We start from the raw sequence: 51,830 nt of genomic DNA, 5'->3' as shown, positions 1-51,830 counted from the left end.
GCCAGGGTGCGGGTGCGCTGGGGCTGGGACTTGCCGCCGTGCAGGGCGGCGGCGCGCACGCCGCTGTTGAGCAGGTGCTGGGTGAGCTTGTCCACCGCGTGCTTGGTGTCCAGGAACATGATCAGCCGGCCGTCGCGGGCCGCGATCTCGGTGGTCAGCTGGTACTTGTCGGTGCCGTGCACGTGCAGGACGTGATGGTCCATGGTGGTGACCGCGCCGGCGGAGGGGTCCACGGAGTGCACGACGGGGTCGGTGAGGTAGCGGCGGACCAGCCGGTCCACGTTGCGGTCCAAGGTGGCGGAGAACAGCATCCGCTGGCCCTCGGGGCGTACCTGGTCCAGCAGGGCGGTGACCTGCGGCATGAAGCCCATGTCGGCCATCTGGTCGGCCTCGTCCAGCACGGTGATGGCGACCTGGTTGAGCTGGCAGTCACCGCGGTCGATGAGGTCTTTGAGGCGGCCGGGGGTGGCGATGACGACCTCGGCGCCGCCGCGCAGCGCGCCGGCCTGCCGGCCGATCGACATGCCGCCGACCACGGTGGCCAGGCGCAGCTTCAGGGCGCGGGCGTAGGGGGTGAGGGCGTCGGTGACCTGCTGGGCCAGCTCGCGGGTGGGCACCAGGACCAGGGCCAGCGGGCGGCGCGGCTCGGCGCGCTGTCCGGCGGTGCGGCCCAGCAGGGCGAGGCCGAAGGCGAGGGTCTTGCCGGAGCCGGTGCGGCCGCGGCCCAGCACGTCGCGGCCGGCCAGGGAGTTGGGCAGGGTGGCCGCCTGGATCGGGAACGGCGTGCTCACGCCCTGCGCACCGAGCTCGGCCAGCAGCGGCGCGGGCATCTCCAGATCGGCGAACGCCTCGACGGCGGGCAGCCCAGGAGTCACCGTCACCGGCAACGCGAACTCACCCTGAGGGGCGGCCTGTCGGCGACCGTTACCGCTCGAACGGCGCGGAGCGCCGGAGCGGCCGGAGGACGGGGCGCCGAAGCGGCCGCCGCCTCTGCCGCCGGAACCACCGGAGCCGGAGCCACCGGTACGGGTGCGGTCGTAGCGATCGTTTCCACGTGTGCGCTTCATTGGGGAACCTTCCTCGATGCGGCACGTATCAAGGAATACCCGCAGCGAGTGCACAGCGCGGAGAATTGCGAGAACGAGCCGGATGAAATATGAAAGCGGCCTGGTCGGTAATAGGTGACCGACGGACCGATACGTTCGGACGAGTGGCGCGGTCCGAGCGGGCGAGCCGGACAAGGGCGAGCCCAATCAAGGAACAAGGCGGATTGCGTCCGCATTCCTGAACGGGACGTGCGTCCGGATTCCTGAATGGGGCGTATGTCCGGCGCGCCGGGAAAAGCAACGAGCTGGGGCCCGCACCCCAAGGTGCGGGCCCCAGCTGCGATGATGCGTCAGCTTCAGGCGGGAACGATGTTCTCGGCCGTCGGGCCCTTCTGGCCCTGCGCGATGTCGAAGGTCACCTTCTGGCCCTCCTGGAGCTCACGGAAGCCCTGGGTGGCGATGTTCGAGTAGTGGGCGAAGACGTCGGGGCCGCCGCCGTCCTGCTCGATGAAGCCGAAGCCCTTTTCCGAGTTGAACCACTTCACGGTGCCAGCAGCCATTTTAAATCTCCTTTGGGGGCAGTGCCCGGAGTCCACACCTTGCGGACTCCGCGTCGCCGCGATGATCACCCCGCCGGAAATGACCGGAAACACAAAAAGCGCTCCCACCGGTACGGAAACACGGTGAGGGCACTTGAAGTTTTGGGAACCACAACTGCAACTGACATCGACACTAGCACGGTACGGTCGGCACTGGGTGGTGAGTAATTCCACTTCGGCTGCCGCACAAGAAATCCTCAGTGCGCGTCGCGTTGATTTCTCTCACCGCGGCCACAGATATTGGCACGCGTGGGGCACAGCGTTTCTGCCGCCATCCGTACGCTGCCCGTCGTACTCGTACGCCGCCCGCCGCGGAACGTCGAAGGGCCCCACCGCAAGCGGTGGGGCCCTTCGACGTAGTGCCCGGTGAGGCACTGGCGGAGGATACGAGATTCGAACTCGTGAGGGGTTGCCCCCAACACGCTTTCCAAGCGTGCGCCCTAGGCCACTAGGCGAATCCTCCGAGGAAGACATTACATGACGTGGAGGAGTGCTCGCGAACCTGATCCCCGGCCGACCGGTGTGACGTGAACAACCCTGGCCGGGGAGGGGGTGCGGGTCGTTTCGGGGGCGCTGGATCAGGTACTGTGGGCGCAGCCCCTCACGTGGCGCTATCTGACTGAACTCCCCCAGGGCCGGAAGGCAGCAAGGGTAGGTCGGCTCTGGCGGGTGCGTGGGGGGCGTTTGCGTTTCCGGGGCGGGCGGCCCGTGCCTGGTGGGGCGGCCGCGCTCTGTTGCGGGGTGGCAGCGGGAAGCCGTCGGCGGGGCCGGTTGTCAGTGCGGGCCGATATCGTCGTATGCGTGTCATCCCTTGCGCTGTACCGCCGCTACCGCCCCGAGACCTTCGCCGAGGTCATCGGGCAAGAGCACGTGACCGACCCGCTGCAGCAGGCCCTGCGGAACAACCGCGTCAACCACGCGTATCTCTTCAGCGGACCGCGCGGCTGCGGCAAGACCACCAGCGCGCGGATCCTGGCGCGCTGCCTGAACTGTGAGCAAGGTCCCACTCCGACGCCGTGCGGCGAGTGCCAGAGCTGCATCGATCTCGCGCGCAACGGCCGCGGGTCGATCGACGTCATCGAGATCGACGCGGCGTCGCACGGTGGCGTGGACGACGCGCGGGAGCTGCGCGAGAAGGCGTTCTTCGGCCCGGCCAGCAGCCGGTACAAGATCTACATCATCGACGAGGCCCACATGGTCACTTCGGCGGGGTTCAACGCCCTGCTGAAGGTGGTCGAGGAGCCGCCGGAGCACCTCAAGTTCATCTTCGCGACGACCGAGCCCGAGAAGGTCATCGGGACGATCCGGTCGCGTACGCACCATTACCCGTTCCGGCTGGTGCCCCCGGGGACGCTGCGGGAGTACCTGCACGAGGTGTGCGGCCGCGAGGAGATCCCGGTCGAGGAGGGCGTGCTGCCGCTGGTCGTGCGGGCCGGCGCCGGGTCCGTGCGTGACTCGATGTCGGTGATGGACCAGCTGCTGGCGGGCGCCGGTGCCGACGGTGTGACGTATGCCATGGCGACGGCACTGCTCGGTTATACGGACGGGTCGTTGCTGGACTCGATCGTGGAGGCGTTCGCCTCGGGGGACGGGGCGGCGGCCTTCGAGGTCGTGGACCGCGTGATCGAGGGCGGGAACGACCCGCGGCGGTTCGTCGCGGACCTGCTGGAGCGGCTGCGGGACCTGGTGATCCTGGCGGCGGTCCCGGACGCGGCGGAGAAGGGGCTGATCGACGCCCCGACGGACGTCGTGGAGCGGATGCAGGCGCAGGCGTCCGTCTTCGGCGCCGCAGAGCTGAGCCGGTCCGCCGATCTCGTCAATTCCGGGCTGACGGAGATGCGCGGGGCGACCTCGCCGCGGCTCCAGCTGGAGCTGATCTGTGCGCGGGTGCTGCTGCCCGCCGCGTACGACGACGAGCGGTCGGTGCAGGCGCGGCTGGACCGCCTGGAGCGCGGGGTCGGCGCGGCCGCGCTCGGCGGCGGCCTGCCCGCGGGGCCGGGCGGTGCCCCGGGCCCCGGCGGGATGCCGGTCATGCAGCCCGGTGGCGAGGTCGCGGCGGGGTACGTACCGGGACCGGGTGCGCACGCGGCCCCGGCTGCCCCGGCCGGTCCCGCGGCCGCGCGGGCCGCGGTCCGCGGGGCGACGAGCGGCGCGGCGGGCGGTCCGACGGGAGCTCCGGCGGGCGGCCCGGCGGGCGGTGCTGCCGGTGCACCTGCCGGTGGGGCATATCCCGGTGGCGGACAGTCGGCGGCCGGGGCGGAGGCGCCGCCGGCCGGTGGCTCGGCGGGCGCCGGTGGTGGTTCGGGCGATGCGCCGGGTGAGAGTGGACAGGCGGCCGGCTCGGGCTCCGGCCTGGGCTCCGGCTCGGGGCCCGGCTCCGGCGAAGAGGGCGGCGCGGCGTCGCGCCGTCCGGGCGCCTGGCCCGGCGCCGCGAGCGGACCGGGCGGAGCCGGCGGGCCCGGCGGCCCCGGCGAGGAGGCCGGTCAGCGGCCTGGAGCCTGGCCGACGAGCGGCGGTACGGCACCGCAGGCCGGCCCCCCGGCAGGCACGACCGGTACGGCCGACGGCGGCGCGGCCGGTGGCCGGCAGCCGGGCGGCTGGCCGACCGCGGCCGCACCCGGAAGCCAGGGCGGCGCGCCAGTACAGCAGCCGTCCGCCCCGCAGGCACCCGCACCCCAGTCGTCCGCACCGCAGGCACCCGCCCCGCAGCAGCCCGCGCCCCAGCCCCCCGCGCCTCAGCAGCCCGCGGGGCAGAGCCAGCAGTACGGCTCGGGGCAGCCCGCCGGTGCGCAGGGGCCGGGTCCCGGTGCGCAGGGCGCTGCTCAGGGGACCCAGCAAGTACGGCAGATGTGGCCGGACATTCTGGAGGCGGTGAAGGGCAAGCGCCGCTTCACCTGGATCCTGCTCAGCCAGAACGCCCAGGTCGCCGGGTTCGACGGGACGACCCTGCAGGTCGGCTTCCCCAACGCCGGTGCGCGCGACAGCTTCGCGAACGGCGGCAGTGAGGACGTACTGCGCGAGGCGCTGGCCGAGCGCTTCGGCGTGCAGTGGCGGGTCGAGGCGATCATCGATCCGTCGGGCGGCGCCAACCCGCCGGGCGGCGGCGCGGCCCCGCGCGGCGGCGGAGGCTTCGGCGGCGGCAGCGGCGTCGGTGCGCCCGCAGGTGGCGGCTTCGGCGGCGGAGGCGGCGGTGGTTACGGCGGTGGCGGCGCCCCGGCCGGACCCCCGCAGCAGGCCGCGGCACCGGCCCCGCCCGCGCAGGGCGCACCCGACCAGCATGGGAGCGCGGGCGGCGGTCAGGGCGCGCAGCGCGCCCGGCAGGCCGTGGCCTCGGCCGGTGCCCAGCAGGCGCAGGCTCCGGCCGCCGAGCCCGCGTACCGCGAGCCCGAGCCCCCGCCCTTCTCGATCGAGGAGGACATGCCGGCCGAGGACGACGCCGACCTCGTCGACTCCGCCCTCAGCGGCTACGACCTCATCGTCCGCGAGCTCGGCGCGACGGTCATAGAGGAGTACAACAACGAGTGAGTCCGCGGCGGGGGCCGGGGGGAACGGAAAGTGAAGATCAACCCGCTGTATGTCGCTTTCCGTAATCGCCGCAGGCTCGTGGCGGCCCGGAGGAGACGTACATCCGTACTCCTTCCTGCGGCGTAGGGCGCAGCGGCCACGGAGCACGTAGGCTCGGGCTACCGCACCCATTTGTAGTCGTACGGCAGGAGTCCGCAGTGATCCCCGGTGGTCAGCCCGATATGCAGCAGCTGCTTCAGCAGGCCCAGAAGATGCAGCAGGACCTCGCGGCGGCCCAGCAGGAGCTGGCGCAGACGCCCGTGTCGGGGTCGGCGGGCGGTGGGCTCGTCAAGGCGACCGTGACCGGCGCCGGCGAGCTGAAGGGCCTGGAGATCGACCCGAAGGCGGTGGACCCGGAGGCGGCGACGCCCGAGGAGACGGCCGAGACCCTCGCGGATCTCGTCATCGCCGCCGTTCAGGACGCCAACGCCGCGGCGCAGAAGCTGCAGCAGGACAAGCTGGGCCCGCTCGCGCAGGGCCTCGGCGGCGGCAGCGGCATCCCCGGCCTCCCCTTCTGATCGGTACCCGGCCATCCGGTCGGTAGCCGGCCAGGAGACTCCGAACGACGGACTCCCCTTCGGCGGGGAGGCCAACTAGCGTACGGAGCAGGCGGACAGGACCACCGGAGACCAGGACCACCGGAGACAGGACCGGGGCCCGGGCGAGGGACAAGGACAAGGGAGAGAGCGTTCCGTGTACGAAGGCGTGGTTCAGGACCTGATCGACGAGCTGGGGCGGCTGCCCGGCGTCGGTCCCAAGAGCGCGCAGCGGATCGCCTTCCACATCCTCCAGGCCGAGCCGACCGACGTCCGCCGGCTGGCGAACGCGCTGATGGAGGTCAAGGCGAAGGTCCGGTTCTGCGCCGTGTGCGGCAATGTCGCGCAGAACGAGCAGTGCCAGGTCTGCCGTGACCCGCGCCGCGACCCCGCGGTCATCTGCGTGGTCGAGGAGCCCAAGGACGTCGTCGCGATCGAGCGGACGCGGGAGTTCCGCGGCCGGTATCACGTACTGGGCGGGGCGATCAGCCCCATCGAGGGCGTGGGCCCGGACGACCTGCGGATACGGGAGCTGCTGGCCCGGCTCGCCGACGGCACGGTCACCGAGCTGATCCTGGCCACCGACCCGAACCTGGAAGGCGAGGCCACCGCCACGTACCTCGCGCGCATGATCAAGCCCATGGGGCTGAAGGTGACGCGTCTGGCCAGCGGACTGCCGGTCGGGGGCGATCTGGAGTATGCCGACGAGGTCACGCTCGGGCGGGCCTTCGAAGGACGGAGACTTCTCGATGTCTGATCCCACGTTGCACAACGCCACGCAGAACCCGGACGACTTCGCCGTACAGATCTCCGACTCGATCGAGAGCTTCATCGTCGCGGTCACGGAAGTGGCGCGCGGCGACGAGCCGGACAGCGCGGTGCCCTTCCTGCTGCTGGAGATCTCACAGCTGCTGCTCACCGGCGGCCGGCTGGGCGCGCACGAGGACATCGTCCCGCAGGACCGGTACGAGCCGGACATCGGCCCGGAGCCGGACGTGGACGAGCTGCGCGAGCGGTTCGCGACGCTGCTGGACCCGGTGGACGTGTACAACGAGCTGTTCGACCCGTACGTACCGCGCAGCGCGCCCGTGGCCTGCCGGATCTCCGACGACCTCGCCGGCATCGTGACCGACCTGCGGCACGGCCTCGCGCACTACCGGGCCGGGCGGATCAGCGAGGCCCTGTGGTGGTGGCAGTTCTCGTACCTGTCGAACTGGGGCCCGACGGCGAGCGCCACGCTGCGCGCCCTGCAGTCGCTGGTCGCGCACGTACGCCTGGACCAGCCGCTGGACGAGCTGGACGGTCTGGACACCGACAGCGGTGCCGACGGCGAGGAGAACCTGGAGGAAGAGGCCGGGAAGGTCATGGCGGCGGAGATCGCCGGACCGCTGGGCCTGCACCAGGCGTGAGGGCGGCTACAGCGAGTACGGCTGCTACGGCGAGTACGGCTGTTACAGCGGGTACGGCGGGTCGCTCGGCGGCGTGAGCCACCTGGCGTGCCCCTGTACGCCCCGCCGTAACACCGCACGCCCTGTGACCTGGCTTACGTTTCCGGGTCGTTTCCGTGTGCTCCCGGCCGGAGCGGGCAGGTGGCCTGCCGAGCGGGCGCGACGGTGCGCCACGCCGGCCATTTCGGGAGATACTCGGAAGAAGGACACGGGACGTCTCGTACCGGGTCAGAGCGGTGGACGCTGAGGTCGGTCGTCGAAGGGCGATCCCGACCGGCACGTCGACCGTTTCGATCAGGTAGCGAGCAATGTGTCTCACGATGTGGTATTGGCGAGGCGGATTCCGCCTGCTCGATAGACTGAGCCGACCGCATGGCCCCTGTACAGGGGTCCGGAAACGCCCGCAGACCTGCGGAACCCGCAGGGACCCGGGCTTCCGACAGACAGTTGCGAGGAGCGAGCACACGTGGGCCTTGTCGTGCAGAAGTACGGCGGCTCATCCGTTGCGGATGCCGAGGGCATCAAGCGCGTTGCCAAGCGAGTCGTCGAAGCCAAGAAGAACGGCAACCAGGTTGTCGTGGTGGTTTCGGCGATGGGCGACACGACGGACGAGCTGATCGATCTCGCTGGGGAGGTTTCCCCGCTGCCTTCGGGCCGCGAGTTCGACATGCTGCTGACCGCCGGAGAGCGGATCTCCATGGCCCTGCTGGCGATGGCGATCAAAAACCTCGGACACGAGGCGCAGTCCTTCACGGGCAGCCAGGCCGGCGTCATAACGGACTCCGTGCACAACAAGGCACGGATCATCGACGTCACGCCGGGCCGGATCAAGACGTCCGTCGACGAGGGCAACATCGCGATCGTCGCCGGCTTCCAGGGTGTGTCCCAGGACAAGAAGGACATCACCACCCTGGGCCGCGGTGGCTCGGACACGACCGCCGTCGCGCTGGCCGCCGCGCTGGACGCGGACGTCTGCGAGATCTACACCGACGTCGACGGTGTCTTCACCGCCGACCCGCGGGTCGTGAAGAAGGCCCGCAAGATCGACTGGATCTCGTTCGAGGACATGCTGGAGCTGGCCAGCTCCGGATCCAAGGTGCTGCTGCACCGCTGCGTCGAGTACGCACGCCGTTACAACATCCCGATCCACGTCCGGTCCTCGTTCTCGGGGCTCAAGGGCACGTGGGTCAGCAACGAACCGCAAGGGGACCAGCCGATGGAGCAGGCGATCATCTCGGGCGTCGCGCACGACACCTCCGAGGCGAAGGTCACGGTCGTCGGCGTACCGGACAAGCCGGGCGAGGCCGCGACGATCTTCCGCGCCATCGCGGACGCCGAGATCAACATCGACATGGTCGTGCAGAACGTCTCGGCCGCGTCGACGGGCCTGACCGACATCTCCTTCACGCTGCCGAAGACCGAGGGCCGCAAGGCCATCGCGGCGCTGGAGAAGACCAAGCCGTCGGTCGGCTTCGACTCGCTGCGCTACGACGACCAGATCGCGAAGATCTCGCTGGTCGGCGCCGGTATGAAGACCAACCCGGGCGTCACGGCGGGCTTCTTCGAGGCGCTGTCGAACGCGGGCGTGAACATCGAGCTCATCTCGACCTCCGAGATCCGCATCTCGGTCGTCACGCGTGCCGATGACGTCAACGAGGCCGTGCAGGCCGTCCACAGCGCGTTCGGTCTCGACACCGATTCCGACGAGGCCGTGGTCTATGGCGGCACCGGACGATGACAACGGCTGATGGGCCGAGGCCGGCGGCCGACGGGCTGCCGGCACCGGCCCATGGGGCGCCGCTCCCGGACAGTGGTCCGGTGGCGGCGGCCCGGGCGGGCCGCGCGGACGACCGTGCGGCCCGCAAGCCGAACCTCGCCGTCGTCGGCGCGACCGGCGCCGTCGGCGGCGTACTGCTCGGCATTCTCTCCGAGCACGCCGACATCTGGGGCGAAGTACGGCTGGTCGCCTCCCCGCGCTCGGCGGGGCGCAAGCTGACCGTACGGGGCGCGGAGACCGAGGTCCTCGCGCTCGCCGAAGAGGTCTTCGACGACATCGACGTCGCGCTCTTCGACGTGCCGGACGAGGTCTCGGCACGCTGGGCGCCGATCGCCGCCGCCAAGGGCGCGGTGGTCGTCGACAACTCCGCCGCCTTCCGGATGGACCCGGACGTCCCGCTGGTCGTGCCGGAGGTCAACGCGCGCGCCGCCCGCGTACGGCCGCGCGGCATCGTCGCCAACCCGAACTGCACGACGCTCTCGATGATCGTCGCGCTGGGCGCGCTGCACGCCGAGTACGGCCTGAGCGAGCTGATCGTCTCCTCGTACCAAGCCGTCTCCGGCGCCGGGAAGGCGGGCGTCGACGCGCTGCGCGGCCAGCTGTCCGCGGTGTCCGGTACGGAGCTGGGGACGACACCCGGGGACGTGCGGCGGACCGTCGGCGACGATCTCGGGCCGTTCCCCGCGCCGGTGGCGCTCAATGTCGTGCCGTGGGCCGGGTCACTCCAGGAGGACGGCTGGTCCTCCGAGGAGCTGAAGGTCCGCAACGAGTCCCGCAAGATCCTCGGACTGCCGGACCTGCGGGTCACCGCGACCTGCGTCCGCGTACCGGTGATCACCACGCACTCGCTGACCGTGCACGCGCGCTTCGAGCGCGAGGTCACGGTGGCCGGGGCGCACGAGATCCTGGCCGCGGCGCCCGGCGTCGTACTGTGCGACGACCCGGGGGAGGGGGAGTTCCCCACGCCCGCCGACGTGGTCGGCACGGATCCGACCTGGGTCGGGCGGGTGCGCAGGTCGCTGGACGACCCGCGCGCGCTCGAACTCTTCGTGTGCGGCGACAACCTCCGCAAGGGCGCCGCGCTGAACACCGCGCAGATCGCCGAGGTGGTCGCGGCGGAGCTGACGGACGGCAGCTGACGGGCGGAAGCTGATGGGCGGGAGCTGACAGGCGAAAGCCGGCGGGCGGAAGCCGGCGGTCAGGGAATACTTGAAGTTCGAAGAACCCACTCCCCAAGAGCCTGCCCGGTGGGTAATAATTCGATGATTACTTGTGAAGGTCCTGTGGGCGGACCATGCGTCCTGGTCCCTTGATCAGGGCCGATGGACCGCTCGGCCATTCGCTCCCCGTCGTGCTGCAACCGCAGCCGCGCGGGGAGCGTCTTTGTCGCCGCCCCTCCTGGGCGTTCGGCACGGCACGGTTCGGCGACGCGCACGCACGGCGTACGGCGAAGGCCTCGAGAGGGGCGCGGCAAGTACGTAAAACGCCCTTATGGGCAAGGGCAATACGGGGCATCGGGGAAGAGCTGGTACGCATGAGGGCATTCAACGCATCGCCAAAAACGGTGCCTTGCGCGTACAACCCTGACGGGGGGAAGCGTGTCCAACAGGCGTGGCAGAAGTACTCGGCATTGCAATCGGCCCTGGGAGCGCGGGCGGCGCGGCTGTGGCGCGGCCGTCGCGTACTCGCATCCCCGGTGGCATGCCGGTGATCGCCCCCTGGCCCGCCGCGCGTCCCACGCAGGCACCGTCCCAGCACGGGAACGCTGACGACGCGATGGCAGCGGGCACGACAGTCGACCACCTCACCGAGACCTACAGAGCGCACTACCGCTCCCTGCTCGGTCTCGCCGCGCTGCTCCTGGACGACACCGCGTCCTGCGAGGACGTCGTCCAGGAGGCGTTCATCCGCGTGCACTCCGCGCGCGGTCGCGTACGCGAACCCGAGAAGACCCTCGCCTATCTGCGGCAGACGGTCGTCAACCTCTCCCGCTCCGCACTGCGCCGCCGCATCCTCGGGCTGAAGCTGCTCTCCAAGCCGATGCCCGACATGGCGAGCGCCGAAGAGGGCGCGTACGAACAGCTGGAACGGGACCAATTGATCAAGGCGATGCGCGGTCTGCAGCGGCGCCAGCGCGAAGTCCTCGTGCTGCGCTACTTCGCCGACATGACCGAGGCGCAGGTCGCCGAGACGCTGGGCATATCGCTCGGCTCGGTGAAGGCGTACGGCTCACGGGGTATCGCGGCGCTGCGCGTCGCCATGGAGGCTCCGGCATGACCAGCAAGCAGCACGGCCCGCACGAGCCCGCATCGGAAGGCTCACCGGGCCAGCACGGAACGGCGCGCCCGGAGAACGGGCCGCCGGAGCGGGAAACGCACGGCGGGGACGGACGGTCGCGGCGGGAAGCGCACGGCGAGGACGGGCAGTCGCAGCGGGAAGCGCACGGAGCTTCGGCTTCGCCGCCGGATGACAACGGTGCCATGAACAGTGCCATGGGAGACGGCGGGCGTGGCGGGCCCGACGCCGACGGCGGCTTCGGTGAGCCCGACCTTGGTGAGGCTGGGTCCGACGGGACCGGGCTCGGCGGGACCGGGCTCGGCGGGGCCGGCTTCGGTGGCGGTGGTTCCGGAGGCGGTGGCGAGGACGAGCTGCGGAATCTCCTGCAGTCCGCCGTCCAGGACCTGGCACCGTCCCCCGACTCCCTCGAAACGCTCCGCCGCGCGGTACCGGCCCGGCGCAGGCGCCGCCGGCACGCCGTGGTCGGCGCGGCCGCCGTACTGCTCCTCGGCGGTACGGCCATGCCCGCCATGCTGCACGTCGCCAACGGCGGAGACGATGCCATCGACCGCCGCGCCAACGCCGCCAGCAGCTCCGAGGCGCACGTCACCACCGGCGGCACCAAGGGCGGCACGAGCCGACGGCACAGCGACCGCCCGGCCGGCAAGGACGGCAAGAAGACCGACAAGGACGGCAAGCGGACCGGTAAGGACGAGGGCAAGGCCAAGGACGGCAGGGCCGAGGAGCCCGGCGGCCCCGCCGCCGACCCGACCGCGACGATGGACGTCACCTCGCCCACCTGCCTGCGCGCCCAGCTCGGCAGCGGCAGCGGCAGCCTCGGCACGCCCGACGCCGAAGGCCGCGTCTACGGCGCCCTGCGGATCGTCAACACCTCCACCGCGACCTGCTCGGTCGACGGCGGCGGCAGCGTGATCGCCGTCGCCCAGGGCAGCGCCGACCCGACCCGCGTGCAGGTCGTCGACCACACGGCGGGCGACGCCGCGCCGGGCCTGCCGGACCCGGCCGTCGCCCCCGACCAGATCGTGCTGAAGCCCGGCCAGGCGTACGAAGTGAAGTTCGCCTGGATCCCGGCGGAGGGCGGCGGGCCTTCGGGCTGCGCGGCGCCCGGTACGCCGACGCCCGGCAGCTCCGAGGGGGCGGGCTCCGGCGAGCCGGCGAACCCCTCCTCGGCCGACGGCAGCGGCGACCAGGCGGGCGGCGGCAGCGAGGGGCCGGCGGACGGCGGTACGCAAACGGCCAGCGTGGCGGTCAGCCACACCCCGGAGGCCGGCGAGCCGTCGGCCGCGGCCACCACGATCAACGACGCGTGCGCCGGGACGGTGTACCGCACGGGCCCGCTGCCGGGGCAGTAGGGCCGCTGCCGGGCGGCAGGACCGTCGTTCGGGGAGCGGGGCGGTACTGGGTCAGGTACGGGCCCGCCGTCCGGGTACGAGGCACGTGCCCGTACCTTTGATGGTGTGTACCGGTTCCTGCTCACCCCGCGATGGTGGGGAATCAACGTCTTCGTCCTGCTGGCGATCCCCGTGTGCGTCTTCATGGGCAGCTGGCAGCTGAGCCGCTTCGAGGACCGCGTCGACACGCACCAGCAGCAGGAACACCAGGCGGCCGACGCCAAGACCGCGGCCGCCCGCCCGCTGACCCGGCTGCTGCCCGTCGACAAGAACACCTCCGGCCGGCGCGCCACCGCGACCGGGCACTACGACACCGGCCACCAGCTGCTCGTCCCCGGCCGGCAGCTCGGCGAGCGCACCGGTTTCTACGTACTGACGCTGCTGCGCACGGACGGCGGCAAGGCGCTGCCCGTCGTACGCGGCTGGCTGCCGGGCGACGCGGACGCGAAGGCCGATACGGCGAAGGTACCGGCGCCGCCGCATGGCGAGGTGACCGTCACCGGCGCGCTGCAGGCGTCGGAGAACCAGGGCACGGACGGCGTACAGACCGGCGGCGGCCTGCCGCAGGGACAGCTCGGCATGATCAGCGCGGCGTCGCTGGTCAACATCGTGCCGTACGACGTGTACGACGCCTGGATCACGGTCTCTCACGCCCAGGGGCCGATGAAGGCCGTGCCGCCGGCCGCGGCCGAGGGCAGCGGACTCGACCTCAAGGCGTTCCAGAACCTCGGCTACACCGGCGAGTGGTTCGTCTTCGCGGGCTTCGTGCTCTTCATGTGGTTCCGCCTCTTCCGCCGCGAGTCCGAAGCGGCCCGCGACGCGGCACTGGGCATCCCGACGGAGGGACTGGGAGCGGGGCAGGGGCCTGGAGCGGGGCCGGCGGCCGAGGCTGAGCCGGGAGCTGAGCCCGGATCGGCGGCTGAGCCGGGATCGGCGGCTGAGCCGGGGTCGGGCAGCGTTCCTGAGTCCGGTGCTGAGCCGAAGGTCCGTTCCGGCTCTTGAGGGGCGGCCCGGCGGGCGGCTGCCCGGCCGGCTCGGTTGGAGCGCTTCCCGGGGGCCTCCCCCCCCCGCCCCCCGCCCCCTCCCCCCTCCCCGGCCCTCAGATAATGGTCATACGTCTCCCAGGTAGCGGCGGGCGAAGTCCAGTTCCAGGCGGAGCTGCTTGATGCGTTCCTCCACGACCAGGGAGCCGTGGCCCGCGTCGTAGCGGTAGACCTCGTGCGGGTGGTCGCGGTCCTTGAGGCGGTCGACGTAGTTCTCCACCTGGCGGATGGGGCAGCGCGGGTCGTTCACCCCGGCGGAGATGTAGACCGGCGCGCGGACCGCGTCGACGTACGTCAGCGGGGACGAGGCCTCGAAGCGCTCCGGCACCTCCTCCGGCGTGCCGCCGAGGAGCGTGCGGTCCATCGCCTTCAGCGCCTCCATCTCGTCGTGGTACGCCGTGACGTAGTCCGCGACGGGGACCGCGGCCAGGCCCAGCGCCCAGGAATCCGGCTGCGTGCCGAGGCCGAGGAGCGTCAGGTACCCACCCCAGGAGCCGCCGGAGAGAACGAGCTTGCGCGGGTCGGCGAGGCCGGACTCCACCGCCCAGTCGCGGACCGCGGCGATGTCCTCCAGCTCGATCAGGCCGACGCGGTGCTTGAGCGCGTCCGTCCACTCCCGGCCGTAACCCGTCGAGCCGCGGTAGTTGACCCGCACGACCGCGAAGCCGTGGTCCACCCAGGCGGCCGGCGCCGAGGCGAAGGCGTCGCTGTCGTGCCAGGTCGGGCCGCCGTGGATGTCGAACACGGTCGGGAACGGGCCCTCGCCTGCCGGCTTCTGGATCAGCGCGTGGATGCGGCCGCCCGGCCCTTCGACCCAGATGTCGGTCACCGGGACAGAGCCGGGGGCCTTCATCCCGGGCGGGTCGAGCACGACCGCGCCGCTCGTGGAGCGCACCTCCGGGGGCTGCGCCGCGGAGGACCACAGGAACTCCACCGTGCCGTCGGGGCGGGCCGTCGCTCCCGAGACGGTGCCCGTCGGGGTCTCGACGCGGGTCAGCTCGCCGTCCTCGGGCACGTACCGCCACAGCTCGCCGCGGGCCTGGAACTCGTGCTCCACCAGCAGGGCCGAGCCGTCCGGATACCAGTCGGCGCCGACGTCGCCGGGCAGCTCTATGGCGAGCGCGGTCTCCTCGCCGGTCAGCGGATTCCAGATCATCGGCTCCCAGCGGCCGCGGCGCTGGTGTCCGACCAGCAGCCGGGCGTCGCCGTCGACCGGGGCGAAGCCCATCACCGACAGGCCCAGCTCCTCGGTGCCGCCCTTGGTGTCGTCCAGCTCGGCGACGGTGGAGCCGTCGGGGCGCACGACGCGGATCGCGGAGTGCATCGCGTCACCGTGCTCGGTGTGCTCGACGGCGATCAGCGAGCCGTCGTGGGAGAGGGCGCCGACGCCGGCCGACTCGCGGTGGCGGTAGATCTCCACCGGGTCCTGGCCGGGCCGGACGACATGGATCGTCGAGCCCTCCTCGTCGGTGGAGCGGCCGATGACGGCGGTGCCGTCGCGGCCGAGGGCGAGTCCGCCGGGGTAGGAGGGGGCAAGACCGGGCGCGGCCGGCTCGTCCTCGCCGCCGCCGAACGGCTGGCGCATCCAGACGCCGAACTCGTCGCCGTCCGTGTCCGAGAACCACCAGATCCACTCGCCGTCGGGGGTGAGCGTCCCGTCCGTCGTGCCGTTCGGCCGGTCCGTGACCTGGCGCTGCGCACCACTGGCCCGGTCCCACGTGTACAGCTCGAAGGTGCCGGTGGCGTTCGACACGAACAGGGAGCGCGCGGGGGCGTCCTCGGCCCACTCGGGAAGGCCGACGCGCGGGGCCCGGAAGCGCTTCTCCCAGTCCGGCATGGACTCGGTGATGGCAGTGGTCTCGTCAGTCATGCGACCCATTCTGCGCCCGGCGGGGCACATCGCGTCGGGCCGCCCGCTCGCCTGTGGAAAACTTTCGTCACGGGCATGTCAGCGGTGGGGTTGGCAGTGTTTTCCCGATGTCGTCGGGGACCCGTCCGCAGCACCGCCAAAGGCCCATCCGCAACGCCGTCGGCGATGCGTCCGCGGTCCCGTCAGGAGGCGGCCGCCGGGGCGCCGCGTCCTGCCAGTAGAGTGCGGCTCCGAACCCGCTCGACCTCCGAGGTAGCCGGCTGTGACCCCCGCCACGTCCCCACCCCCCACGCCACCGGCCGTGACCGTCGTCGGGATCGGAGCGGACGGGTGGGGCGGTATTCCGTCCGCTTCGCAGACCGTGCTGCGGGACGCGGACGTCGTCATCGGCGGGCCGCGCCAACTCGCCCTGCTACCCGCGGAGTGCGCGGGGCGGCGGGTGTCCTGGCCGTCGCCGCTGCGGCCCTCCGTGCCCGGCCTGCTCGCGGCCCATGCGGGGCGGAAGGTCGCGGTGCTGGCCAGCGGCGACCCCATGTTCTACGGCATCGGGCGGACGCTCACCGAAGTGCTCGGCGACGGGGCGGTCGGCACGGACGCGCTGCGCATCATGCCGCACCCCTCCTCCGTCTCCTACGCCTGCGCCCGGCTGGGCTGGCCGGTGGAGGAGACCGAGGTGGTCACGCTCGTCGGGCGGCCGGCCGCGCAGCTGTCCGCCGCCCTGCACGACGGCCGGCGGCTGCTCGTCCTCAGCGCGGGCCCCGGTACCCCCGCCGAGGTCGCCCGGCTGCTGGCGGAGCAGGGCTTCGGGCCGAGCGGGATGCGGGTGCTCGAACAGCTCGGTGGCGAGCGGCAGCGCGTCCTGACCGGCACCGCCGAGGACTGGCCGCACCCGCCGGGGGACGCGCTGAACATCATCGCCCTGGAGTGCCGCCGCGCCCCGGACGCGCTGCGCCTGGGCGCGGTACCCGGACTGCCCGACGACGCGTACGAGCACGACGGGCAGCTGACCAAGCGTCACGTCCGCGCCGCCACCCTCGGGGCGCTCGCACCGGCCCCGGGCGAGCTGCTGTGGGACATCGGCGGCGGCTCCGGTTCGATCGCCATCGAGTGGATGCGGACCCACCGCTCCTGCCGCGCCGTCTGCGTCGAACGCGACTCCGTACGGGCCGAGCGCATCGGGCGCAACGCCGACCGGCTCGGCGTACCGGCCCTACGGGTCGTCACCGGCCCGGCCCCGGACGCCCTGTCCGGCCTGCCGGCACCGGACGCGGTCTTCATCGGCGGCGGGCTGACCCGCCCCGGGCTGCTCGCGGCCTGCTGGGACGCGCTGCCGCCCGGCGGCCGGCTGGTGGCCAACACCGTGACGCTGGAGTCCGAGGCGCTGCTCGCCGACTGGTACCGGAAGCACGGCGGCGAGCTGGTACGGCTGGCCGTCGCGCACGCCGTACCGGTGGGCGGCTTCACCGGGTGGCGGCAGGCCATGCCGGTCACCCAGTGGGCCGTGCGCAAGGACCCCGTAAGCGACGGCCGTTCCCAGGAAGTCGGCCGGCCCGAAGGCACCGACGACTACGAAGCACTCTCAGGAGACGACAGATGACCGTGTACTTCATCGGCGCGGGCCCCGGTGCCGCCGACCTGATCACGGTGCGCGGTGCCCGGACGCTCGCCGCCTGCCAGGTCTGCCTGTACGCGGGCAGCCTCGTACCGCGCGAACTGCTCGCCGAATGCCCGCCGGACGCCCGGCTGGTGGACACCGCGCAGCTGAACCTCGACGAGATCACCGCCGAGGTGATCAGCGCGCACGAGGCCGGGCACGACGTGGCCCGGCTGCACTCCGGCGACCCGTCGGTCTTCTCCGCGGTCGCCGAGCAGATGCGGCGCCTGGACGCGGCCGGTGTGCCCTACGAGGTGGTGCCCGGCGTACCGGCGTTCGCGGCGGCAGCGGCGGCGCTCAAGCGGGAGCTGACCGTGCCCACGGTCGGCCAGACGGTCATCCTCACCCGTATCGCGCAGCAGGCGACCGCGATGCCCGAGGGCGAGGACCTGGCCACCCTGGGGCGCAGCGGTGCCCTTCTGGTGCTGCACCTCGCCGCCCGGTACGCGGACCGGGTCGTCGAAGAGCTGCTGCCGCACTACGGGGCGGACTGCCCCGCCGCGGTGGTCGCGATGGCCAGCCGGCCCGACGAGCTCGTGCTGCGCGGCACCCTGGAGGACATCGCGGACCAGGTGAAGGCGGCGGGGATCGTCCGTACGGCCGTCATCATCGTCGGCCGCACGCTGGGCGCCGAGCAGTTCCGGGACAGCCACCTGTACTCGGCGGAGCGCGACCGTCACGTGTGCTGACGCCCGCGGGCCACGTGTCCCAGGAGGCCGTGCGTCAGCGCACCGTACTGCGCCCCACCACGTTGCCCGCGCGGTCGATGCAGATGACGTCGACCGCCACGGGGGCGCCGCGCAGCACTTCGAGGGCCTGATCGCGGGCGGTGGCCGCCACCAGGTCGCCCAGTGGGACTCCGGCCGCCGCGCACAGTTGGAGCGCGGCGAGGCCGGTGTTGGCGGCCGCGACCTCCGTGGCCAGCGCCTCGTCGGCGCCGCCCTGCCGGGCCAGCCCGGCCAGGAAGCCCTTGTCGACCTGGGAGCGGGCGGAGTGCAGGTCCAGGTGGCCGGCGGCCAGCTTGGAGAGCTTGGCGAAGCCGCCGCAGATCGTGAGCCGGTCGACCGGGTGCCGGCGGATGTACTTCAGTACCGCGCCCGCGAAGTCGCCCATGTCCAGGAGGGCGTCCTCGGGCAGGCCGTACTCGGCCACCACGGTCTTCTCGGACGTCGAGCCGGTGCAGCCGGCCACGTGCGTACGGCCGGCCGCCCTGGCCACGTCCACGCCGCGCCGGATCGAGTCGATCCAGGCCGAGCACGAGTACGGCACGACGATGCCGGTCGTCCCGAGGATGGACAGGCCGCCCAGGATGCCGAGCCGCGGGTTCCAGGTGGAGCGGGCGATCTCCTCGCCGTGGTCGACCGAGACGGTGAGCTCGACGTCCGGCTCGCCGCCCCCGTGGCGCGCGGCGACCTGGGCAAGGTGGTCGCGCATCATCTGGCGCGGTACCGGGTTGATGGCCGGCTCGCCGACGTCGAGGGGGAGGCCGGGGCGGGTCACCGTCCCCACGCCCGGTCCGGCCTTGAAGACCACGCCGGAGCCGGGCGGCAGGGCGCGTGCGGTGACGCGGACCAGCGCGCCGTGCGTGACGTCGGGGTCGTCGCCGGCGTCCTTGACCACGCCGGCCGTCGCCCGGCGCCCCGACGGCCCCCCAGGCGCCTTCCCGGGCCGGTCCTCGGTCAGCTCCTCCACCGCCAGCGCGAAGGCGGGCGTCTGCCCCTTGGGCAGCGTGATCGTCACCGGGTCGGGGAAGTCGCCGCTCAGCAGCGCGGTGTACGCGGCGGTGGCCGCCGCCGTCGCGCAGGCGCCGGTCGTCCAGCCGGGCCGCAGACCGGTGTGCTTGAGTTGGGCGCTGCGCCCGCCACTCGCCTCACTCATGGAAGGTCCCGATGCACGCCGCGACGCACGTACTGATACTCGGCGGGACGACGGAGGCCCGCCGTCTCGCCGCGGCGCTGGCCGACGGCCCGCAGGCCGGCGACGTACGCGTGACGACCTCGCTCGCGGGCCGTGTCGCCCGCCCTGTGCTGCCGCCGGGCGAGGTCCGCATCGGCGGCTTCGGGGGTGCGCAGGGGCTGGCCCAGTGGCTGCGCGCGCACCAGGTGGACGTGCTCATCGACGCCACCCATCCTTTCGCCGGAACGATCAGTTTCAACGCGGCGACGGCCGCAGACATGGCCCATGTTCCCCTGCTGGCGCTGCGCCGTCCCGGCTGGGCCCCCGGGGACGGCGACGACTGGCACTCGGCCGGCTCGCTCCAGGAGGCCGCGGCGCTCCTCCCGGACCTGGGCCGGCGGGTCTTCCTCACCACGGGCCGGATGGGCCTGGCCGCCTTCGCGGACCTGGCCGACCTGTGGTTCCTCATGCGGTCCGTGGACGCGCCCGAGGGCCCGTGCCCGCCGCGCATGGAGGTGCTGCTCGACCGCGGCCCGTTCACCCTCGACGGGGAACGGGCGCTGCTGCGCGCGCACCGGATCGACGTGGTGGTCACCAAGGACAGCGGGGGAGCGGCCACCGCGCCCAAGCTCACGGCCGCCCGCGAGGCCGGCGTCCCGGTGGTCGTCGTCCGCCGCCCGGCGGCCCCGGCCGGCGTCCCCGTCGCGGACGGCCCGGAACAGGCCGTCCGCTGGCTGGCGGAGCACCTGGGCGGCGCGTTCCGCACGGAGGCGTGACCCCGGGGGCGCCACCCGAAAAACAGCCGCTGTCCCCGAAGGGCAGCCGTCGCTCCCGAAAGGCAGCCGCCGCCCCCGAAGCCCGGCTCAGTCCTCCGGGTACCGCCGCGGAGTCCAGACGATCTGTTCGCCGTTCTCGCGCCGTACGGTCTGCGTCTGCGAGGAGCCGACGATCAGAAGCGTGCGCATGTCGACCTCGGCCGGGTCCAGGTCGGCCAGCCGTACGATGCGGACGCTCTCCTCGGGGCCGCCGATGTCCCGGCCGAGCACCACCGGGGTGTCCGGCGCGCGGTGCTCCAGGAGCAGCTCGCGGGCCTTGCCCACCTGCCAGGTCCGGCTGCGCGAACCGGGGTTGTACAGGGCCAGGACCAGATCCGCCGCGGCCGCGGCGGCCAGCCGCTCGGCGATCACCTCCCACGGCTTGAGCCGGTCCGAGAGGGAGATCGTGGCGTAGTCGTGGCCGAGCGGAGCGCCCGCGCGGGCGGCCGCCGCGTTCGCCGCGGTCACGCCCGGCAGCACCCGTACGGGCACGTCCGCGTACGCCTCCTGCGCCGCCACCTCCAGCACGGCGGTGGCCATCGCGAACACCCCGGGATCGCCGCCGGAGACGACGGCCACCCGCCGCCCCCGCCGCGCCAGGTCCAGCGCGAACTCCGCGCGCTCGGACTCGACCTTGTTGTCCGAGCCGTGCCGCTCCTGCCCTGCCCGGACCGGCACCCGGTCCAGGTAGGTCGTGTAGCCGACCAGGTCGGTGGCGTTGTCGAGGGCGCCGCGCGACTCGGGCGTCAGCCAGGGCGCCCCGGCAGGGCCGGTGCCGACGACCGTCACCTCGCCGTACTCAGGGACCGCGGGCCCGGTGTCCACGCGCGACGGCAGTACGGCCACCGAGAAGTACGGCACCGAATCCGGGTCCACGTCCGCCAGCGCAGCCGTGCGCTCGCCGTCCATGTACGCGCGCTCCACGTACCGTGCGTCCGCCAGCCGCCCCGTGCGCTCCAGGGCGCGGCGCACGGTCGGGAAGGTGCGGCCGAGCTTCATCACGACAGCCGAGTCCGCGGCGGCCAGCCGGGCCGTCAGCTCGTCCTCGGGCAGCGTGCCCGGCACGATCGTCAGCGTCTCCTCGGCCTCGACGAGCGGTTCACCGAGCCGGGCCGCGGCCGCGCTGACCGAGGTGATCCCGGGGACGACCTCGGTGGGGTAGCGGTGCGCGAGCCGCTTGTGCATGTGCTGGTACGAGCCGTAGAAGAGCGGGTCGCCCTCGGCGAGGACGGCGACCGTGCGGCCCGCGTCGAGGTGCGCCGCCAGCCGGGCGGCGGCCTCCTCGTAGAAGTCGTTCAGCGCGCCCCGGTAGCCGCCGGGGTGGTCCGTCGTCTCGACCGTGACCGGGTAGCGCAGCAGCTCCTCGATGTGGTCGGGGCGCAGGTGCCGCTCGGCGATCGCCCGGGCGCGGGACCGGCCGTGCCGGGCGCTGTGGTACGCCACCACGTCCGCCTCCGCGATGGCCTCGACGGCCCGCAGGGTCATCAGCGACGGGTCGCCGGGGCCCAGCCCGACCCCGTACAGCTTCCCGGTGCCGCCGCTGTTCAGAGGAGCGGCGCCGCTCTCCGTGGGGGTGCTCATTCCGCGGTGCTCGCAATCGCGTTGACGGCGGACGCGGCCATCGCGCTGCCGCCGCGACGGCCCCGCACCACCAGGTAGTCCAGGCCCAGCGTGTTCGCCGCGAGGGCGTCCTTCGACTCGGCCGCGCCGATGAAGCCCACCGGTATGCCGAGGACGGCCGCCGGGCGCGGCGCGCCCTCCGCGACCATCTCCAGCAGCCGGAACAGGGCGGTCGGCGCGTTGCCCACGGCCACCACCGAGCCCTCCAGCAGGCCGCGGTCGCGCCAGAGCTCCAGCGCGGCGGCGCTGCGCGTGGTGCCCAGCTTCTCGGCCAGTTCGGGCACGCCCGGCTCCGAGAGGGTGCACACCACGGCGTTGTCGGCGGGCAGCCGCTTGCGGGTGACCCCGCTGGCGACCATCTGCGCGTCGCACAGAATGGGCGCGCCGGCGTGCAGCGCCTTACGGGCGCGGGCCACCACGTCCGGGGAGTACCCGAGGTCGCGGACGAGATCGGTCATGCCGCAGGCGTGGATCATCCGGACCGCGACCTGGGAGACGTCCGCGGGCAGCCCCGCGAGGTCCGCCTCCGCGCGGATGGTGGCAAAGGACTGGCGGTAGATCTCCGCCCCGTCCTTCTCGTAGTCGAACACGGTGCTCTCGCTCATCTCGTCGCTGTGGTCGCTGTGGTCGCTGTGGTCGTGCGCGCTGCCGCCACGGCGACGGCAAGATCCGGTACATCGGAAGTGCCCGGCGCATCGGGAGGAACCGGTGCATCAGAAAGGACCGGTGCATCACCTAGGTCCGGTACATCAGATACACCTGAAGACACGTTCATGTCTGCGGCGTCGCTCACGACAGTACGCAGAGCCACTTCGCGCGCCGCGACCCGGTACCCGTCGACCTCGTAGCCCTCGGGGGTGGCGACCACGTCCACCCAGTGGCCCTGCGGGTGACCGCAGCGGCGCGCACAGCCCGACCAGTACACGGGCAGCCCGCCGCCCGTCCCGAGCGCCGTCGCGGCGTCCGCCCGCACGTCGGCCAGCGACTTGGCGCAGCCGGGGCGGCCGATGCAGGCGCCGACGCCGTGCCAGGGGGAGGCGGCGTCGGTGATCAGGCCGGCCGCCGCCAGGTCGCGCAGCCGGGCGTCGGCGGTGGGGCCGTCGAGGCCGGGCACGACCACGCCGCGCCACGGGGTCAGCCGTACTTCACCGGCGCCGTCCGCGCGGGCCGCGTCGGCCAGCAGCCGCCACTGGTCGGCGGTCAGGGTGCCGAGGGGGGCGAGGACGGACAGCGCCCGGTGGCCGACGGGGCCGTCGACGATCCCGGGGGCGGGCGCCGCCTCCGTAGGCAGCGAGGCGCTCGCCACATACGTGCAGGGAATGCCGGCCGTCTCCAGTCGGCGGGCCGTCGTGCGCACCAACGGGCCCGCGCCGTCCGGCAGATCGCGCACCCGCCACGTACGGGAGCCGATCTCCGCCGCCGCCTCCAGGAACACCTCGGCCGCGCACAGCGCGCCCCGAGGAGCGTCGGCACCGCGCACCCGAAGGGCGCCGTCCGCCGCCCCCACGTGCAGCAGCGCGTCGCCCCCCGAGGCGATCAATGTCACATCCGCCCCCAGCGCCGCCATGTCCCCGCGCCCGTCGTCCAGCGCGAACAGGAAGCGTCCGGAGAGCGCGGTCGCGGCCTCGCTCGCGCACAACAGGCCGTCCAGGGCGCGCAACCAGGGGCGTACGTCCGCGTGTCCGGCGCCGTCGAGGCCGGACAGCGGGGAGGCGACGACGTTGCGTACCCGTTCGTGGCGGTACGAGGGCAGCAGTCCGGCCGCGTCGAGCAGGCCCGCCAGGGCCGCGCCGCAGTCGCCGTCCAGGCCGCGCAATTGCACATTCCCGCGCGAGGTGAGGTGCAGCGCGCCGTCCCCGAGGCGGACCGCCGCGTCGGCCAGCGCGGCCGCCTGAGGAGCGGTCAGTACGCCGCCGGGCACCCGGACGCGGGCCAGCGCACCGTCGTCCGCCATGTGCAGCCGCAAAGTGCCCGGGCAGGCGTCGGAGCGAACCGGTATGGGGGGTTCGTCCCGAGGTGGAGGGTTGGTCGCCGTGGGCATGGCGGCGAGCATACCGACCCCGTCCCGGGCGTCCGCCCCGCGCTCGGGGAGCGGCCCTTACTATGCTCACGGCGGGCCATCCGGTCCGTCATCATCGCCGGCGACGGCGACAGGGGAGGAAGCCCGGTGCGAATCCGGCGCGGTCCCGCCACTGTGAGCCCGGCCCCAGCGGCCGGGTGAGCCAGGAACTCCCCTTCCCCAGCACTCGGCTCCGCCCGGGCGGGGGAGATCCATTCCGACACCGCCCGGGGCGCGGACCCCGAGGAAGGCCCGACGCCGCATGCTGCATTCGTCCGAGGACAGCGCCCCCGAGCACCGCAGGATCCTGCTCCTGTCGACCTCCGACACCGATCTGCTCAGCGCCCGCGCGGCGAGCGGTCCGGTCGGCTACCGCTTCGCCAACCCCGCCCGGCTGGACCTCGACGAGCTGCCCGGCCTGCTGGACGGCTGCGACCTGGTCGTCGTACGCCTCCTCGGCGGTATCCGCGCCTGGCAGGAGGGCCTGGACCAGCTGCTCGCCGACGGCCGCCCCGTCGTCGTGCTCACCGGCGAACAGGCCCCCGACGCCCAGCTGATGGCCGCCTCGACCGTCCCGGTCGGCATCGCCGCCGAGGCGCACGCCTACCTCGCGCACGGCGGCCCGGCCAACCTGGAGCAGCTGGCCCGCTTCCTCTCCGACACCGTGCTGCTGACCGGCCACGGCTTCGAGCCGCCGGCCGCCGCGCCCTCCTGGGGCCCGCTGGAGCGCACGGCCCGTAAGGACGTCGCCCCGGACGCCCCCACGGTTGCGGTGCTCTACTACCGCGCCCACCACATGAGCGGGAACACCGCCTTCGTGGACGCGCTGTGCGGCGCGATCGAGGACGCGGGCGCCCGCCCGCTGCCGCTGTACGTCGCCTCCCTGCGCGCCCCCGAGCCCGAGCTGATCGACGCGCTGCGCGCCGTCGACGTGATCGTCACCACGGTGCTCGCGGCAGGCGGCACCAAGCCCGCGACGGCCTCGGCCGGCGGCGACGACGAGTCCTGGGACGCGGGGGCCCTCACCGGCCTGGACGTGCCGGTGCTGCAGGCGCTCTGCCTGACCGGTTCGCGCGCCGACTGGGAGGAGAACGACGAGGGCGTCTCGCCGCTGGACGCGGCCAGCCAGATCGCCGTGCCCGAGTTCGACGGCCGCCTGATCACCGTGCCGTTCTCCTTCAAGGAGATCGACGAGGACGGCCTCCCGGCGTACGTCGCCGACCCCGAGCGCGCGTCGCGGGTCGCCGGCATCGCCGTACGCCACGCCCGGCTGCGCCACATCGCGCCCGCCGACAAGCGGGTGGCGCTGGTGCTCTCCGCGTACCCGACCAAGCACTCCCGCATCGGCAACGCGGTCGGCCTGGACACCCCCGCCTCCGCCGTCGAGCTGCTGCGCCGCCTCCGGGAGGAGGGGTACGACTTCGGGCCCGAGGAGGAGATCCCCGGCCTGGTCTCCGGCGACGGCGACGAGCTGATCCGCGCGCTCATCGAGGCCGGCGGCCACGACCAGGACTGGCTCACCGAGGAGCAGCTGGCCCGCAACCCCGTCCGCATCCCGGCCGCCGACTACAAGCGCTGGTACGCGACCCTCCCCGCCGAGCTGCGCAAGTCCGTCGAGGAGCACTGGGGCCCGGCGCCCGGCGAGATGTTCCTCGACCGCAGCCGCAACCCCGAGGGCGACATCGTGCTGGCCGCGCTGCGCCGCGGCAATCTGCTGATCCTCATCCAGCCGCCGCGCGGCTTCGGCGAGAACCCGATCGCGATCTACCACGACCCCGATCTGCCGCCCTCGCACCACTACTTGGCGGCCTACCGCTGGATCGCCGCCGCTGCCGAGGACGGCGGCTTCGGCGCCGACGCCATGATCCACCTGGGCAAGCACGGCAACCTGGAGTGGCTGCCCGGCAAGAACGCGGGTCTCTCCGCGGCCTGCGGCCCGGACGCAGCCCTCGGCGACCTCCCCCTCATCTACCCGTTCCTGGTCAACGACCCGGGCGAGGGCACCCAGGCCAAGCGCCGTGTCCACGCCACCCTCGTCGACCACCTCGTACCGCCGATGGCCCGCGCCGATTCGTACGGCGACATCGCGCGCCTGGAGCAGCTGCTCGACGAGTACGCGCAGATCTCGTCCATGGACCCGGCCAAGCTGCCCGCCATCCGCGCGCAGATCTGGACCCTCATCCAGGCCGCCCGGCTCGACCACGACCTCGGTCTGGAGGACCGCCCGGACGACGACGGCTTCGACGACTTCCTGCTGCACATCGACGGCTGGCTGTGCGAGGTCAAGGACGCCCAGATCCGCGACGGGCTGCACGTACTGGGCGGCGCGCCGGCCGGCGCGCCCCGCGTCGACCTGGTCCTCGCGATCCTGCGCGCCCGGCAGATCTGGGGCGGTACTTCCGCCCTGCCCGGCCTGCGCGAGGCGCTCGGCCTGGACGAGTCCGCGGCCACCCGCACCACCGCCGACGCCGCAGAGGAGCAGGCCCGCACCCTGGTCCAGGCGATGGAGGACGCGGGCTGGGACCCGGCGGCGGTGGCCGACGTGGCCGCCGACCACGGGCAGCAGGTCGCCGACATCCTCGACTTCGCCGCCCGCGAGGTCATCCCGCGCCTCGCCGGCACCACCGCCGAACTCGACCACGTCGTGCACGCCCTGAAGGGCGGCTTCGTGCCGGCGGGCCCCTCCGGCTCGCCGCTGCGCGGCCTGGTCAACGTCCTGCCGACCGGCCGCAACTTCTACTCCGTCGACCCCAAGGCCGTCCCCTCGCGGCTCGCCTGGGAGACCGGACAGGCGCTCGCCGACTCGCTGCTGGAGCGGTACAGGACCGACAACGGCGACTGGCCCACCTCGGTCGGCCTGTCCCTGTGGGGCACGAGCGCGATGCGCACCGCGGGCGACGACGTGGCGGAGGCCCTCGCGCTGCTCGGCGTCCGCCCCGTCTGGGACGACGCCTCGCGCCGCGTGACCGGCCTGGAGCCGGTCCCGCTCGCCGAGCTGGGCCGCCCCCGCATCGACGTCACCCTGCGCATCTCCGGCTTCTTCCGGGACGCCTTCCCGCACACCATCGGCCTGCTGGACGACGCGGTACGCCTGGTGGCCGGCCTCGACGAGCCCGCCGACCAGAACTTCGTACGGGCGCACGCGCAGGCCGACCTCGCCGAGCACGGTGACGAACGCCGCGCCACCACCCGTATCTTCGGCTCCCGCCCGGGGACGTACGGCGCGGGCCTGCTCCAGCTCATCGACTCGCGCGACTGGCGCACCGACGCCGACCTCGCGGAGGTCTACACGGTGTGGGGCGGCTACGCGTACGGCCGCGGCCTGGACGGCTGCTCGGCCCGCGAGGAGATGGAGACGGCGTACAAGCGCATCGCCGTCGCCGCGAAGAACACCGACACCCGCGAGCATGACATCGCGGACTCGGACGACTACTTCCAGTACCACGGCGGCATGGTGGCCACCGTGCGCGCGCTGAAGGGCACGGCACCGGAGGCGTACATCGGCGACTCCACCCGACCGGAGACCGTCCGCACCCGCACCCTGGTCGAGGAGACCTCCCGCGTCTTCCGTGCCCGCGTGGTGAACCCCAAGTGGATCGAGGCGATGCGCCGCCACGGCTACAAGGGCGCCTTCGAACTGGCCGCGACGGTCGACTACCTCTTCGGGTACGACGCGACCACGGGCGTCGTCGCCGACTGGATGTACGACAAGCTCACCCAGGCCTACGTCATGGACCCGGAGAACCGCGCGTTCCTCCAGGAGGCGAACCCCTGGGCGCTGCACGGCATCGCCGAACGGCTCCTGGAGGCGGAGTCGCGCGGCATGTGGGCCGAGCCCGACCCCGCCGCGCTCGAAGCGCTCCGCGAGATCTACCTGGAGACGGAGGGCGACCTGGAGGGCGACGGCTGAGCCCGGCCTCGTCGTATCGTGGGGGAGGGCGCTTCGCCCCTCCCCCACGCCTCCCGTACGCCCCCGCCCGACGCCGGGCGTGCCCGAATACGACAGGTCCCCTCCTCCTTGTCCTCCCCTGCGCTCTCCCCGGCCGCCCGGCTGCGCGGCTTCCGTCCGCCGTGGCTGTCCCCGAAGGTCTTCCGTACCGAGGTACTGGCCGGCCTGGTCGTCGGCCTCGCGCTGATCCCGGAGGCGATCTCCTTCTCGGTCATCGCCGGCGTCGATCCCAAGATCGGGCTGTTCGCGGCCTGCACCATGGCCATGGTGATCGCCTTCGTCGGCGGCCGGCCCGCGATGATCTCCGCCGCCACCGGCGCCGTGGCCCTGGTCGTGGCGCCGGTCACCCGCGAGTACGGCCTCGGTTATCTGATCGCGACCGTCATCCTGGCCGGCGTCTTCCAGATCGTCCTCGGCGCGCTGGGCGTGGCGAAGCTGATGCGGTTCGTACCGCGCTCGGTGATGATCGGCTTCGTCAACGCGCTGGGCATCCTGCTCTTCACCGCCCAGATACCCAATCTGCGCGACGTGCCGTGGGCGGTCTACCCGTTGGTGGCGGCCGGTCTCGCCCTGATGGTGTGCTTCCCCAAGGTCACCAAGGCCGTGCCCGCGCCGCTCGTCTCCATCGTGATCCTCACGGTCATCACCGTGGCGGCCGGGATCGCCGTCCCCACCGTCGGCGACAAGGGCAAGCTGCCCTCCTCGCTGCCCGTACCGGGCCTCCCGGACGTCCCGTTCACCCTCCACACCCTCACCGTCATCGCCCCCTACGCGCTGGCGATGGCGCTGGTCGGGCTGATGGAGTCGCTGATGACGGCGAAGCTGGTGGACGAGATCACCGACACCCGCTCCGACAAGACCCGCGAATCCATCGGCCAGGGCATCGCCAACATCGTCACCGGCTTCTTCGGCGGCATGGGCGGCTGCGCGATGATCGGCCAGACGATGATCAACGTCAAGAACGGCGCCCGGACCCGGCTGTCCACCTTCCTCGCCGGCTTCTTCCTCCTGATCCTCTGCATCGTCCTCGGCCCGGTCGTGTCGAAGATCCCGATGGCCGCGCTGGTCGCCGTGATGGTCCTGGTCTCGGTCGGCACCTTCGACTGGCACTCCGTCCGGCCCGCCACGCTCAAGCGCATGCCGGCCGGCGAGACGGCGGTCATGGTGCTCACCGTCGCCGTCGTGGTCGCCACCGACAACCTCTCCATCGGCGTGGTCGTCGGCTCGGTCACCGCGATGGTCGTCTTCGCGCGCCGCGTCGCGCGCGTGGCCGACGTCACCGCGGTCACCGACCCCGACGGCACGCAGGTCGTCTACTCCGTCACCGGCGAGCTCTTCTTCGCCTCGTCCAACGATCTGGTGACCCGGTTCGACTACGCCGGCGACCCGGACAAGGTCGTCATCGACCTGACCGCCGCCCACATCTGGGACGCCTCCTCCGTCGCCGCCCTGGACGCGATCGAGAGCAAGTACTCCCAGCGCGGCAAGACCGTCGAGGTCATCGGCCTGAACGAGCCCAGCGCCCGGCTCCACAAGACCCTCAGCGGCGAACTCACGGCCGCCCACTGACAGGCGCCGCGTCGCGCCTCGACCGGCCCGACCGGCCCGACCGGGTCCCGGCGCGGCCGGGCCGGTTGCCGGGCCGGTTGAGCAGGACGAGCAGGGCGCAGCACAGCACCGCCAGTACCGCGGCGCCGGCCAGCAGACGGGGCATCGGGAAGCTGCCGCTGAGCGTGCTGAGCAGCAGCGGGGCGAACATCCCGAGGTAGGCGAGGCTCCAGAAGTACGACGTGAGGCGGGCCAGCCCGGCGGGCGCCGCGAGGGCGGCGGCGGTGCCCAGGCCGTACGTGAGGACCAGCCCGTACCCCGCACCCAGCACCGCCCCGGCGACCAGGCCGAGCACCGGCTGCTGGTGCACGACAGCCGGCCCGGCGAGGACGAAGCCCGCGGCCATCACCAGCAGCCCGGCGACCGAGCTGAGCAGCCGGCTGCGCGCGCTCAGCCGCCGCGCCAGCGGCTGGACCGCCACCCCCGCACCGGGGACGACGGCGGTCGCCACCCCTGCGTACACCACCTCCCAGCCGCGCAGCCCCCCGTCCACCAGCCCGGGAAGCGTGGCGAACCCGACCATCGGCCCGGCGAACACCCAGGGCGCCATCGGCAACACGGCCCGCCAGAAGCCGGGGCGGGCCAGGGGGGTGCGGGTGCGGGTACGGGTACGTGTGCGTCGGGCGGAGTCCGGGGCCGCGGCGGTACGGCCGGGGTCCGTGCCCGCGGCGGTACGGCCGGAGCCGGTACCCACGAGGCCCGCGGCGCCCGCGGCGGCCCCGACGCCCGCGGCGGCCCGGTCGGCGGCGGCTGGCCAGGTCTCCGGGCTCCCCTGGGCAAGCCCCCGGGCGAGTACCGCCAGCACCAGATGCGGCAGATAGGCGAGCACCATCGGGTGGGGCGCCCACTGGGCGATCAGCGCGGCGGCGAGCCCGCCCGAGGCGAAGCCCAGCGAGACGAAGACGCCGGAACGCCGGGCGGCCACCGTCTCCGCGCCCGCCGGCGCGTACGGCGGCGAGGAGAGCTCCTTCACCCAGGCCCCGCCGGCCGCCAGCAGCGCCCCCGCGCTGATCCCGGTGAGCAGCCGGCCGGGCGCCAGCCAGAGCGTCGAGCCGGCGCCGAACATCAGCAGCAGCGTGGCCACCGCGTTGAGCGTGAGGGCACCGAGCGCCACCGGGCGCCGTCCGTACCGGTCGGAGAGCGGGGCCGCGGCGAGCAGCCCCGGTATCAGCCCCACCGCGTACACCGCGAGCAGCGCGTTGACCGCGGCATCCGACAGCCCGGCGCCGGCCCGGTAGGCGCCGAGCAGCGCGGCGAACTGGTTGGCGCTCCAGCCCGAGGCGGTCATCATCAGCGCCGTCCGCAGGCCGTAGCGGCGAGGGGCGGACGAAGCGGGGGCGGGCGGGGCTGGGGCGAGCCCGGCGGCATCGGTACTGGTCACGGAACCCTTTGTACGACCCACCGGCCGCCCCCCGCCGCCCGCCTTCACGAATCGTGAACGGTCCGCCGCCCCGGCCGTGACCGCGCCGTATCCTGGGAAATCATGGACCTCCGGCTGCTCGCGTCATTCCTGGCCGTCGTCGAGGAACAGCACTTCGGCCGGGCGGCGGCCCGCCTCTTCCTGTCTCCGCCCGCCGTCACCCAGCACATCCGCCGCCTGGAGAGCGAGCTGGGCACCCCGCTGCTGCACCGCAATCCGGTACGGCCGACCGCCGCCGGCGTACGCCTCGCCGAGCACGCCCGCACGCTGCTGGCCGCGGCGGACGCGGCGGTCGAGGACGTCCACGAGGCGGTGCGCCGGGAGCGGGAGGCGACCGCGCGCCCGCTGCGCGTCGGCATCATGGGGCACGGTTCGGCGGAGATCACCCCGGCCGCGGTGAACGCCTATCGCAGGGCCCGGCCCGAGGTCCCCGTCGAGGTGATCCAGCTGAACTTCACCGAGCACGTCTCGGCGCTGGTGGAGGACCGGGTGGACCTGGCCTTCATCCGGCCGATGCCCGACGACGACCGGCTGGTCGGCGACGCGCTCCTCACCGAGCAGCGCATCGTGGTCGTCCCCGGCTCGGCGCCGCTCGCCGACGCCCGCACCGAGGGCGTACGCGTCGCCGACCTGGCCGACCTGCCGATCTTCCGGGTCCCCGACCACACGCCGGCGATCTTCAAGGACTACCTCTACTTCCACAACGAGGCCGCCCGCCGCGGCCGCAGCGTGGCCCTCTTCCCGCAGGAAGTCCTCACCGGCGTCCTCACCGGCCACGGCGCCGGCTCCGGCCTCCGCTCCTTCGCCCGCTACTACAACTGGCCCGGCGCGGTCTTCGTCCCCGTACTGGACGCCCCACCCGAGTCCAGCCACCTCGCGGCCCGCGCCCACGACCTCAACCCGGAAGTAGCCGTCTTCCGCGCCCTCGCCACCACCCTCGCCCGCGAACTGGCCCCCCGCATCAACAACATGCCACTGCCCTGACCTCACGTACCAACCAGAAGACCACCCACATGGCCACCCATACGGCCACCCATACGGCCACTCATATGCCCTGCAAGACTGTCGGCATGACCTTCCGGAGTAGGCCCTTCACTCGTCCCGCCACCCGCGGGCTCACGGCCCTACTCGCCGCCTGCGCCGCCGCGTTGGCCCTGACCGGCTGCGGAGACAAGAACTCCGGTGGCGGCTCCCGAGCCGGATTCATCAAGGGCCAGGACGGCTTCGACACGGTTCCCGCCGCCGATCGAAAGCCGGCTCCGGACATACGCGGCACGACAACGCGCGGTAAACCACTGAACATTGACGACTACCGGGGGAAGGTCGTCGTTCTCAACATCTGGGGCTCCTGGTGCGGGCCATGCATCGCCGAGGCGCCCCACTTCGCCAAAGTCGCCGAGGAAACCCGGAGCAAGGGCGTGCAATTCGTCGGCATCAACACCCGTGACAGCAGCACGAGTCAGGCTGTCGGCTTCGAAGAGACGCACAAGATGCCGTACCCCAGCCTGTTCGACCCGTCGGGCAAGCTCATGCTGCGGTTCCCCAAGGGCAGCCTCAACCCACAGTTCCTGCCGTCGACCATCGCCATCGACCGCCGGGGCCGGACCGCGGCACGAGCCATCGGCCCCCTCGGCGAGCGCCAGCTGCGCGAGATGCTCAAGCCTCTGATCGCCGGTAGTTGAGAGACCGCTCTCCCCTCGCGCTGTGACCCCCCTCACTTGAGGCCGCTTTGCCGAGATCGTCTCCCGACCGGCTCCCAAAGCCGCCGCCGAAGCCGCAGAAACAGCAAGGGGCCTGACCCGCTCTCGCGGATCAGGCCCCTTGACCTGTGTTTCTTCAGTCGGGGTGGCGGGATTTGAACCCACGACCTCTTCGTCCCGAACGAAGCGCGCTGCCAAGCTGCGCTACACCCCGAAGCAACGAGCTCTACTTTAGCGGACCGATCCCCGTACGCGAAATCCGGTATCCGGGGCGCGGGGGAGCGGGCCTGAACTGGTCGATTGCCAGGAGGGCCGCGGCGAGGAAGTAGAGGGCCAGGAGGCAGAGGAGGGCGTGGGCCAGGACGGTTGGGTAACCGTGGGTGGCGGCGTTCAGGAAGGGCCACGGATAGCGGCCGGGGGTGCCCGGGGCGAGCAGGGCGCCGCGGAGGACGGCGAAGAGGAGGTACAGGGCCGGGTAGGCGAGCCACTGCCAGGTGTGGCGGAGGCGGTACTGACGCGGAGCGGTCAGGAGGAGCCAGTCCAGTACGGCACCGAGCGGGGCGACCGTGTGCAGGAGCTGGTCGGCGACGGTGCCGGTGGCGGAGGAGCCGTCGGGGAGCGTGGAGTCGCCGGGGGCCGGCGCCGGGAGGGTGTGGTGGAGGACGGCGGCGGCGAGTACATAGAGGAGGAGGGCGCCGGTGATCCGGGGGGAGACGGGGCGGCGGCCGCTCCCGGCGCGGTACGCGGACCACAGGGCGCAGAGCGCGAAGGCGGCGCCGGCCTGGACGGAGAAGTCGCTGAGTACGCGCGGCGGGTCGGCGGAGAGGCTGATCTCCAGGGCGACGCCGGTGGCCGCGGCCGCGGCGAGCAGGACGCGCAGGAGGGCGGCGAGCGGACGGCGGGCGTGCGGCGCGACCGCGGAGGACGGGGTGAGCGCCGAGGCGCCGGCCGGGCCGGTCGCGTAGTGCGAGGAACGGGTGGGGTCGGACCGGGTCGGGTCGATCATCCCTCCACGCTAGACGGGTTATGGGGGGATTGGGGACGGTACGGGGAGGCTGGATCGTGCCGGAGTCGGGCTGAAGCTGGGCCGAAGCCGGGCTGGGGTGACACCGCCTGGCCTGTACTGGATCGCCGCAGGCCGGAGCCCGGGGCCGGCACGTGATCGTGCGGCCCCCGGCCCCCGGTGGCCGGACCGCTCAGGCGCGTTCCGTCAGTGTCAGCAGGGTCGCCTCGGGCGGGCAGGCGAAGCGGACGGGGGTGTAGCGGTTGGTGCCGCAGCCGGCGGAGACGTGCAGGTAGGAGGTGTGCTCGCCGGCGGTGTGGGTGGAGAGGCCCTTGACCCGGCCCGTGTCCAGGTCGCAGTTGGTGACCAGGGCGCCGTAGAAGGGGACGCACAGCTGGCCGCCGTGGGTGTGCCCGGCGAGGACCAGCGGGTAGCCGTCGGCGGTGAAGGCGTCGAGCGAGCGCAGGTACGGGGCGTGTACGACGGCGAGGGAGAGGTCGGCGCCCTCCTCGGGGCCGCCGGCCACCTCTGCGTACCGGTCGCGCTTGATGTGCGGGTCGTCCAGGCCGGTCAGCGCGATCTCGATGCCCTCGAGCTTCAGGCGGCCGCGGGTGTTGGACAGGCCGACCCAGCCCGCCGCGTCGAAGGCGTCCCGCAGCTCTTCCCACGGGTTGTGGACGACGCCGACGGCGGGCGCGTTGCCGTTCAGTCCGTGCCGGCCCTGGACCTTTTCGATCAGGTAGCGGGCGGGGTTGCGCAGTTTCGGTCCGTAGTAGTCGTTCGAGCCGAAGACGTACGTGCCCGGGAACTCCATCAGCGGGCCCAGCGCGTCCAGTACCTCCGGCACCCCTTCGGGGTCGGAGAGGTTGTCGCCGGTGTTGACGACGAAGTCGGGGCGGAGGCCGGCCAGCGACTGCAGCCAGCGCTGCTTCTTGCGCTGCCCGCCGACCATGTGGATGTCGGACACCTGCAGGACCCGCAACGGCCGCATGCCGCGCGGCAGTACGGGGATCGTCACCCGCCGCAGCCGGAAGGACCGGGCCTCGATGCCGGCGGCGTAGGCGAGGCCGGCCGCGCCGACCGCCGTGAGGGACAGGGGTACTCCGTATCGCGCGCGCATGGTTCCCATCGTGGCAGAGAGCGGGAGCGGGAACATCATGGGGCGGGATGATCTTGCCGCAGCGCGACCGCCGATGTGGTTCTTACGACCGCCGACGCGGTTCGGACGACTGCCGACGCGGTTCGTACGGCCGCCGACGTGGTTCGGACGACCGCCGATGCCTGCTTGCGACCGCTGACAGTCCTCTTCGGCATGTTTCCGTACGGGCGTCAGCGCTCTCCGGAGCGCGGTCCGGCCCGATAACTCCGCGCGGTACCCGTCGGGCCCTGGCAAACTTGGGTCATGACCACGCTCAAGACGAAGCTGCAGGACGACCTCACCGCAGCGATCAGGGCGCGCGACGAACTGCGCTCCTCCACCCTCCGCCTCACGCTGACCGCGATCCAGAAGGAGGAGGTCGCGGGGACCGCGGCACGCGAGCTGTCGGACGGCGAGGTCGAGAAGATCATCGCGCGCGAGGCGAAGAAGCGCCGCGAGGCCGCCGAGGCTTTCGAGACGGGCGGCCGGGCCGAGCAGGCCGCGCGCGAGCAGGCGGAGGGCGAGGTGCTCGCCGAGTACCTCCCCAAGCAGCTCACGGACGACGAGCTGGAGCAGCTGGTCGCCGAGGCGGTCGCGGAGGCCAAGGGCAGCGGCGCCGAGGGCCCGAGGGCCATGGGCGCCGTCATGAAGATCGTGAACCCCAAGGTCGCGGGCCGCGCCGAGGGCGGCCGGGTGGCCGCCACGGTGAAGAAGCTGCTCGCGGGCTGAGCGCCCTTGACGGGCCGGCCGCGCTCGACGGGCCGATCGTGCCCGGCGGGCCGATCGCGTCCGGCGGGCTGACCGCGCACTGATGTGGAAAGGGGCGCCCCTCCGAGGAGGGGCGCCCCTTTCCACATCCATGCGTCACGCGCGTCAGTTACCCGCCGCCCGGCTCACCGTTTGTGGCCGTGTCCGTTCCCGCCGCCCGGCCAGTTCCAGCCGCCGTTGCCCCCGCCCTCTATGACGTCCGGCAGGTCGGGGAGGTCGATGTGGCCACCGCCGGGCTTGTTGTCGTGCGAGCCGGCCGGCGGCTTGGCCCGGTTCTTCTTCTTGCCCTTGGGGTCGCGGATCGGCACCGTGTGGAAGCCCGGCGCCGGCTTCCCGGCGAGCGCCCCGGCCATCGCGTCGCGCCAGATCGGCCCCGGTACCTGGCCGCCGAAGACCTTGTCGTACGGGCGGCCGCCGATGTTGATGTCGACCATCCGCCGCTTGTGCTCGGGGTCGCCGACCCACACCGCGCCCGCCATGTTCGGGGTGTAGCCCACGAACCAGGCGGCGTAACGGCCGTCCGTCGTACCGGTCTTGCCCGCGCTGGGCCGGCTGCTGAGGCCGGCCTCCTTGCCGGTGCCGTCCTCGACGACGCCCTGCAGGAGGGTGTTTATGGTGTCGGCCGTCTTCTCCGACATGGCCCGGTGGCAGCTGGTCCGCGGGACCTTCATCGCCTTGCCGTTCGGGCCGGTGATCGACTCGATGGCGACCGGCGTGCAGTACTCGCCGCGGTTGGCGAACGCGGCGTACCCCGCCGCCATGGTCAGCGGCGACATCTCCTGGGTGCCCAGGGTGATCGAGGGCACCTGGTCGATGTCCTTGCCGTCGGCCCGCTTGATGCCCATCTTGTCGGCCATCTTCGTGACCGGGCAGATGCCGACGTCGCTGATCAGCGACACGAAGTAGGTGTTGACCGACTTCGCGGTCGCCTCCTTCATGCCGTACGGGCCCTTCTCGCTGCGGTTCTCGTTCTCCACCGGCGCGCTGCCCGACCACTGTCCCTTACAGGTGGACACCGGACTCGGGTACTGCATCTTGTACGGGGAGGGGTACACCTTGTTCGGGCTGACGCCCTGCTCCAGCGCGGCCGCCGCGATCACGGGCTTGAAGGTCGAGCCCGGCTGGTAGCCCGCGCCGCCGCCCATGTCGCCGTCCACGGACAGGTTCATCTGCGTCTGGTGCGTCTTGAAGCCGTACGGCCGGGACTGGCCCATGCCGCGGATCTTGCCGCTGCCCGGCTCGACCAGCGCCGCCGCGGTGGCGACCGGGTCGGAGTCGTACACGTGATCGCTGACCGACTTCTGTACGGACTTCTGGGCCTGCGGGTCCAGCGTCGTACGGATCGTCATGCCGCCGCGCTGCCAGCGGGCCAGCCGCGCCTTGGGGGTCTTGCCGAAGACCGGGTCGTTGAGGAACGCCTCGCGGACGTAGTCGCAGAAGAAGCCGGCGCCGTCGACGGCGGTGATGCAGCCGTTGCGCGGGGTGCTGACGTGCAGCTCGATCGGCTTCTTCGCGGCGGCGTCGGCCTGCGCCTGAGTGACGTCGTGGACGTCGGCCATCCGCTGCAGGACGGTGTTGCGCCGCTTGGTGGCCTCCTCCGGGTCGTTGACCGGGTCGTACCGGCTCGGCGACTGGACGATTCCGGCCAGCAGCGCCGACTCCTGGAGGTTCAGGTCCTTGGCGGGCTTGCTGAAGTACCGCTGGGCGGCGGCCTCGACGCCGTACGCCTGCTGCCCGAAGAAGGTGATGTTCAGGTAGTTCTGCAGGATCTTCTTCTTGCCCAGCTCCTTCTCGACCTGGATCGCGTACTTCAGCTCCCTGACCTTGCGGCCGATGGTCTGCTGGGTGGCCTCCGCGACCTTGTCCGGGTCGTTGCCCGCCTCCTCGACGAAGACGTTCTTCACGTACTGCTGGGTCAGCGTCGAGGCGCCCTGGGAGACCCCGCCGGACTGCGCGTTCTTGTTGACCGCGCGCAGGATGCCCTTCATGTCGACCGCGCCGTGCTGGTAGAAGCGCGAGTCCTCGATGGCGACGATCGCCTTCCGCATGTACGGGGAGATGTCCTTCAGGTCCACCACCGTGCGATTGCGGAAATAGACCTTGGCGATCTCGCCGCCGTTCGCGTCCAGGATCTTCGTCTGCTGGCTCAGCGGTGGCGTCTTCATATTGGACGGGATGTCGTCGAACCCCTCGACCGTCCCCTTGGCGGCGAGGCCCAGCGCGCCGGCGGCGGGGAGAGCCAGGCCCGCCAGCACGGCTCCGGCCAGGACACTCACGCCGAGGAACTTCGCGGCCTGCTGGGTCGCGGTGAGGCCGCCACCGTCGCGCTTCTTACCCATGAGGGCACCCTACGTTCTCAATCACCGGACAGGGGCGCATCTGTTCGCTTACTCTGTTCACGCCTGTCACTCGAACGTGGTTCCGCACCAGCACATCACCTTTTTCTGCCGCGGGGCCGGTGACCGGATTGCCCGCATGTGTCGCCCGCGCTCGTCCGTGACCTGTGGGAAACACCCTGAACTGTCCTGGCCTGCCAGAAAAGCGACGTATGCCCTGCGCTCACTCCGTTGGGTGATCTGCCGCATACGCATAGTCCGTTCGGACCATTCAAGATTGGGCCCGAAGGGGGTGTTGCGCCCTGCCTGCCTTCCGTAACGTCCTCAACTGGCAACGGTGAATATGCCGGTTGCCGCCGTGGGGGAGCCTCGATTCGGGAGAGGACGGCGCCAGCATGAGCTGGGTAACCGACTGGAGTGCACAGGCAGCCTGCCGCACGACCGATCCGGATGAGCTGTTCGTTCAAGGGGCAGCGCAGAACCGCGCCAAGGCGGTCTGCACCGGATGCCCCGTGCGGACCGAATGTCTCGCCGACGCGCTGGACAACCGCGTCGAATTCGGCGTGTGGGGCGGGATGACGGAGCGCGAGCGGAGGGCCTTGTTGCGCCGCCGCCCGACCGTCACCTCGTGGCGCCGGCTGCTGGAGACGGCACGTACGGAATACGAGCGCAGCGCGGGAATTCTCGTGGACTGCGAAGACGAGGAGTACGACAACAACTTCGCCGCGGTCGGCTGAGCCGGCCCGTGGTGTGCCCGGCCCGTCGGTCGGGACATGAATACCCGGCGCAGATCCGGCCGGGTCAGGTGAGCGCCGACTGCGGCATGGCCGTCGGCGCTTGAGTCGGCCTTTTGAGTCGACGCGCGAGATGCGCGACGGCTTGTTGAGCTGACGCGCGCGGTTACCGCCTTTACTTGCCGTGTTCACCAGCGTGGTGCGGGTGCCGACGCGGCGGCGGAATCGGCCGCCGGTGGGCACCGGAGCACGAAGGCCGGTGCGTGATGCGTCGGCCCGGTGGGTGCGCGGTTTTGCTGCGCCTGTGTGTCTGCAGGGCGTGTCTGCGGGCCGCCTCGGCCTATGTCAGCCGGCGTCGCTCACGTCGCTCGCGTTGCCTGTGTCGCTCGTCTTGTCCGCGTCGCTCGTCCCGTCGGTGTCGGCGGGGCCGGACGCGAGGCGGTCGCCGATCTCGCGCAGTCCCGCGACGTCATGGACGTCACCGGGCAGAGCGGCGATCTCGGCCACCGGTACTTCAGGGTGCAGCGCGGTGAAGCGGTCGCGGGTGCGCCGCTCGCGCGCGAGCACCTGCATGCGTTCGGCATGCAGGGTCAGCAGGCCGGCGGCGAGTCGGGCCGACCGGGCCTCGGGAGACTGCTTCGATTCGGGAGTTGCGGAAGGGTCTTGCTCGTGCAGCGCCGGCGCAGCGGGGGAGGGAGCGTCGGCGGTACGTGATCCAGCCTTCCCGCCCTCGAGATCCACAATTCCGCCGTCGCCAAGATTTTCGGCGCCGTCTCCGTCCGCCGGTGCGGAGTTCCCCGCTCCGGTCATGTCGGTCAGCGCTTCGACCGCCGCCAGTGCCCGTTCAGCGCTCAACTGGTCGGCGCCGCTGCCGTGTACGCGGTTCAGTACGAGGCCGGCCAGCGGCATCTGCTCGGCGGCCAGCCGCTCCACGAAGTACGCCGCTTCGCGCAGCGCGTCCCGCTCCGGTGCGGCCACGACCAGGAAGGCGGTCCCGGGGGCCTGCAGCAGCCGGTACGTGGCGTCCGCGCGGGTACGGAAGCCGCCGAACATGGTGTCCATGGCGGCCACGAACGTCTGGACGTCCTTGAGCAGTTGGCCGCCCATGAGCTTGCTGAGCGTCCCGGTCATCATCGACATGCCGACATTCAGGAACTTCATCCCGGCCCGGCCGCCGACCTTCGCGGGCGCCATCAGGACCCGGATGAACTTGCCGTCCAGGAAGGACCCCAGCCGCTTGGGCGCGTCCAGGAAGTCCAGCGCCGACCGGCTCGGCGGGGTGTCGACGATGATCAGGTCCCACTCGTCGCGGGAGCGCAGCTGGCCCAGCTTCTCCATGGCCATGTACTCCTGCGTGCCGGCGAACCCGGCCGACAGGGACTGATAGAAGGGGTTGTCCAGGATCGCCCTGGCCCGCTCCTTGTCCGCGTGCGCCTCGACGATCTCGTCGAACGTACGTTTCATGTCCAGCATCATCGCGTACAGCTCGCCCCGGCCTCCGGGGCCGCTCACGCCCTTGACCTGACGCGGGACGTTGTCCAGCTCGGAGATGCCCATCGACTGCGCGAGCCGGCGGGCCGGGTCGATGGTGAGGACGACGGCCCGTCGGCCGCGTTCCGCCGCGCGGACGCCCAGTGCGGCCGCCGTGGTGGTCTTCCCGACGCCGCCCGAGCCGCAGCAGACGACGATGCGGGTCTGCGGGTCGTCGAGCAGCGCGTCCACGTCCAGATGCGGAGCCGAAGCGTCCAAGGTCGTGTACTCCGATGTCATATCGGTCCCTGTTTCCGCAGTTCCCGGGCCAGCCGGTAGAGCCCGGCCAGGTCCACGCCCTCGGCCAGCAGCTCCAGTTCGTACGTCGGCAGCCCGAGCCCGGTGATCTCGGTGTGTTCCGCACTCTCCAGCGCGACCCGCTCGGCGTGCTCGCGGGCCTGCTCCAGCAGCGGATCGATGAGCCGCTCCGCGCGGCCGCCACGGCGTGCGCCGCCCAGTCCGGCGCCGGAGAGCGCCGCCGCGATGCCCGTACGGGCCCCGTTCGCGGCCAGGTCCACCTCGTCGGGGGCCAGCACCGTGGGCCGGACCATGTTGATGACCACGCCACCCACCGGCAGCCCGGCGGCGCGCAGTTCGGCGACGCCGTCCACGGTCTCCTGGACCGGCATCTCCTCCAGCAGCGTCACCAGATGGACGGCCGTCTCGGGTGACTTCAGTACGCGCATGACGGCCTGCGCCTGATTGTGGATCGGGCCGATCTTCGCGAGCCCGGCCACCTCGTCGTTGACGTTCAGGAAGCGCGTGATGCGGCCCGTGGGCGGCGCGTCCATGACGACCGCGTCGTACACGAAGCGCCCGTTCTTCTCCTTGCGGCGGACGGCCTCGCACGCCTTGCCGGTCAGCAGGACGTCCCGCAGCCCGGGTGCGATGGTCGTGGCGAAGTCGATCGCGCCGAGCTTCTTCAGGGCGCGTCCGGCTCCGCCGAGCTTGTAGAACATCTGGAGGTAGTCGAGGAGCGCGCGCTCGGCATCGATGGCCAGCGCGTGCACCTCGCCGCCCCCAGGGGATACGGCGATCTTGCGCTCCTCGTAAGGCAGCGCCTCGGTCTCGAACACTTGGGCAATGCCCTGCCGGCCCTCGACCTCGACCAGGAGGGTGCGTCGCCCCTCGGTGGCCAGGGCGAGCGCGAGGGCAGCGGCGACCGTGGTCTTGCCGGTACCGCCCTTGCCGCTGACGACATGGAGCCTGCTCACGCCATGGAGCCTAACCAGTCCGCCCGGCTGCTACGCACGAGACGCCGGGCCTGTCGCGTATGCCACGGTCCGGCGCGCGCCTTCGGGGGCGGCGGCAGACGCGTACAGGGGCGCTGCGGACGCGCGTCCTCGGGCGCCGTGTACAGGCATTACGCTCGCCCCATGACGAAGTGGGAATACTCGACCGTGCCGCTGCTGGTGCACGCGACGAAGCAGATTCTGGACACCTGGGGCGAGGACGGCTGGGAGCTGGTCCAGGTCGTGCCCGGCCCGAACAACCCCGAGCAGCTGGTTGCCTACCTGAAGCGGGAGAAGCAGGCATGAGCCGGGTCGAGGACAAGATCGAGTCGCTCGGCCTGAAGCTCCCCGACGTCGTGCCGCCGCTGGCCGCCTACCAGCCGGCCGTGCGCTCCGGTAACTACGTCTTCACCTCCGGACAGCTGCCGATGGTGGACGGCGCGCTGCCGGCCACCGGCAAGGTCGGCGCCGAGGTCGGCGCCGAGCAGGCCAAGGAGCTGGCCGGCGTCTGCGCGCTGAACGCGCTGGCCGCCGTGAAGTCCGTGACCGGCGACCTGGACAAGATCGTCCGGGTCGTGAAGGTCGTCGGCTTCGTGGCGTCCGCGCCGGACTTCACGGGCCAGCCCGGCGTCATCAACGGCGCGAGCGAGCTGCTCGGCGAGATCCTCGGCGACAAGGGCGTGCACGCCCGCTCCGCGGTGGGCGTGGCCGTACTGCCGGTCGACGCGCCGGTCGAGGTCGAGATCCAGGTCGAGATCGCGGACTGAGCGGTTCCCCGACCGAGACGATTCGTCCGCCCCGCCGCCCCGCCGTCGCGCCTGTACGTAGAGCGCGAGGCGGGGCGGCGTCGTCAGGGCAGTGCGACCGTGCCCCACCCGGTTCACCCCCCTACCCCTCCGGGTATGGGTTGAGTGGGGCCCCACGCCCGCGCCCATGTATGCGCGCCGCCCGCTCCCCAAACCTCCGCGCGAAGCCCCCGCCTGCACCGGGCCCCCTCGAACATCCGCGCGTGAACGCATAGCATCCGGCCATGTCGACGACGACCAATGGCCAGTGGTATCCGCCCGAATGGCCGGACCGGATCAGAGCGCTCGCCAGTGGTGAGCTGACGCCGGTCGCGCCCCGCCGTGCGGCCACCGTCATGCTGCTGCGCGATTCCGGCCACGGACCGGCCGTACACATGCTGCGCCGGCGCGCCTCCATGGCCTTCGCGGGCGGCGCGTACGCGTATCCGGGCGGCGCCGTCGACCCCCGTGACGAGCGGCCCGTCGCCTGGGCCGGGCCCTCGCGCGCCGAGTGGGCGGCCCGGCTGGGCGTCGAGGAGTCCGTCGCGCAGGCGGTGGTCTGCGCGGCCGTCCGCGAGACCTTCGAAGAGGCCGGGGTGCTGCTCGCCGGGCCGTCCGCCGGCACCGTCGTCGCCGACACCACGGGGGACGACTGGGAGGCCGACCGGGCCGCGCTCGTCGACCGTGAGCTGTCCTTCGCCGACTTCCTGGACCGCCGCGGCCTGGTGCTGCGCAGCGACCTGCTGGGGGCCTGGGCGCGCTGGATCACCCCCGAGTTCGAACCGCGGCGCTACGACACCTGGTTCTTCGTCGCCGCGCTCCCCGAAGGCCAGCGCACCCGTAACGCGTCCACGGAGGCCGACCGTACGGTGTGGACCCGGCCCGCCGAGGCGGCGGCCGGCTACGACCGCGGCGAGCTGCTGATGATGCCGCCGACGATCGCCACGCTGCGCACCCTGGAGCCGTACGGCAGCGCCGCCGACGCGCTCGCCGCCTCGGGCCGGCAGGACCTCGCGCCCGTACTGGCGCGCGCGGAGTTCGTGGAGGGGCGGATCGTGCTGAGCTGGCCGGGCCACGAAGAGTTCACCAAACACATCCCCCCGGGGGCGGCGGCCGGCAACGGTGGCGCCGCACCCGGCTCCCCCGAAGGGCCCGCCGCATGACCGACGCAGCCGCACTTCCCGGACAGCCTCGCGGCGGCGTGCTCTCGGGCGCCGCGACCGCCCGCGCGTACTGCGTACTGGCGCCGAACCCGTCCGCGATGACCCTGGACGGCACCAACACCTGGATCGTCGCCGAGCCGGACTCCGACCGCGCGGTGGTCATCGACCCGGGACCGCTGGACGAACGCCACCTGAAGGCGGTCGTCGAGACCGCCGAACGGGCCGGCAAGCGCGTCGCGCTCACCCTGCTCACCCACGGGCACCCCGACCACGCCGAGGGCGCCGCCCGCTTCGCCGAGCTGACCCGTACGCCGGTACGGGCCCTGGACCCCGCGCTGCGCCTCGGGGACGAGGGCCTGGGCGCCGGGGACGTGATCACGACCGGCGGCCTGGAGCTGCGCGTCGTCCCCACGCCCGGGCACACCGCCGACTCCCTCTCGTTCCACCTGCCGGCCGACGCCGCCGTGCTGACCGGGGACACGATCCTGGGGCGCGGTACGACGGTGGTGGCGCACCCGGACGGCCGCCTCGGCGACTATCTGGACTCGCTGCGGCTGCTGCGCTCCCTCACGGTCGACGACGGCGTGACCACGGTCCTGCCGGGCCACGGGCCGGTGCTGAACGACGCGCAGGGGGCCGTGGAGTTCTACCTCGCGCACCGGGCCAAGCGGCTCGCCCAGGTGGAGACGGCGGTCGAGGCGGGCCACCGTACGGCCGCGGACGTCGTCGCCCACGTGTACGCGGACGTCGACCGCTCCCTGTGGCCCGCGGCCGAGCTGTCCGTACGGGCGCAGCTGGACTACCTGGGGGAGCACGGGCTGGTCTGAGGGCGGCGGCGCGCGCGTCCTCAGGGCGGGGACGCGGTGTCCGGGGGCAGCGACGCGCGCGTCCGAGGACGGGCGATATGCACTCCGGGGCGATGCCCCCATGCGAAAGGGCCCCGCACGGAGGCGGGGCCCTTCGCGTACGTGCGCTGACGCGCAGCGGTCAGCGCGACCGCTTGGCGAGGCGTTCGACGTCCAGGAGGATCACCGCGCGGGCCTCCAGGCGCAGCCAGCCGCGGCCGGCGAAGTCCGCGAGCGCCTTGTTGACCGTCTCGCGGGAGGCGCCGACCAGCTGGGCCAGCTCCTCCTGGGTCAGGTCGTGCACGACGTGGATGCCTTCCTCGGACTGCACGCCGAAGCGGCGCGACAGGTCCAGGAGGGCCCGCGCCACACGGCCCGGAACGTCGGAGAAGACCAGGTCGGACATCTGGTCGTTGGTCTTGCGCAGCCGTCGGGCGACGGCGCGCAGCAGGGCCGTGGCCACCTCGGGGCGCGCGTTCAGCCAGGGCTGGAGGTCGCCGTGGCCCAGGCCGAGCAGCTTCACCTCGGTGAGCGCCGTGCCCGTGGCCGTGCGCGGGCCCGGGTCGAAGAGGGACAGCTCACCGATGAGCTCACCGGGGCCGAGGACGGCGAGCATGTTCTCGCGGCCGTCGGGGGAAGTGCGGTGCAGCTTCACCTTGCCGTCGGTGACCACGTACAGGCGGTCGCCCGGGTCCCCTTCGTGGAACAGGGCGTCACCACGGGCAAGCGTGACCTCGGTCATCGAGGCACGCAGCTCGGCAGCCTGCTCGTCATCGAGCGCCGCGAAGAGCGGTGCGCGCCGCAGAACGTCGTCCACGAGTTCTCTCCTTGTCGACATGCTCCGGGTGACGTAGGTCCCCATCATGCCGGAATGCAAAACAGTGCGATCAATCACAAGGATGCCGGACAGGTGTCCGCCGCCATAAGGCAGGGGGCCGATTGGGGGCGCGATTCTTGGTGATCGGGCCGGATGTCAGTGGGTGGCCTTAGTCTGGCCGAGTGTCCAATACGCCGGTGAGAGCACAGGACTAGGGGGCCGGACGAGTGAGCGCAGACCATGATTCTGCTGTGGGCGAACAGGCGAGCGCGAATGCCGCGAAGCCTCCGAAACGGGACTCCGAGCCGTCCGGGGCCGCTACCGCCAAAAGGGCGCCGACGGGGAAAAAGGCCCGGGTGACGGAGCCGGCGGAGACCGCCGCGCCGACCTCGGCGGACCCGGCCACGGGTGACGGACCGACCCGCAGGAATCCGGCCACCACGAGCGAGCGGACCGCAGCCGCGAAGAAGACCGCCACGGCCGCGAGGAAGACGGCTGCGTCCTCGAAGACCGCAGCGAAGAAGACCGCCACGGCCGCCAAGAAGACGGCCGCCAAGAAGACGCCGGCGAAGAAGGCCCCCGCCAAGAAGGCCGCCCCCGCCGCCCGGAAGCCCGAGTCGCGGGTCGCCATGGTCCGCCGCGCCCGCCGGATGAACCGCGAGCTCGCCGAGGTGTATCCGTACGCCCACCCCGAGCTGGACTTCCGTAACTCCTTCGAGCTGCTGGTCGCCACGGTCCTGTCGGCCCAGACCACCGACCTGCGGGTCAACCAGACCACCCCGGCCCTCTTCGCCGCGTATCCGACGCCCGAGGACATGGCCGCCGCCGACCCCGAGGCGCTGGAGGAGCTGATCCGTCCGACCGGCTTCTTCCGGGCGAAGGCGCGGTCCCTGCTCGGCCTGTCGGTCGCGCTGCGCGACCGGTTCGGCGGCGAGGTGCCGGGCCGGCTGGAGGACCTGGTGACCCTGCCCGGCGTCGGCCGCAAGACCGCCAACGTCGTGCTCGGCAACGCCTTCGGCGTCCCCGGGCTCACGGTCGACACGCACTTCGGGCGGCTGGTCCGCCGCTTCGGCTGGACCACCCAGGAGGACCCGGAGAAGGTCGAGGCGGAGATCGCCGAGATCTTCCCCAAGAGCGAGTGGACGATGCTCTCGCACCGCCTGATCTTCCACGGCCGCCGCGTCTGCCACTCCCGCAAGCCCGCCTGCGGCGCCTGCCCCATCGCGCCGCTGTGCCCGTCGTACGGCGAGGGCGAGATGGACCCGGAGAAGGCGAAGAAGCTGCTCAAGTACGAGATGGGCGGCAAGCCGGGGCAGCGGCTGCGGCCCCCGGCCGGCTTTCCCGGCGAGCCCGCGCCCCCGCTGGGGGCCGCATGACGCACGGATGACGCCAGGACGGCTCCGGGGCGGGTCCGTGGGTGACCATCGCAACGAGGGCCTGAGGGGGCGCGTATGACGAGAGCACAGGAGACGGCGCAGGGGATGTGCGGACAGGACGCGTACGGACGGCAGACGGACGGTCAGGGGGCGTACGGAGCGCAGGCGGCCGGCACGGGGGCGGCCGCCCTGGACATCCGTGTCACCACCGAGGGCCTGCCGGAGTGGCTGCGCCCGGTGGCCGACGCGGCGGCGACGGTCCGGCCGCAGCAGCTGAGCCGCTTCCTGCCGCCCGCGACCGGCGGCCGGCAGTCCGCGGTGCTGATCCTCTTCGGCGAGGGCGCCGGCGGCCCGGAGCTGCTCCTCATGGAGCGTTCCGGGACGCTGCGCTCGCACGCGGGCCAGCCGTCCTTCCCGGGCGGCTCGCTGGACCCGGAGGACGGCGATCCGGAGGGTGACGGTCCGCTGCGGGCCGCGCTGCGCGAGGCGTGGGAGGAGACCGGCCTGGACCCGTCCGGTGTGCAGCTCTTCGGGGTGCTGCCCCGGCTCTACATCCCGGTCAGCGGCTTCGTGGTGACGCCGGTGCTCGGCTGGTGGCGCGTGCCCAGCCCGGTCGGCGCGGTCGACCAGGCCGAGACGGCCCGGGTGTTCACGGTCCCCGTGGCCGATCTCACGGACCCCGCGCACCGCGTGACGACCCGCCATCCGAGTGGCCACGTCGGCCCGGCCTTCACCGTCGAAGGCGCTCTGGTCTGGGGTTTCACCGCCGGTCTCATCGACCGCATCCTGCATTACGCGGGGTGGGAAGTGCCCTGGGACCGGGACAAGCAGGTCCCGCTCGACTGGCGCTCGTGAGACGGTGTCGGGCGTGAACGTCCTGGACATCCTGCTGTTGGTCGCCGCCGTGTGGTTCGCGGTCGTCGGTTATCGCCAAGGTTTCGTCGTCGGCATCCTGTCCGTGATCGGCTTCCTCGGCGGCGGTCTGATCGCGGTCTACCTGTTGCCCGTGATCTGGAACGAAGTGACCGAGGACGCCACACCGGGCTCCTTCGCCGCCATCGCGGCGGTCGCCATCGTGATCGTGTGCGCCTCCGTGGGCCAGGCGCTCACCACCCACTTGGGCAACAAGCTCCGGCGGTACATCACCTGGTCACCGGCGCGCGCCCTGGACGCGACGGGCGGCGCGCTGGTGAACGTCGTGGCGATGCTGCTGGTGGCCTGGCTCATCGGCTCGGCCCTGGCGGGCACGTCCCTGCCGACGCTGGGCAAGGAGGTCCGTAACTCCAAGGTGCTGCTCGGCGTGTCCCGGGTGATCCCGGCGCAGGCCGACACCTGGTTCGCCGACTTCTCCTCGGTCCTCGCGCAGAACGGCTTCCCGCAGGTCTTCACGCCGTTCTCGAACGAGCCGATCCAGGAGGTGCGGCCGCCCGACCCGGCGCTGGCCGGCAGCCCGGTCGCGGCCCGTGCGAAGCAGTCCATCGTGAAGGTCGTCGGCACGGCCACCAGCTGCGCCAAGGTCCTGGAGGGCAGCGGCTTCGTCTTCGCGCCGCACCGCGTGATGACCAACGCGCACGTCGTCGGCGGCGTGACCGACCCGACCGTACAGATCGGTGGCCGGGGCCGGATCCACAGCGCGAAGGTCGTGCTCTACGACTGGCGGCGGGACATCGCCGTACTGGACGTCCCCGACCTGCAGGCGCGTCCGCTCCGCTTCACCGACCAGGACGCGCGCAGCGGCAACGGCGCCATCGTCGCCGGCTTCCCGGAGAACGGCGGCTACGACGTCCGCTCGGCCCGCGTCCGCGGCCGCATCCAGGCCAACGGCCCGGACATCTACCACCACGGCACGGTCGCGCGCGATGTGTACTCCCTCTACGCCACGGTCCGGCAGGGCAACTCCGGCGGCCCGCTGCTCACCCCGGCCGGCGAGGTCTACGGCGTGGTCTTCGCCAAGTCCCTCGACGACGACAGCACCGGCTACGCCCTGACGGCCGACGAGGTCCGCACCGACATCGAGCGGGGCCGTACGGCCCGGCGGACGGTCGACAGCCAGGGCTGCGCGATGTGAGAAAGAGCCCCGGGGCGGCTGCGAAGGCTCCCCGGGGTTTCCGGGGGCCCAGGCCCTGCGCGGTGCGTCCGCCGTCCTGTGAGCCCGTTCTGCGGGCTCCCGGCGGCGCGGCCCGGGAAGTGGCGGTCAGCTCCGCGGGTGCCGGAGCCGCGCGGTCATCCAGCGCGCACGGCGGCGCAGGATCCGCGGAATGCCGAGTGGGTCGGCGAGCGCATGAGGTCCACCCGCCCGGAGGTCCGGGGCGCTCCTCTCCTTGGTGCCCAGCGCAGCGGCGTTGCTGCGGCGGTTGCGTGCCACGTCACGGTAGTCGTGCGTCCAGCCCATACCCTCGACTCTGCCCGTGCCCCGCGGTCCGTAACCGCACCGGTGTCGGTCAATTGGCCTATGCGCGAGGCAAGTGGCTGTTCGACAAACGCACGTTCCCCACCGTTCGGCGGAGCGTTGCGGCGGCTTCCGGCGCACCGATGAACGGGCGAGCCGCGAGGTCACCGGTCCGGCTCGGAATCCTTGAGCCAGTTGATGAGCTCGGTGGTGAAGGCGACCGGATCCTCCTCGTGCGGGAAGTGCCCCAGGCCGTCGAAGAGGCGCCAGCGGTACGGCGCTTCGACGTACTCCCCGGAGCCGGCCGCGCTGCGGGTACGCATCACCGGGTCGAGCGAACCGTGCAGGTGCAGCGTCGGCACCCGCACCGGCCACTTCATCCGGCGGTTGAACTGGATCCCGTCCGGCCGCGCCATCGACCGCACCATCCAGCGGTACGGCTCGATCGAGCAGTGCGCCGTGGAGGGGATCGTCATGGCCTTCCGGTACGCCTCGACCGCGTCGTCCTCGGGCAGCCGGGGCCCGGACCAGTCCCGGATCAGCCGTCCCACCAGCGCCGCGTCGTCCGCCACCAGCGCCCGTTCGGGCAGCCAGGGCCGCTGGAAGCTCCAGATGTGCGAGGACCGGCGGCTCTGCTTGGCGTCGGAGAGCATGGCCGAGCGCCAGCGGCGGGGGTGCGGCATCGAGGCAACCGCGAGCCGCCGCACGAGCTTGGGCCGCATGACCGCGGCCGTCCAGGCCAGGTAGCCGCCCAGGTCGTGTCCGACGAGCGCGGCGTCCGGCTCGCCGAGGGAGCGCACCACTCCGGTGATGTCCAGCGCGAGGTTGGCCGGGTCGTAGCCGCGGGGCGTGCGGTCGCTGCCGCCCACGCCCCGCAGGTCCATCGCCACCGCCCGGAAGCCCGCCTCGGCGAGCGCGGGCAGCTGGTACCGCCAGGTCCACCAGAACTGCGGGAAGCCGTGCAGCAGCAGTACCAGCGGCCCGTCGCCCATCTCGGCGATGTGGAAGCGCGCGCCGTTGGCCGCGACGTCCCGGTGCGTCACTTCGTGCCCGCCGGGGATGTCGAGCCGTACGACCGAGGCGGGCGAGAGTGCCGGCGAGGATGCGGAAGCCGTCATACGGCCGAGCGTGTCACACTCTCGACCGCCGGGTGCTCCTCCACGGCCTGGCGCGGGTGCGGCTTGACGTTCCCCAGGACGGCCGCCGTCTGCTTGGCCGAGGCGACGGTCTTCTGCGGGCCCTTGCCCGCCTTGGCCTTCTTGAAGAACACCAGCGCGATCAGGCCGAGCAGCCCGGCGACCAGGACGTTGGCCGCGAAGGACAGCAGGAAGCAGACCGAGAGGTGCCAGCCGCTCCATGCCTGGATGCCGTAGGCCAGCGCGAAGCTGAGCATTGGCAGGGAGAAGAGCAGCACGATGGCCGCCGCCCCGCCGGCCAGCCCGCCGACGCCGGCCCGCTTCACGTCGTTCCGCAGCTCGGCCTTGGCCAGCGCGATCTCGTCGTGCACCAGTGCGGAAACTTCGGTGGTGGCGTGGGCCACCAGCTGTCCGAGGCTGCGGTCCGCGCCGCGGTCCGCGCCGTCGTCTGCTGTGCTCATCGACTGCTCCCGTTCTCTGTCTCCTGGATGAATACCTCTCAGATCATGCCGGACCATCCTGCCCGGAGTCGGGGGCGGCGGCCACCTCGGCCCGTCGTCGGTGTTCGGCCGCCTTCGCTTCGTAGAGGTCGGCCATCCGAAGGTGGTACGCGGGGCTGTCCTCTTCGTAGATGTCCGGGATGCCGTCGAGGTCCTCGTCCCGGTTCTCCTCCTCGTACAGCCGCCGGTACTTGGCGTTGCGGATCTTCAGCAGCACCGTGGCCAGTACGGCCGCTATCAGCGAGCCGGTCAGCACGGCGGCCTTGATCTCGTCGGTGAGCACCGGGTCGGCGGAGAACGCCAGCTCGCCGATGAGCAGCGAGACCGTGAAGCCGATGCCGGCCAGCGCCGACACCGCGAAGACATCCGGCCACTTGAGCTCCGGGTTGAGCGAGGCCCTGGTCAGGCGGGTGGTGAGCCACGTACCGCCGAAGATCCCGACCGCCTTGCCGAGGACCAGGCCGAGCACCACGCCGAGCGTCTCCGGCTTGGTGAAGACGTCGTGCAGCGCGCCGCCGGAGACGGAGACGCCGGCCGAGAAGAGGGCGAACAGCGGTACGGCGAGACCGGCCGACAGGGGGCGCACGAGGTGCTCGATGTGCTCGCCGGGGGAGTGCGGCTCGCCCTCGCGCCGGTGGCAGCGGAGCATGAGCCCCATCGCGACGCCCGCGATGGTCGCGTGCACGCCGCTGTTGTACATCAGGCCCCAGATGACCAGCGCGAGCGGTACGTAGACGTACCAGCCCCGGACGCCCTTGCGCAGCAGTACGTAGAAGACCACGAGGCCCAGCGCCGCGCCGCCGAGCGCCCAGAAGTTGATCGTGGAGGTGAAGAAGACCGCGATGATCAGGATGGCGAAGAGGTCGTCGACGACGGCCAGGGTCAGCAGGAAGGCGCGCAGCGCGGACGGCAGCGACGTGCCGATGACGGCCAGGACGGCCAGCGCGAAGGCGATGTCCGTCGCGGTCGGGACGGCCCAGCCGTCCAGTGAGCCGCCGCTCGTGGCGTTGACGACGGTGTAGACGACCGCGGGCATGACCATGCCGCACAGCGCGGCGATGACGGGCAGCGCCGCGGCCTTGGGGTCGCGCAGCTCGCCCGCGACAAGCTCGCGCTTGAGCTCGATGCCGGCCACGAAGAAGAAGACCGCCAGCAGGCCGTCGGCCGCCCAGTGTTCTGCCGAGAGGTCCAGGCCGAGGGAGGCCGGGCCGAAGTGGAAGCCGCGTACCGCCTCGTAGCTGTCGCCGAGCGGGGTGTTGGCCCAGAGGAGCGCGATCACCGCGGCGGCCAGCAGCAGGACACCGCCCACGGTCTCCGTACGGAGGAGGTCCGCGAGGTAGTTCCGCTCGGGCAGGGACATCCGCCCGAGGAAGACGGAACGGCGGGGGGTGGGCGAACTCACGCGGTGACCTCCGGGGCGGCAGCTGTGCATGGCTGTTGCAGTTGCCGACCAGACTTCCCGGCGCACCCAGTTCGTTCGCGCGTTTCTTGACGCGTTCTTCACTCTACCCGGACGGCGCAGGAACGATCCAGCGATCTTCACGTTACGGGCATATGGGGCGATGGGCCGCGTGACGTGCGGCGGGTGGCGGGCCCTGTGGCGCACGGCGGCACGGCTTTCCGGGGCGCGTTGGCAGTGGCCCTCCGGCGCGCGGCCATGCCCGGCCCGCGTCCGGTCCCGCGTACGGCAGAGGGGGGGGGGGGGGGGGGGGGGGGGGGGGGGGGGGGGGGGGGGGGGGGGGGGGGGGGGGGGGGGGGGGGTGGGGGGAGGGGGGGGGGGGGGAG

At 72.5% G+C, this 51,830-nt stretch carries 43 protein-coding genes, 2 tRNA genes, 1 other RNA gene and 1 riboswitch; of the genes, 26 read left to right on the top strand and 20 right to left on the bottom strand.

Annotation, left to right across the window (positions count from 1 at the left end; translation table 11 throughout):
• The 3 genes from ACZ4MH_RS32650 to ACZ4MH_RS32640 all read right to left on the bottom strand — a co-directional run.
• On the bottom strand, positions 1–1,067 hold a 1,067-nt coding region (locus tag ACZ4MH_RS32650), incomplete at its 3' end, for a DEAD/DEAH box helicase (protein ID WP_467754829.1).
• A 335-nt stretch (positions 1,068–1,402) separates the two neighbouring features.
• Entirely contained in the window at positions 1,403–1,606 is a 204-nt protein-coding gene (locus ACZ4MH_RS32645) for a cold-shock protein (protein ID WP_031049505.1), read from the bottom strand.
• Positions 1,607–2,020: 414 nt separating this feature from the next.
• Positions 2,021–2,108: transfer RNA gene (locus ACZ4MH_RS32640), tRNA-Ser, on the bottom strand.
• A 129-nt stretch (positions 2,109–2,237) separates the two neighbouring features.
• Between ACZ4MH_RS32640 and ffs the strand changes: the two genes are divergently transcribed.
• The 10 genes from ffs (at position 2,238) to ACZ4MH_RS32590 (ending at position 13,661) form a co-directional block, all read left to right on the top strand.
• An RNA gene (gene ffs / locus ACZ4MH_RS32635) (signal recognition particle sRNA small type) lies at positions 2,238–2,336 on the top strand.
• 110 nt (positions 2,337–2,446) lie between these two features.
• Entirely contained in the window at positions 2,447–5,170 is a 2,724-nt protein-coding gene (locus ACZ4MH_RS32630) for a DNA polymerase III subunit gamma and tau (protein ID WP_467754828.1), read from the top strand.
• A 197-nt stretch (positions 5,171–5,367) separates the two neighbouring features.
• A complete protein-coding gene (locus tag ACZ4MH_RS32625; RefSeq protein ID WP_351593301.1) occupies positions 5,368–5,727 on the top strand; it encodes a YbaB/EbfC family nucleoid-associated protein in 360 nt (119 codons plus the stop codon).
• A gap of 175 nt (positions 5,728–5,902) precedes the next feature.
• Complete coding sequence (recR, locus tag ACZ4MH_RS32620) at positions 5,903–6,502, top strand: recombination mediator RecR (protein ID WP_351593298.1); 600 nt, start codon at positions 5,903–5,905, stop codon at positions 6,500–6,502.
• A complete protein-coding gene (locus ACZ4MH_RS32615; protein ID WP_351593296.1) occupies positions 6,495–7,154 on the top strand; it encodes a DUF5063 domain-containing protein in 660 nt (219 codons plus the stop codon). Before recR ends, ACZ4MH_RS32615 begins: the two co-directional genes overlap by 8 nt.
• Before the next feature lie 505 nt (positions 7,155–7,659).
• Entirely contained in the window at positions 7,660–8,931 is a 1,272-nt protein-coding gene (locus ACZ4MH_RS32610; RefSeq protein WP_351593293.1) for an aspartate kinase, read from the top strand.
• Between the two features lie 80 nt (positions 8,932–9,011).
• Positions 9,012–10,109, top strand: a complete 1,098-nt coding sequence (locus tag ACZ4MH_RS32605) for an aspartate-semialdehyde dehydrogenase (protein WP_351593290.1) — start codon at positions 9,012–9,014, stop codon at positions 10,107–10,109.
• A gap of 562 nt (positions 10,110–10,671) precedes the next feature.
• On the top strand, positions 10,672–11,247 hold the full coding sequence (locus ACZ4MH_RS32600; RefSeq protein ID WP_351593287.1) for a SigE family RNA polymerase sigma factor: 576 nt from the start codon (positions 10,672–10,674) through the stop codon (positions 11,245–11,247).
• Entirely contained in the window at positions 11,244–12,620 is a 1,377-nt protein-coding gene (locus tag ACZ4MH_RS32595; protein WP_351593284.1) for a DUF4232 domain-containing protein, read from the top strand. Before ACZ4MH_RS32600 ends, ACZ4MH_RS32595 begins: the two co-directional genes overlap by 4 nt.
• A 105-nt stretch (positions 12,621–12,725) precedes the next feature.
• Complete coding sequence (locus tag ACZ4MH_RS32590; RefSeq protein ID WP_351593281.1) at positions 12,726–13,661, top strand: SURF1 family protein; 936 nt, start codon at positions 12,726–12,728, stop codon at positions 13,659–13,661.
• Between the two features lie 108 nt (positions 13,662–13,769).
• Here ACZ4MH_RS32590 and ACZ4MH_RS32585 read toward each other — a convergent pair whose 3' ends face one another.
• Positions 13,770–15,572 carry a S9 family peptidase gene (locus ACZ4MH_RS32585; protein ID WP_351593278.1) on the bottom strand — a complete coding sequence of 601 codons (1,803 nt, stop codon included), beginning with the start codon at positions 15,570–15,572 and terminating at the stop codon, positions 13,770–13,772.
• Between the two features lie 262 nt (positions 15,573–15,834).
• Between ACZ4MH_RS32585 and cbiE the strand changes: the two genes are divergently transcribed.
• Positions 15,835–17,169: a precorrin-6y C5,15-methyltransferase (decarboxylating) subunit CbiE gene (cbiE, locus tag ACZ4MH_RS32580; RefSeq protein WP_351593275.1), complete on the top strand. Its 1,335-nt coding sequence runs from the start codon at positions 15,835–15,837 to the stop codon at positions 17,167–17,169.
• Complete coding sequence (gene cobM / locus ACZ4MH_RS32575; RefSeq protein WP_351593272.1) at positions 17,166–17,915, top strand: precorrin-4 C(11)-methyltransferase; 750 nt, start codon at positions 17,166–17,168, stop codon at positions 17,913–17,915. The genes cbiE and cobM overlap by 4 nt, the downstream gene beginning before the upstream one ends.
• Before the next feature lie 34 nt (positions 17,916–17,949).
• On the opposite strand, the gene ACZ4MH_RS32570 is transcribed toward cobM, so the two are convergent.
• A complete protein-coding gene (locus tag ACZ4MH_RS32570; RefSeq protein WP_351593269.1) occupies positions 17,950–19,104 on the bottom strand; it encodes a cobalt-precorrin-5B (C(1))-methyltransferase in 1,155 nt (384 codons plus the stop codon).
• 11 nt (positions 19,105–19,115) lie between these two features.
• On the opposite strand from ACZ4MH_RS32570, the gene ACZ4MH_RS32565 reads away from it, so the two are divergent.
• Positions 19,116–19,898, top strand: a complete 783-nt coding sequence (locus ACZ4MH_RS32565; protein WP_351593266.1) for a cobalt-precorrin-6A reductase — start codon at positions 19,116–19,118, stop codon at positions 19,896–19,898.
• An 87-nt stretch (positions 19,899–19,985) separates the two neighbouring features.
• On the opposite strand, the gene ACZ4MH_RS32560 is transcribed toward ACZ4MH_RS32565, so the two are convergent.
• The 3 genes from ACZ4MH_RS32560 to cobG are packed head-to-tail and all read right to left on the bottom strand — an operon-like array spanning position 19,986 to position 23,610.
• The gene (locus ACZ4MH_RS32560) at positions 19,986–21,518 is read right to left on the bottom strand and encodes a precorrin-2 C(20)-methyltransferase (protein WP_351593264.1); all 1,533 of its coding nucleotides are present in this window, start codon (positions 21,516–21,518) and stop codon (positions 19,986–19,988) included.
• Positions 21,515–22,162 carry a precorrin-8X methylmutase gene (locus tag ACZ4MH_RS32555; RefSeq protein ID WP_351593261.1) on the bottom strand — a complete coding sequence of 216 codons (648 nt, stop codon included), beginning with the start codon at positions 22,160–22,162 and terminating at the stop codon, positions 21,515–21,517. The genes ACZ4MH_RS32560 and ACZ4MH_RS32555 overlap by 4 nt, the downstream gene beginning before the upstream one ends.
• Entirely contained in the window at positions 22,159–23,610 is a 1,452-nt protein-coding gene (gene cobG / locus ACZ4MH_RS32550; RefSeq protein WP_351593258.1) for a precorrin-3B synthase, read from the bottom strand. The genes ACZ4MH_RS32555 and cobG overlap by 4 nt, the downstream gene beginning before the upstream one ends.
• A gap of 43 nt (positions 23,611–23,653) precedes the next feature.
• A riboswitch (cobalamin riboswitch) is annotated at positions 23,654–23,809 on the top strand.
• Between the two features lie 69 nt (positions 23,810–23,878).
• Between cobG and cobN the strand changes: the two genes are divergently transcribed.
• Both cobN and ACZ4MH_RS32540 read left to right on the top strand, forming a co-directional pair.
• Complete coding sequence (gene cobN, locus ACZ4MH_RS32545; RefSeq protein WP_351593255.1) at positions 23,879–27,526, top strand: cobaltochelatase subunit CobN; 3,648 nt, start codon at positions 23,879–23,881, stop codon at positions 27,524–27,526.
• Positions 27,527–27,634: 108 nt separating this feature from the next.
• Entirely contained in the window at positions 27,635–29,134 is a 1,500-nt protein-coding gene (locus tag ACZ4MH_RS32540; protein ID WP_351593252.1) for a SulP family inorganic anion transporter, read from the top strand.
• Here the strand turns inward: ACZ4MH_RS32540 and ACZ4MH_RS32535 are convergent.
• Entirely contained in the window at positions 29,118–30,554 is a 1,437-nt protein-coding gene (locus tag ACZ4MH_RS32535) for an MFS transporter (RefSeq protein ID WP_351593249.1), read from the bottom strand. The two genes, ACZ4MH_RS32540 and ACZ4MH_RS32535, sit on opposite strands and share 17 nt — an antisense overlap.
• 102 nt (positions 30,555–30,656) lie before the next feature.
• Between ACZ4MH_RS32535 and ACZ4MH_RS32530 the strand changes: the two genes are divergently transcribed.
• Entirely contained in the window at positions 30,657–31,577 is a 921-nt protein-coding gene (locus ACZ4MH_RS32530; RefSeq protein WP_351593246.1) for a LysR family transcriptional regulator, read from the top strand.
• Positions 31,578–31,663: 86 nt separating this feature from the next.
• Positions 31,664–32,275: a TlpA family protein disulfide reductase gene (locus ACZ4MH_RS32525; RefSeq protein ID WP_351593304.1), complete on the top strand. Its 612-nt coding sequence runs from the start codon at positions 31,664–31,666 to the stop codon at positions 32,273–32,275.
• A gap of 158 nt (positions 32,276–32,433) precedes the next feature.
• Here ACZ4MH_RS32525 and ACZ4MH_RS32520 read toward each other — a convergent pair.
• The 3 genes from ACZ4MH_RS32520 to ACZ4MH_RS32510 all read right to left on the bottom strand — a co-directional run bounded on the left by ACZ4MH_RS32520 (position 32,434) and on the right by ACZ4MH_RS32510 (position 34,416).
• A tRNA-Pro gene (locus tag ACZ4MH_RS32520) sits at positions 32,434–32,507 on the bottom strand.
• A 12-nt stretch (positions 32,508–32,519) separates the two neighbouring features.
• The gene (locus ACZ4MH_RS32515; protein ID WP_351593243.1) at positions 32,520–33,299 is read right to left on the bottom strand and encodes a Pr6Pr family membrane protein; all 780 of its coding nucleotides are present in this window, start codon (positions 33,297–33,299) and stop codon (positions 32,520–32,522) included.
• A 190-nt stretch (positions 33,300–33,489) separates the two neighbouring features.
• A complete protein-coding gene (locus tag ACZ4MH_RS32510; RefSeq protein WP_351593240.1) occupies positions 33,490–34,416 on the bottom strand; it encodes a metallophosphoesterase in 927 nt (308 codons plus the stop codon).
• 282 nt (positions 34,417–34,698) lie between these two features.
• On the opposite strand from ACZ4MH_RS32510, the gene ACZ4MH_RS32505 reads away from it, so the two are divergent.
• A complete protein-coding gene (locus tag ACZ4MH_RS32505; protein ID WP_351593237.1) occupies positions 34,699–35,163 on the top strand; it encodes a GatB/YqeY domain-containing protein in 465 nt (154 codons plus the stop codon).
• 164 nt (positions 35,164–35,327) lie between these two features.
• Here the strand turns inward: ACZ4MH_RS32505 and ACZ4MH_RS32500 are convergent, their stop codons facing one another.
• Complete coding sequence (locus ACZ4MH_RS32500) at positions 35,328–37,541, bottom strand: transglycosylase domain-containing protein (RefSeq protein WP_351593234.1); 2,214 nt, start codon at positions 37,539–37,541, stop codon at positions 35,328–35,330.
• A 392-nt stretch (positions 37,542–37,933) separates the two neighbouring features.
• Between ACZ4MH_RS32500 and ACZ4MH_RS32495 the strand changes: the two genes are divergently transcribed.
• The gene (locus ACZ4MH_RS32495) at positions 37,934–38,275 is read left to right on the top strand and encodes a WhiB family transcriptional regulator (protein ID WP_030260093.1); all 342 of its coding nucleotides are present in this window, start codon (positions 37,934–37,936) and stop codon (positions 38,273–38,275) included.
• 342 nt (positions 38,276–38,617) lie between these two features.
• On the opposite strand, the gene bagB is transcribed toward ACZ4MH_RS32495, so the two are convergent.
• Both bagB and bagA read right to left on the bottom strand, forming a co-directional pair.
• The gene (bagB, locus tag ACZ4MH_RS32490; RefSeq protein WP_351593230.1) at positions 38,618–40,042 is read right to left on the bottom strand and encodes an ATPase BagB; all 1,425 of its coding nucleotides are present in this window, start codon (positions 40,040–40,042) and stop codon (positions 38,618–38,620) included.
• Entirely contained in the window at positions 40,039–41,016 is a 978-nt protein-coding gene (gene bagA, locus ACZ4MH_RS32485) for an ATPase BagA (protein WP_351593228.1), read from the bottom strand. Before bagA ends, bagB begins: the two co-directional genes overlap by 4 nt.
• Positions 41,017–41,178: 162 nt before the next feature.
• Between bagA and ACZ4MH_RS32480 the strand changes: the two genes are divergently transcribed.
• The 4 genes from ACZ4MH_RS32480 to ACZ4MH_RS32465 all read left to right on the top strand — a co-directional run bounded on the left by ACZ4MH_RS32480 (position 41,179) and on the right by ACZ4MH_RS32465 (position 43,809).
• Positions 41,179–41,340 (top strand): DUF4177 domain-containing protein, encoded by a 162-nt coding sequence (locus tag ACZ4MH_RS32480; protein WP_019355547.1) that lies wholly within the window; start codon positions 41,179–41,181, stop codon positions 41,338–41,340.
• Entirely contained in the window at positions 41,337–41,801 is a 465-nt protein-coding gene (locus tag ACZ4MH_RS32475; protein ID WP_031058695.1) for a RidA family protein, read from the top strand. The genes ACZ4MH_RS32480 and ACZ4MH_RS32475 overlap by 4 nt, the downstream gene beginning before the upstream one ends.
• 263 nt (positions 41,802–42,064) lie before the next feature.
• Complete coding sequence (locus tag ACZ4MH_RS32470) at positions 42,065–42,982, top strand: NUDIX hydrolase (protein WP_351593226.1); 918 nt, start codon at positions 42,065–42,067, stop codon at positions 42,980–42,982.
• Positions 42,979–43,809 carry an MBL fold metallo-hydrolase gene (locus tag ACZ4MH_RS32465; RefSeq protein WP_351593223.1) on the top strand — a complete coding sequence of 277 codons (831 nt, stop codon included), beginning with the start codon at positions 42,979–42,981 and terminating at the stop codon, positions 43,807–43,809. Before ACZ4MH_RS32470 ends, ACZ4MH_RS32465 begins: the two co-directional genes overlap by 4 nt.
• A gap of 160 nt (positions 43,810–43,969) precedes the next feature.
• On the opposite strand, the gene ACZ4MH_RS32460 is transcribed toward ACZ4MH_RS32465, so the two are convergent.
• Positions 43,970–44,644 (bottom strand): Crp/Fnr family transcriptional regulator, encoded by a 675-nt coding sequence (locus ACZ4MH_RS32460; protein WP_030260115.1) that lies wholly within the window; start codon positions 44,642–44,644, stop codon positions 43,970–43,972.
• A 356-nt stretch (positions 44,645–45,000) separates the two neighbouring features.
• Here ACZ4MH_RS32460 and nth point away from each other — a divergent pair, with 356 nt between their 5' ends.
• The 3 genes from nth (at position 45,001) to ACZ4MH_RS32445 (ending at position 48,088) form a co-directional block, all read left to right on the top strand.
• A complete protein-coding gene (nth, locus tag ACZ4MH_RS32455; protein ID WP_351593219.1) occupies positions 45,001–46,020 on the top strand; it encodes an endonuclease III in 1,020 nt (339 codons plus the stop codon).
• A gap of 105 nt (positions 46,021–46,125) precedes the next feature.
• The gene (locus tag ACZ4MH_RS32450; protein ID WP_467754830.1) at positions 46,126–46,875 is read left to right on the top strand and encodes an NUDIX hydrolase; all 750 of its coding nucleotides are present in this window, start codon (positions 46,126–46,128) and stop codon (positions 46,873–46,875) included.
• 13 nt (positions 46,876–46,888) lie between these two features.
• On the top strand, positions 46,889–48,088 hold the full coding sequence (locus tag ACZ4MH_RS32445) for a MarP family serine protease (protein ID WP_351593213.1): 1,200 nt from the start codon (positions 46,889–46,891) through the stop codon (positions 48,086–48,088).
• Positions 48,089–48,214: 126 nt separating this feature from the next.
• On the opposite strand, the gene ACZ4MH_RS32440 is transcribed toward ACZ4MH_RS32445, so the two are convergent.
• The 4 genes from ACZ4MH_RS32440 to nhaA all read right to left on the bottom strand — a co-directional run bounded on the left by ACZ4MH_RS32440 (position 48,215) and on the right by nhaA (position 51,447).
• Positions 48,215–48,412, bottom strand: coding sequence for a hypothetical protein (locus ACZ4MH_RS32440; RefSeq protein ID WP_030260123.1), 198 nt, complete (start codon positions 48,410–48,412; stop codon positions 48,215–48,217).
• A 161-nt stretch (positions 48,413–48,573) separates the two neighbouring features.
• Positions 48,574–49,527, bottom strand: a complete 954-nt coding sequence (locus ACZ4MH_RS32435; protein WP_351593210.1) for an alpha/beta fold hydrolase — start codon at positions 49,525–49,527, stop codon at positions 48,574–48,576.
• Positions 49,524–50,006 (bottom strand): phage holin family protein, encoded by a 483-nt coding sequence (locus ACZ4MH_RS32430; protein WP_351593207.1) that lies wholly within the window; start codon positions 50,004–50,006, stop codon positions 49,524–49,526. Before ACZ4MH_RS32430 ends, ACZ4MH_RS32435 begins: the two co-directional genes overlap by 4 nt.
• Before the next feature lie 43 nt (positions 50,007–50,049).
• The gene (gene nhaA / locus ACZ4MH_RS32425) at positions 50,050–51,447 is read right to left on the bottom strand and encodes a Na+/H+ antiporter NhaA (RefSeq protein ID WP_467754827.1); all 1,398 of its coding nucleotides are present in this window, start codon (positions 51,445–51,447) and stop codon (positions 50,050–50,052) included.
• Between the last annotated feature and the right edge of the window lie 383 nt (positions 51,448–51,830).

It is taken from the genome of Streptomyces sp. NPDC026301 (assembly GCF_055567935.1).
Note: the sequence above shows the minus strand (reverse complement) of the source record. Positions and strands in the feature narration are given on the sequence as shown.

Excerpts from the sequence above, each read along its gene's own strand:
- ACZ4MH_RS32645 (WP_031049505.1), bottom strand. The coding sequence starts at position 1,606 with ATGGCTGCTGGCACCGTGAAGTGGTTCAACTCGGAAAAGGGCTTCGGC.
- ACZ4MH_RS32615 (WP_351593296.1), top strand. The coding sequence starts at position 6,495 with ATGTCTGATCCCACGTTGCACAACGCCACGCAGAACCCGGACGACTTC.
- ACZ4MH_RS32600 (WP_351593287.1), top strand. The coding sequence starts at position 10,672 with ATGCCGGTGATCGCCCCCTGGCCCGCCGCGCGTCCCACGCAGGCACCG.
- ACZ4MH_RS32595 (WP_351593284.1), top strand. The coding sequence starts at position 11,244 with ATGACCAGCAAGCAGCACGGCCCGCACGAGCCCGCATCGGAAGGCTCA.
- ACZ4MH_RS32585 (WP_351593278.1), bottom strand. The coding sequence starts at position 15,572 with ATGACTGACGAGACCACTGCCATCACCGAGTCCATGCCGGACTGGGAG.
- cobM (WP_351593272.1), top strand. The coding sequence starts at position 17,166 with ATGACCGTGTACTTCATCGGCGCGGGCCCCGGTGCCGCCGACCTGATC.
- ACZ4MH_RS32570 (WP_351593269.1), bottom strand. The coding sequence starts at position 19,104 with ATGAGTGAGGCGAGTGGCGGGCGCAGCGCCCAACTCAAGCACACCGGT.
- ACZ4MH_RS32565 (WP_351593266.1), top strand. The coding sequence starts at position 19,116 with ATGCACGCCGCGACGCACGTACTGATACTCGGCGGGACGACGGAGGCC.
- ACZ4MH_RS32560 (WP_351593264.1), bottom strand. The coding sequence starts at position 21,518 with ATGAGCACCCCCACGGAGAGCGGCGCCGCTCCTCTGAACAGCGGCGGC.
- ACZ4MH_RS32555 (WP_351593261.1), bottom strand. The coding sequence starts at position 22,162 with ATGAGCGAGAGCACCGTGTTCGACTACGAGAAGGACGGGGCGGAGATC.
- cobG (WP_351593258.1), bottom strand. The coding sequence starts at position 23,610 with ATGCTCGCCGCCATGCCCACGGCGACCAACCCTCCACCTCGGGACGAA.
- cobN (WP_351593255.1), top strand. The coding sequence starts at position 23,879 with ATGCTGCATTCGTCCGAGGACAGCGCCCCCGAGCACCGCAGGATCCTG.
- ACZ4MH_RS32530 (WP_351593246.1), top strand. The coding sequence starts at position 30,657 with ATGGACCTCCGGCTGCTCGCGTCATTCCTGGCCGTCGTCGAGGAACAG.
- ACZ4MH_RS32525 (WP_351593304.1), top strand. The coding sequence starts at position 31,664 with ATGACCTTCCGGAGTAGGCCCTTCACTCGTCCCGCCACCCGCGGGCTC.
- ACZ4MH_RS32515 (WP_351593243.1), bottom strand. The coding sequence starts at position 33,299 with ATGATCGACCCGACCCGGTCCGACCCCACCCGTTCCTCGCACTACGCG.
- ACZ4MH_RS32510 (WP_351593240.1), bottom strand. The coding sequence starts at position 34,416 with ATGCGCGCGCGATACGGAGTACCCCTGTCCCTCACGGCGGTCGGCGCG.
- ACZ4MH_RS32505 (WP_351593237.1), top strand. The coding sequence starts at position 34,699 with ATGACCACGCTCAAGACGAAGCTGCAGGACGACCTCACCGCAGCGATC.
- ACZ4MH_RS32500 (WP_351593234.1), bottom strand. The coding sequence starts at position 37,541 with ATGGGTAAGAAGCGCGACGGTGGCGGCCTCACCGCGACCCAGCAGGCC.
- ACZ4MH_RS32495 (WP_030260093.1), top strand. The coding sequence starts at position 37,934 with ATGAGCTGGGTAACCGACTGGAGTGCACAGGCAGCCTGCCGCACGACC.
- bagB (WP_351593230.1), bottom strand. The coding sequence starts at position 40,042 with ATGACATCGGAGTACACGACCTTGGACGCTTCGGCTCCGCATCTGGAC.
- ACZ4MH_RS32480 (WP_019355547.1), top strand. The coding sequence starts at position 41,179 with ATGACGAAGTGGGAATACTCGACCGTGCCGCTGCTGGTGCACGCGACG.
- ACZ4MH_RS32475 (WP_031058695.1), top strand. The coding sequence starts at position 41,337 with ATGAGCCGGGTCGAGGACAAGATCGAGTCGCTCGGCCTGAAGCTCCCC.
- ACZ4MH_RS32470 (WP_351593226.1), top strand. The coding sequence starts at position 42,065 with ATGTCGACGACGACCAATGGCCAGTGGTATCCGCCCGAATGGCCGGAC.
- ACZ4MH_RS32465 (WP_351593223.1), top strand. The coding sequence starts at position 42,979 with ATGACCGACGCAGCCGCACTTCCCGGACAGCCTCGCGGCGGCGTGCTC.
- ACZ4MH_RS32450 (WP_467754830.1), top strand. The coding sequence starts at position 46,126 with ATGTGCGGACAGGACGCGTACGGACGGCAGACGGACGGTCAGGGGGCG.
- ACZ4MH_RS32440 (WP_030260123.1), bottom strand. The coding sequence starts at position 48,412 with ATGGGCTGGACGCACGACTACCGTGACGTGGCACGCAACCGCCGCAGC.
- ACZ4MH_RS32435 (WP_351593210.1), bottom strand. The coding sequence starts at position 49,527 with ATGACGGCTTCCGCATCCTCGCCGGCACTCTCGCCCGCCTCGGTCGTA.
- ACZ4MH_RS32430 (WP_351593207.1), bottom strand. The coding sequence starts at position 50,006 with ATGAGCACAGCAGACGACGGCGCGGACCGCGGCGCGGACCGCAGCCTC.